Annotated in this window: 78 protein-coding genes (1 of these 78 only partly in view); 47 read left to right on the top strand and 31 right to left on the bottom strand. The window is 42.9% G+C overall.

From position 1 onward, the window contains the following. The 4 genes in view from gpJ to CVP04_RS01655 are tightly spaced (at most 9 nt apart) and all read right to left on the bottom strand, a layout consistent with a single transcriptional unit that may run on beyond the window. Positions 1–926, bottom strand: the start of a protein-coding gene (gene gpJ / locus CVP04_RS12215; RefSeq protein ID WP_165772761.1) for a TipJ family phage tail tip protein. The gene continues 4408 nt to the left of window position 1, outside the view; 926 of the gene's 5334 nt are visible here — the first part of the coding sequence; it begins with the start codon at positions 924–926; the stop codon falls past the left edge of the window. 9 nt (positions 927–935) lie between these two features. Beyond that, on the bottom strand, positions 936–1532 hold the full coding sequence (locus tag CVP04_RS01665; RefSeq protein WP_100295922.1) for a tail assembly protein: 597 nt from the start codon (positions 1530–1532) through the stop codon (positions 936–938). Continuing rightward, the gene (locus tag CVP04_RS01660; protein ID WP_100295787.1) at positions 1475–2218 is read right to left on the bottom strand and encodes a C40 family peptidase; all 744 of its coding nucleotides are present in this window, start codon (positions 2216–2218) and stop codon (positions 1475–1477) included. Before CVP04_RS01660 ends, CVP04_RS01665 begins: the two co-directional genes overlap by 58 nt. Before the next feature lie 3 nt (positions 2219–2221). Further along, a complete protein-coding gene (locus CVP04_RS01655; protein ID WP_100295786.1) occupies positions 2222–2935 on the bottom strand; it encodes a phage minor tail protein L in 714 nt (237 codons plus the stop codon). A 145-nt stretch (positions 2936–3080) separates the two neighbouring features. Between CVP04_RS01655 and CVP04_RS01650 the strand changes: the two genes are divergently transcribed. Further along, positions 3081–3275, top strand: a complete 195-nt coding sequence (locus tag CVP04_RS01650) for a hypothetical protein (RefSeq protein ID WP_100295785.1) — start codon at positions 3081–3083, stop codon at positions 3273–3275. Here CVP04_RS01650 and CVP04_RS01645 read toward each other — a convergent pair whose 3' ends face one another. The 27 genes from CVP04_RS01645 to CVP04_RS01510 all read right to left on the bottom strand — a co-directional run bounded on the left by CVP04_RS01645 (position 3276) and on the right by CVP04_RS01510 (position 21746). Then, the gene (locus CVP04_RS01645) at positions 3276–3602 is read right to left on the bottom strand and encodes a phage tail protein (RefSeq protein ID WP_100295784.1); all 327 of its coding nucleotides are present in this window, start codon (positions 3600–3602) and stop codon (positions 3276–3278) included. Next, on the bottom strand, positions 3602–6910 hold the full coding sequence (locus tag CVP04_RS01640) for a tape measure protein (RefSeq protein WP_100295783.1): 3309 nt from the start codon (positions 6908–6910) through the stop codon (positions 3602–3604). The genes CVP04_RS01645 and CVP04_RS01640 overlap by 1 nt, the downstream gene beginning before the upstream one ends. Before the next feature lie 41 nt (positions 6911–6951). Then, positions 6952–7209 (bottom strand): hypothetical protein, encoded by a 258-nt coding sequence (locus tag CVP04_RS01635; protein ID WP_100295782.1) that lies wholly within the window; start codon positions 7207–7209, stop codon positions 6952–6954. 50 nt (positions 7210–7259) lie between these two features. Beyond that, entirely contained in the window at positions 7260–7568 is a 309-nt protein-coding gene (locus tag CVP04_RS01630) for a DUF2513 domain-containing protein (protein ID WP_100295781.1), read from the bottom strand. Between the two features lie 55 nt (positions 7569–7623). After that, entirely contained in the window at positions 7624–8532 is a 909-nt protein-coding gene (locus CVP04_RS12345; RefSeq protein WP_243385056.1) for a phage antirepressor N-terminal domain-containing protein, read from the bottom strand. Positions 8533–8877: 345 nt separating this feature from the next. After that, positions 8878–9390: a hypothetical protein gene (locus CVP04_RS01620; protein ID WP_100295780.1), complete on the bottom strand. Its 513-nt coding sequence runs from the start codon at positions 9388–9390 to the stop codon at positions 8878–8880. An 88-nt stretch (positions 9391–9478) separates the two neighbouring features. Then, the gene (locus tag CVP04_RS01615) at positions 9479–9715 is read right to left on the bottom strand and encodes a phage tail assembly protein T (protein WP_100295779.1); all 237 of its coding nucleotides are present in this window, start codon (positions 9713–9715) and stop codon (positions 9479–9481) included. Between the two features lie 44 nt (positions 9716–9759). Then, the gene (locus CVP04_RS01610; protein WP_165772760.1) at positions 9760–10170 is read right to left on the bottom strand and encodes a hypothetical protein; all 411 of its coding nucleotides are present in this window, start codon (positions 10168–10170) and stop codon (positions 9760–9762) included. A gap of 61 nt (positions 10171–10231) precedes the next feature. After that, positions 10232–10885, bottom strand: a complete 654-nt coding sequence (locus CVP04_RS01605; RefSeq protein ID WP_100295778.1) for a phage tail protein — start codon at positions 10883–10885, stop codon at positions 10232–10234. A gap of 2 nt (positions 10886–10887) precedes the next feature. Continuing rightward, a complete protein-coding gene (locus CVP04_RS01600; protein WP_100295777.1) occupies positions 10888–11232 on the bottom strand; it encodes a DUF3168 domain-containing protein in 345 nt (114 codons plus the stop codon). Further along, the gene (locus CVP04_RS01595) at positions 11229–11708 is read right to left on the bottom strand and encodes an HK97-gp10 family putative phage morphogenesis protein (RefSeq protein ID WP_100295776.1); all 480 of its coding nucleotides are present in this window, start codon (positions 11706–11708) and stop codon (positions 11229–11231) included. The genes CVP04_RS01600 and CVP04_RS01595 overlap by 4 nt, the downstream gene beginning before the upstream one ends. Next, positions 11701–12024, bottom strand: coding sequence for a phage head closure protein (locus CVP04_RS01590; RefSeq protein WP_065231294.1), 324 nt, complete (start codon positions 12022–12024; stop codon positions 11701–11703). Before CVP04_RS01590 ends, CVP04_RS01595 begins: the two co-directional genes overlap by 8 nt. Next, positions 12025–12339, bottom strand: coding sequence for a head-tail connector protein (locus CVP04_RS01585; RefSeq protein WP_100295775.1), 315 nt, complete (start codon positions 12337–12339; stop codon positions 12025–12027). Between the two features lie 52 nt (positions 12340–12391). Next, entirely contained in the window at positions 12392–13591 is a 1200-nt protein-coding gene (locus CVP04_RS01580; RefSeq protein WP_100295774.1) for a phage major capsid protein, read from the bottom strand. A 2-nt stretch (positions 13592–13593) separates the two neighbouring features. Then, positions 13594–14253: an HK97 family phage prohead protease gene (locus CVP04_RS01575; RefSeq protein ID WP_100295773.1), complete on the bottom strand. Its 660-nt coding sequence runs from the start codon at positions 14251–14253 to the stop codon at positions 13594–13596. After that, a complete protein-coding gene (locus CVP04_RS01570; RefSeq protein WP_100295772.1) occupies positions 14237–15481 on the bottom strand; it encodes a phage portal protein in 1245 nt (414 codons plus the stop codon). Before CVP04_RS01570 ends, CVP04_RS01575 begins: the two co-directional genes overlap by 17 nt. Beyond that, positions 15478–16989 carry a terminase large subunit gene (locus CVP04_RS01565; RefSeq protein ID WP_100295771.1) on the bottom strand — a complete coding sequence of 504 codons (1512 nt, stop codon included), beginning with the start codon at positions 16987–16989 and terminating at the stop codon, positions 15478–15480. The genes CVP04_RS01570 and CVP04_RS01565 overlap by 4 nt, the downstream gene beginning before the upstream one ends. Continuing rightward, the gene (locus CVP04_RS01560; protein ID WP_100295770.1) at positions 16989–17450 is read right to left on the bottom strand and encodes a terminase; all 462 of its coding nucleotides are present in this window, start codon (positions 17448–17450) and stop codon (positions 16989–16991) included. The genes CVP04_RS01565 and CVP04_RS01560 overlap by 1 nt, the downstream gene beginning before the upstream one ends. 98 nt (positions 17451–17548) lie before the next feature. Further along, complete coding sequence (locus CVP04_RS01555) at positions 17549–17872, bottom strand: HNH endonuclease (protein WP_065231301.1); 324 nt, start codon at positions 17870–17872, stop codon at positions 17549–17551. Further along, on the bottom strand, positions 17869–18078 hold the full coding sequence (gene lysC, locus CVP04_RS12465; protein WP_100295769.1) for an Rz1-like lysis system protein LysC: 210 nt from the start codon (positions 18076–18078) through the stop codon (positions 17869–17871). The genes CVP04_RS01555 and lysC overlap by 4 nt, the downstream gene beginning before the upstream one ends. Continuing rightward, entirely contained in the window at positions 18047–18388 is a 342-nt protein-coding gene (locus tag CVP04_RS01545; protein ID WP_100295768.1) for a DUF2570 family protein, read from the bottom strand. Before CVP04_RS01545 ends, lysC begins: the two co-directional genes overlap by 32 nt. Next, the gene (locus CVP04_RS01540) at positions 18361–18882 is read right to left on the bottom strand and encodes a lysozyme (protein ID WP_100295767.1); all 522 of its coding nucleotides are present in this window, start codon (positions 18880–18882) and stop codon (positions 18361–18363) included. Before CVP04_RS01540 ends, CVP04_RS01545 begins: the two co-directional genes overlap by 28 nt. Next, a complete protein-coding gene (locus CVP04_RS01535; protein WP_207761604.1) occupies positions 18879–19124 on the bottom strand; it encodes a hypothetical protein in 246 nt (81 codons plus the stop codon). Before CVP04_RS01535 ends, CVP04_RS01540 begins: the two co-directional genes overlap by 4 nt. A gap of 149 nt (positions 19125–19273) precedes the next feature. Continuing rightward, entirely contained in the window at positions 19274–19618 is a 345-nt protein-coding gene (locus CVP04_RS01530) for an antiterminator Q family protein (RefSeq protein WP_100295766.1), read from the bottom strand. Between the two features lie 343 nt (positions 19619–19961). Next, positions 19962–20522, bottom strand: a complete 561-nt coding sequence (locus CVP04_RS01525; RefSeq protein ID WP_100295765.1) for a hypothetical protein — start codon at positions 20520–20522, stop codon at positions 19962–19964. A 274-nt stretch (positions 20523–20796) separates the two neighbouring features. Beyond that, complete coding sequence (locus CVP04_RS01515) at positions 20797–21165, bottom strand: S24 family peptidase (protein ID WP_100295764.1); 369 nt, start codon at positions 21163–21165, stop codon at positions 20797–20799. Positions 21166–21239: 74 nt separating this feature from the next. Beyond that, complete coding sequence (locus CVP04_RS01510) at positions 21240–21746, bottom strand: helix-turn-helix domain-containing protein (protein ID WP_100295763.1); 507 nt, start codon at positions 21744–21746, stop codon at positions 21240–21242. Positions 21747–21883: 137 nt separating this feature from the next. On the opposite strand from CVP04_RS01510, the gene CVP04_RS01505 reads away from it, so the two are divergent. From CVP04_RS01505 to CVP04_RS01300, 46 genes are all read left to right on the top strand, one after another. Next, positions 21884–22072: a helix-turn-helix domain-containing protein gene (locus CVP04_RS01505; RefSeq protein WP_100295762.1), complete on the top strand. Its 189-nt coding sequence runs from the start codon at positions 21884–21886 to the stop codon at positions 22070–22072. 10 nt (positions 22073–22082) lie between these two features. After that, positions 22083–24032 (top strand): Mu transposase C-terminal domain-containing protein, encoded by a 1950-nt coding sequence (locus CVP04_RS01500; protein ID WP_100295761.1) that lies wholly within the window; start codon positions 22083–22085, stop codon positions 24030–24032. 8 nt (positions 24033–24040) lie between these two features. Further along, positions 24041–24916, top strand: coding sequence for an AAA family ATPase (locus CVP04_RS01495; protein WP_100295760.1), 876 nt, complete (start codon positions 24041–24043; stop codon positions 24914–24916). Positions 24917–24926: 10 nt separating this feature from the next. Further along, positions 24927–25142, top strand: a complete 216-nt coding sequence (locus CVP04_RS01490; protein WP_100295759.1) for a hypothetical protein — start codon at positions 24927–24929, stop codon at positions 25140–25142. A gap of 8 nt (positions 25143–25150) precedes the next feature. Further along, positions 25151–25339, top strand: coding sequence for a hypothetical protein (locus tag CVP04_RS01485; protein WP_207761603.1), 189 nt, complete (start codon positions 25151–25153; stop codon positions 25337–25339). A 9-nt stretch (positions 25340–25348) separates the two neighbouring features. Continuing rightward, entirely contained in the window at positions 25349–25867 is a 519-nt protein-coding gene (locus CVP04_RS01480) for a host-nuclease inhibitor Gam family protein (protein WP_100295758.1), read from the top strand. An 82-nt stretch (positions 25868–25949) separates the two neighbouring features. Then, positions 25950–26147, top strand: a complete 198-nt coding sequence (locus tag CVP04_RS01475) for an ANR family transcriptional regulator (RefSeq protein WP_100295757.1) — start codon at positions 25950–25952, stop codon at positions 26145–26147. Between the two features lie 10 nt (positions 26148–26157). Further along, positions 26158–26322 (top strand): hypothetical protein, encoded by a 165-nt coding sequence (locus CVP04_RS12210; protein ID WP_165772759.1) that lies wholly within the window; start codon positions 26158–26160, stop codon positions 26320–26322. Beyond that, positions 26322–26498 carry a hypothetical protein gene (locus tag CVP04_RS12205; RefSeq protein ID WP_165772758.1) on the top strand — a complete coding sequence of 59 codons (177 nt, stop codon included), beginning with the start codon at positions 26322–26324 and terminating at the stop codon, positions 26496–26498. The genes CVP04_RS12210 and CVP04_RS12205 overlap by 1 nt, the downstream gene beginning before the upstream one ends. A gap of 16 nt (positions 26499–26514) precedes the next feature. Beyond that, positions 26515–27423, top strand: a complete 909-nt coding sequence (locus tag CVP04_RS01470; RefSeq protein WP_100295756.1) for a hypothetical protein — start codon at positions 26515–26517, stop codon at positions 27421–27423. 10 nt (positions 27424–27433) lie between these two features. Next, a complete protein-coding gene (locus CVP04_RS01465) occupies positions 27434–27736 on the top strand; it encodes a hypothetical protein (RefSeq protein ID WP_100295755.1) in 303 nt (100 codons plus the stop codon). Between the two features lie 75 nt (positions 27737–27811). Beyond that, the gene (locus CVP04_RS01460; protein WP_100295754.1) at positions 27812–28354 is read left to right on the top strand and encodes a hypothetical protein; all 543 of its coding nucleotides are present in this window, start codon (positions 27812–27814) and stop codon (positions 28352–28354) included. Further along, the gene (locus CVP04_RS01455; protein ID WP_243385055.1) at positions 28351–28764 is read left to right on the top strand and encodes a gp16 family protein; all 414 of its coding nucleotides are present in this window, start codon (positions 28351–28353) and stop codon (positions 28762–28764) included. The genes CVP04_RS01460 and CVP04_RS01455 overlap by 4 nt, the downstream gene beginning before the upstream one ends. A 61-nt stretch (positions 28765–28825) precedes the next feature. Next, the gene (locus CVP04_RS01450) at positions 28826–29305 is read left to right on the top strand and encodes a hypothetical protein (protein ID WP_100295752.1); all 480 of its coding nucleotides are present in this window, start codon (positions 28826–28828) and stop codon (positions 29303–29305) included. Between the two features lie 113 nt (positions 29306–29418). Then, positions 29419–29835: a mor transcription activator family protein gene (locus CVP04_RS01445; RefSeq protein WP_100295751.1), complete on the top strand. Its 417-nt coding sequence runs from the start codon at positions 29419–29421 to the stop codon at positions 29833–29835. A gap of 80 nt (positions 29836–29915) precedes the next feature. Then, the gene (locus CVP04_RS01440) at positions 29916–30419 is read left to right on the top strand and encodes a glycoside hydrolase family 108 protein (RefSeq protein WP_100295750.1); all 504 of its coding nucleotides are present in this window, start codon (positions 29916–29918) and stop codon (positions 30417–30419) included. A 9-nt stretch (positions 30420–30428) separates the two neighbouring features. After that, on the top strand, positions 30429–30590 hold the full coding sequence (locus CVP04_RS12200; RefSeq protein ID WP_165772757.1) for a hypothetical protein: 162 nt from the start codon (positions 30429–30431) through the stop codon (positions 30588–30590). Further along, entirely contained in the window at positions 30590–30808 is a 219-nt protein-coding gene (locus CVP04_RS01435; protein WP_100295749.1) for a DUF2644 domain-containing protein, read from the top strand. Before CVP04_RS12200 ends, CVP04_RS01435 begins: the two co-directional genes overlap by 1 nt. Next, entirely contained in the window at positions 30805–31062 is a 258-nt protein-coding gene (locus tag CVP04_RS01430) for a DUF2681 domain-containing protein (protein WP_341476045.1), read from the top strand. Before CVP04_RS01435 ends, CVP04_RS01430 begins: the two co-directional genes overlap by 4 nt. 113 nt (positions 31063–31175) lie before the next feature. Beyond that, on the top strand, positions 31176–31430 hold the full coding sequence (locus tag CVP04_RS01425; protein WP_100295748.1) for a hypothetical protein: 255 nt from the start codon (positions 31176–31178) through the stop codon (positions 31428–31430). Next, positions 31430–31678, top strand: a complete 249-nt coding sequence (locus tag CVP04_RS01420) for a hypothetical protein (RefSeq protein WP_341476044.1) — start codon at positions 31430–31432, stop codon at positions 31676–31678. The genes CVP04_RS01425 and CVP04_RS01420 overlap by 1 nt, the downstream gene beginning before the upstream one ends. Before the next feature lies 1 nt (position 31679). Next, positions 31680–32195 carry a DUF1804 family protein gene (locus tag CVP04_RS01415; protein WP_100295746.1) on the top strand — a complete coding sequence of 172 codons (516 nt, stop codon included), beginning with the start codon at positions 31680–31682 and terminating at the stop codon, positions 32193–32195. Next, the gene (gene terL / locus CVP04_RS01410; RefSeq protein ID WP_100295745.1) at positions 32176–33825 is read left to right on the top strand and encodes a phage terminase large subunit; all 1650 of its coding nucleotides are present in this window, start codon (positions 32176–32178) and stop codon (positions 33823–33825) included. The genes CVP04_RS01415 and terL overlap by 20 nt, the downstream gene beginning before the upstream one ends. 2 nt (positions 33826–33827) lie before the next feature. After that, positions 33828–35468, top strand: a complete 1641-nt coding sequence (locus CVP04_RS01405; protein ID WP_100295744.1) for a DUF935 domain-containing protein — start codon at positions 33828–33830, stop codon at positions 35466–35468. Beyond that, positions 35452–36765, top strand: a complete 1314-nt coding sequence (locus CVP04_RS01400) for a phage minor head protein (RefSeq protein ID WP_100295743.1) — start codon at positions 35452–35454, stop codon at positions 36763–36765. Before CVP04_RS01405 ends, CVP04_RS01400 begins: the two co-directional genes overlap by 17 nt. Before the next feature lie 179 nt (positions 36766–36944). Next, positions 36945–37364 (top strand): phage virion morphogenesis protein, encoded by a 420-nt coding sequence (locus CVP04_RS01395; RefSeq protein ID WP_100295742.1) that lies wholly within the window; start codon positions 36945–36947, stop codon positions 37362–37364. Between the two features lie 269 nt (positions 37365–37633). Continuing rightward, complete coding sequence (locus tag CVP04_RS01390; protein WP_100295741.1) at positions 37634–38692, top strand: phage protease; 1059 nt, start codon at positions 37634–37636, stop codon at positions 38690–38692. Then, positions 38692–39612, top strand: a complete 921-nt coding sequence (locus tag CVP04_RS01385; RefSeq protein WP_100295740.1) for a Mu-like prophage major head subunit gpT family protein — start codon at positions 38692–38694, stop codon at positions 39610–39612. The genes CVP04_RS01390 and CVP04_RS01385 overlap by 1 nt, the downstream gene beginning before the upstream one ends. Before the next feature lie 50 nt (positions 39613–39662). After that, the gene (locus CVP04_RS01380) at positions 39663–40028 is read left to right on the top strand and encodes a hypothetical protein (RefSeq protein ID WP_100295739.1); all 366 of its coding nucleotides are present in this window, start codon (positions 39663–39665) and stop codon (positions 40026–40028) included. Positions 40029–40030: 2 nt separating this feature from the next. Further along, entirely contained in the window at positions 40031–40486 is a 456-nt protein-coding gene (locus tag CVP04_RS01375) for a gp436 family protein (protein WP_100295738.1), read from the top strand. Beyond that, the gene (locus CVP04_RS01370) at positions 40455–41096 is read left to right on the top strand and encodes a DUF1834 family protein (RefSeq protein ID WP_100295737.1); all 642 of its coding nucleotides are present in this window, start codon (positions 40455–40457) and stop codon (positions 41094–41096) included. The genes CVP04_RS01375 and CVP04_RS01370 overlap by 32 nt, the downstream gene beginning before the upstream one ends. Continuing rightward, positions 41093–41266, top strand: coding sequence for a DUF2635 domain-containing protein (locus CVP04_RS01365; protein WP_100295736.1), 174 nt, complete (start codon positions 41093–41095; stop codon positions 41264–41266). The genes CVP04_RS01370 and CVP04_RS01365 overlap by 4 nt, the downstream gene beginning before the upstream one ends. Positions 41267–41269: 3 nt before the next feature. Further along, positions 41270–42694: a phage tail sheath subtilisin-like domain-containing protein gene (locus CVP04_RS01360; RefSeq protein ID WP_100295735.1), complete on the top strand. Its 1425-nt coding sequence runs from the start codon at positions 41270–41272 to the stop codon at positions 42692–42694. A 10-nt stretch (positions 42695–42704) separates the two neighbouring features. Further along, positions 42705–43073 carry a phage tail tube protein gene (locus CVP04_RS01355; RefSeq protein WP_100295734.1) on the top strand — a complete coding sequence of 123 codons (369 nt, stop codon included), beginning with the start codon at positions 42705–42707 and terminating at the stop codon, positions 43071–43073. After that, positions 43073–43414, top strand: a complete 342-nt coding sequence (locus CVP04_RS01350) for a hypothetical protein (protein ID WP_100295733.1) — start codon at positions 43073–43075, stop codon at positions 43412–43414. Before CVP04_RS01355 ends, CVP04_RS01350 begins: the two co-directional genes overlap by 1 nt. A gap of 57 nt (positions 43415–43471) precedes the next feature. After that, a complete protein-coding gene (locus tag CVP04_RS12195) occupies positions 43472–43636 on the top strand; it encodes a hypothetical protein (protein ID WP_165772756.1) in 165 nt (54 codons plus the stop codon). A gap of 45 nt (positions 43637–43681) precedes the next feature. Beyond that, on the top strand, positions 43682–46273 hold the full coding sequence (locus tag CVP04_RS01345) for a phage tail tape measure protein (RefSeq protein WP_100295732.1): 2592 nt from the start codon (positions 43682–43684) through the stop codon (positions 46271–46273). Between the two features lies 1 nt (position 46274). Continuing rightward, positions 46275–47675, top strand: coding sequence for a DNA circularization protein (locus CVP04_RS01340; protein WP_100295731.1), 1401 nt, complete (start codon positions 46275–46277; stop codon positions 47673–47675). Beyond that, complete coding sequence (locus tag CVP04_RS01335) at positions 47665–48795, top strand: phage baseplate assembly protein (protein ID WP_100295730.1); 1131 nt, start codon at positions 47665–47667, stop codon at positions 48793–48795. The genes CVP04_RS01340 and CVP04_RS01335 overlap by 11 nt, the downstream gene beginning before the upstream one ends. Before the next feature lie 8 nt (positions 48796–48803). Then, complete coding sequence (locus CVP04_RS01330; protein WP_100295729.1) at positions 48804–49460, top strand: phage baseplate assembly protein V; 657 nt, start codon at positions 48804–48806, stop codon at positions 49458–49460. A gap of 84 nt (positions 49461–49544) precedes the next feature. Next, on the top strand, positions 49545–49895 hold the full coding sequence (locus CVP04_RS01325) for a phage GP46 family protein (RefSeq protein ID WP_100295917.1): 351 nt from the start codon (positions 49545–49547) through the stop codon (positions 49893–49895). A gap of 25 nt (positions 49896–49920) precedes the next feature. Continuing rightward, complete coding sequence (locus CVP04_RS01320; protein WP_100295728.1) at positions 49921–50985, top strand: baseplate J/gp47 family protein; 1065 nt, start codon at positions 49921–49923, stop codon at positions 50983–50985. Then, positions 50985–51575, top strand: a complete 591-nt coding sequence (locus CVP04_RS01315) for a YmfQ family protein (protein ID WP_100295727.1) — start codon at positions 50985–50987, stop codon at positions 51573–51575. Before CVP04_RS01320 ends, CVP04_RS01315 begins: the two co-directional genes overlap by 1 nt. A gap of 2 nt (positions 51576–51577) precedes the next feature. Then, positions 51578–53551, top strand: a complete 1974-nt coding sequence (locus CVP04_RS01310; protein WP_100295726.1) for a hypothetical protein — start codon at positions 51578–51580, stop codon at positions 53549–53551. Beyond that, entirely contained in the window at positions 53552–54157 is a 606-nt protein-coding gene (locus CVP04_RS01305; RefSeq protein ID WP_100295725.1) for a DUF4376 domain-containing protein, read from the top strand. Beyond that, positions 54150–54608 (top strand): enoyl-CoA hydratase, encoded by a 459-nt coding sequence (locus CVP04_RS01300; protein ID WP_100295724.1) that lies wholly within the window; start codon positions 54150–54152, stop codon positions 54606–54608. The genes CVP04_RS01305 and CVP04_RS01300 overlap by 8 nt, the downstream gene beginning before the upstream one ends. The last annotated feature ends 55 nt before the right edge of the window (positions 54609–54663 follow it).

Below are 54663 nucleotides of genomic sequence, written 5' to 3'. Positions count from 1 at the left end.
CCATCTGGCACAAGCTGGTCGCAATACTGGGCCACTTGGTAGAGCGTCCATTTATCTACGCTAAACTCACCCAATCGTTGGCCTAAGCCATAGCGTTTATTGGTCATCAAGTCATACAGCACCCACGCAGGGTTATTTGACCAGGCAACCTTAAAGGTACCGTCCCAAAGCCCAGTATAGGTGCGGCTGATTGGATTATAATTACTTGGCACTTTGAGTTTGATGCCGTAAATTTCGTAGTTACGGTTCGGGATTGACCCAAAATACTCTGAGTCAAACTGAATGCCGACAAGTGCGGTGTTAGGATAAGCAAACCGCGTTTCGATAATTTCCGTGTAGCTCGACCATAACGTGTTATTTTGTAGGCGTTGGCTTTTGCTATCGTCTGTTAAACGCTCAACTCGCACCTGAAATGGTACAGGTGGCAAATTACCGTACTCAAATTGACGCAAATATTGTGAGCTATATTTACCCTCAATGACCACAGGATAGATACTGCTACCAATGGTGACACGTAATTCCACGCGCGTGCCGTTGGTGTCGCCTTGGTCGTTTTGCGAAAATAAGGATTGCACACCAAGGGTTAAGCGCAGGCGAGAAACTTTGCTATCTGTAATAGTGCGAGTGATTGCTACCGTTTTACGCACTTGCGCACTAACTGCCACTTCTTTTTCGGACGTGTTAAACCCGCTCATTATGTCTTGGTCTTGCACGCCAATGCGTCCTTGGGCATCTACATTATTAAAATTATAACTGCCATCATTGGCTTGGATTGGCGTTTTATCCAAAAATACGGATTTCACACCGTTCACTAAGCCTTTAATTTCACCTTCCGAGATAATTTCAACGATATTCACTAGCTGTTTTGAGCGACCGCTTTCTGGCGCTTCCACTGGCGTATGACCGCCACCACCACCTTTACCCATAACTACTCCTTACAATCGACCTTTTCTAAATCCTACTTCACGTTCCTGGGTTTTAAACACATCCACATCAACTGTGCGTACACCTTGCGAAATCACCATTGAGCCTGTGAGTATGCGACCATAAGCCAATGGCACCATTCGACCTTGTGCGGTCATATTGGCACGGTTGGAAAATGCCGTGGATTGTTTCTTTTCTGTGTCCTGTTGATTAGGCATCGGTGGTGGTTTCGTTAGCATTTGTGCTACCCCACCAGCGACCATTGCGAGCCCCGCTGCAAAGGTTGCGCCTCCCGTCCAATAGCTTGCAACCATTAGTACTACACCAACAATGACAGAAAATATTCCCGCTCTTTTCGCCCCTTTCAGCACTGGCGTAATATGCACCGTCATTCCGGCTTTGAGCTTATAAAACAAGCCTTTCTCAAGATAGCGGTTATCAAGATATTCACGCCCGATACGCACGGTAAATAAGCCTTGTTGGATAAATTCTCGCAGTTTGGGGATTTGTGATGTCAACGCCTTAATACATTCTGCTGGCGTCTCTGCCTCTAACTCAAATGTAGCGCCAAACTGTTTAAGGGCACCGTAAAATCTAACGTTGACCATTGCTTAAATCTCCAAATACTATGTGTATGTTTAAACCAGTAACCATCGTATAAATCCCGTTTTGATAAGCGACGCGGGCTGTGATGTAACACCATTTGCTCACCGAGATAAATCGCGGCGTGGTTCGGCACATCAGCGCCCACTTGCATTAAAATGACATCGCCAATTTGCACCGCACTTTCATCCACCAACCGTTCAAAGCCGTGTGCTGCCATATTATCGAGGTACAAATTGAAACCGTCTTCCCACCAATAATCGTCCCGCTCAAAATCAGGAAAATCTGCACCTGCCAAATAATAAAAATCCCGAAACAGCGTGTAGCAATCCATTACCCCGTGATGAAACTCACGCCCGAGCAATGGTGAAATTTTGGGGAAAATATGGATTTCCTCACCGCACACGAGCCAAAAATCCACGTCTGCCGCCAGTTGGGTTTGGCGGTCTAAAAGGGATAACACGGGTTCACCGTTCGGGTGCGAATGCACAAGTGCGGTGATTTTTCCCAGAGAATTGGCTTGCAAAAAATCTTCGGGCGAAATTTCAAAGTGGTTTACCTTATCTTCCGCCTGATTTTCACAAGGCACAAAAAACGTTTCATCACCCTTTAAAACAACAAAACCGCAACATTCGTGCGGTTCTTGGGTTTTGGCATACGCCAAAATAGCTTGTTTTAACTTCTCAATCATTTCTTACCCCAACTTATCAACCGACACAAATCCCCCGTAGTTGCGTAGATTGTTACGCAATCTACAACCGCTTGGTAAGCAACTGCATTTATCTTTATTTTTATCGCGAGTAGATTGGTCTTTTTCATCGGCTACTGGCGGACCTGTGTAGCCGCATTCAGCCGAGCGATAAAGCCAGCCACATTGCACCGTGATAGTGCGGGCGGAAATTAGCGCATTATCCGTTTCGGTGGGTAACGCCAAGGTAAATACTGCCACATCACGCTTGAGAGTGGATAACTGCTCAATCACAAAATAACTCAGCACTTCTTGGCTTGGGTCTGCTTGGCGGTTTCCGTCCGCAAAATTTACTGCGTCTAAATACTGCATATAAACTTGGCGACGGCGGACAATACCGCCTAAACATTGGTCAAAACGTTGCACAAGCCCAGTAATAAAACCGTTAATATTAGCTAATGTCAGTTCTGGTCGATTACTTGGACCTTGCCCTGACATCGAAAATCCGCTGGCTTTTACGCCAAAGGCTTCATAAGTATGACCTTGCCACACAATGGGTTGCATCATCTCGTTGGTACCTGCATAAAACCGAAACAATTCGCCATTCATTCCGTCTTTGTCTTTCAGGTTGCGTAAATCGACTTCAAACAGTTCGATCATCGCGTTTTGCTCGAGCTTACTTAGCTCCAGTTTCATTTGGGGCGGGATTTGTTGGGGCATTTTGTATCTCCAATAAAAAACCGCTCAAAATAGAGCGGCTTAATTTTATTTTTGCGATCAAGATCGAGAAAATTTATCTCGCTAATCGCCATAATTTACAAAGTTTTTTATAGTGCTACCACCTAAACAACACAGGAGCAACACTATGAAAAGTAAATTTAAGAACTATCTCATCTCACACAATCTAGCTAATCAAGCTGGTGCTGATGTGCTTTTATCTAGGCTCACTGATAAGCTAGACATAATAAATTGCAACAAAATCGAAACAGAAATACTCGAAGATTTACTTGCTGAATTTCTTGATACCTGCACTATCCAAGAAATAGCAAGCCTGCTGTGATTACGGAACCTCTCTAAATTCACAGCTAAATTCCGTGTAGGTTTTGCCCATTTTTGCGGGCCACTTGCTACACACGACTTTTTTACGACTGTTAGTGAACGGGTCGTGGAAATAAAAAGGCTCGACACCTTTATGCCGAGCCAAAAATTCGTCCACTTCCAACCGCACTTTATTTCGCACTTTCACCACCACAGGATAAACCCGCAGTAAATTATTGATCGCCCGAGCTTGCCGTTGGGTGTAACCATCGCCAAACTCAATCTCATTGACTTTAGGCGAGTTTTCCACGGTAAATTCTGGACGGATGCACCATTTGAAGGTTTCCATTAGCTAAATGCGCCTCCCGCGCGGAAATTGGTTTGAATCACTTGGTTTGCCTCATTGCGTGCAATGGTTTTCATCAGCTCAAGGGTGATTTCAAGTTGATCGCCTTTTTGCTTCGTGCTGACCTCGGCCTGCACTGGCTCACCTTGGTTAATCACTTTGACGGTGATATTTTGCGTGCTGTTACTGGCTCGTTGTCCAACTACTGGCACTTTCGGCACCGCCACACCACCACCGTTGGCAAAACCACGGCGACCATAGTTTAGGTAATTGAGATAGCCTAAACCCAGCCGAGCAGTAGCTTCTTTGGTGATGACATATTCACCTTTATGTACGATACCCGCAGGCGTATATTTACCGCCATCGCCGGTATAGCCACCGCTAGCAAAACCAACACTACGGATCTGTGCTACTAATGCCATACCTTGAGACATAACACTTGCTGCCGCCGCAAACTTAGATGCAGCATCCATTTTTGACCAGTCTTTCATGGCCTGACTTGCTGCAAGAGTAACATTAATAGTCGACTCAGCAATAGCAAACGCTTTAGATACTGCAAACATTGCTTTATACGCAGCAGATTGTCGCCCGCCTGATTGTTCAATCATTGTGGCAAGATTACCAAATGCACCGCCAAGCTCGTTCAGCCCCGTGGCGTAATTATTCATCTCACGCTGAAATTCATCGTTTTTATAACGTTCAATGATTTGTTTCTTACGCTGCTGAAACTCTTCTTCGGTCATCAACTTCTGTTCGTTAAATGCTTGAAGTAAAGCCAGTTCCTGCGTCTGCTGATTTTGTAGGGCTTGATTTGGATCGTAAATGGCTCGCAGTTGATCTAATGGCGTAACCGCATTTTGTGCCACATTCTGCGCATACTCGATTTGCAATTTCATTGCGGCTTGTTTCGCTTCATCAATGGTCAATTGATTTGCCACTTGCAATTCTTTAACAGCCGCCAGCTCTTTATCTAGATTATGGGCGGCTAATTTATTTGGCGCATATTTTCCTGCAAGCTCTAATCGTTGTTGATTAAAGCGTTGGGTGATCGCCAATTTTGCCGCTTCATATTCTTGATGTTTAACGACTCCTTTTTTATTGTACTCTTCTAAACGGCGGAACATTTGAGCTTGCTCTAGGTCAATTTCGCCTAGGGTAGAGGTACTTTTTTGTCGCACTTCATCATAGAAATTAAGCCAGTTTTGACGCGCGTTTTCGCCACCTTTTCCTTTTTTATGATTAAGCTCAATGGTTTTTTTTAGCTTCGTTTTTTTCTCATCTTGTTGAAAAAGTGCTTCCAATTGTTCTTTCGCTGCAAAGATTTTCTGCAAATCTTCTAACGACATATCAATAGTTTTACTTGCAGCTTCTGCTGAAGCGTATTCCCCTTTCGCAATTGCCGCAAGCACATTAGCATAATCTGCTCCTTCCACAGAAAGTACCTTATACAGCCCCGATAAAATAAAGGCAGCTTTTGCGTTTCCTTTACTTTCTAAGGTAAGCACATTCACTTCTTCCGTTAAGGATTTAGTTTGCTTTTCAATATCCTGCTGTGCTTTCTCCCAATCATTCAATTTTAATTTATGTTGGGCAAGGCTATTATTTGCCTGCTCAACCTTTTCATTGAGTTTATCTTGTAATTGGGCTTGCAGTGATGTTTGATCGTTTAATTTCGCCGTTTCTGTTTCTAACTGTGCCTTAATGCGAATAGCTCTTTCTTCCGCTTTCGCCATATCTTCCACAGAACGCTTCAAATATTGAATATGCTTATTGCCAGAATGATCTTTCCATTCAATTTTTTGCACTGCATTTGTTGCCGCATTTTGGAAAGTTTTATATTGCTGTTCTAATTCTTGAACCTTTTTCTTTTGTTCTTCAATACTGTATTTGGCATCAAGCAACTTATCTTTTAATTGAGCAACGGTAAATTTATCAAGGTTCTGCTTAATATTATCTACCGAGTTTGCAAAATCATTAGATTTATTCGCGGCATCACTTGCACTATTCCCCCAATCTAGCAAAAATGGAATTGCGGCTGAAATTGCCAATGTTGCCACGCCTAACGGTCCACCAAGTGCCGCCATTGCCATTCCTAATGTGCTTGCAGATTTTTTAGCGACATTTAATTGATTGATTGCAGCCGTTTGGGCTTTAATTAATGCCGTTTCTCTTGCAGTTTGAACACCAAGCTCTTTGCTTAAAAGTAACCTTGCTTGCTCTGTTTTGGCTAAATTTAGCTGAGCTTGTAATTGTGCGATATAGGCTTGTGTCGCCTGTAAATCCGCAGTAGTTTTTGCTTTTTCTGCAAGGGTTGCTTGTACGGTTGCTTTTGCCTCTTGCATTGTTGCACTTGCGGATAAATAGGCATCTTTCGCTTTTTTACTAAATTTAATCCCCGCAACTGCCGCTCCTAAACTTAATGTTAACGGGGCTAATGTGCCGATATTATTGGCAACAACATTAATCCCTTCAGCAAATAATTTACTTGTAGCTAGGGCTTTATCTGTTTCTCCTAGCCACTTTTCAGTTGCGGTAGAAAGATTTTGGAATGCTCCACTTAATGTTGTCGTAGTTTTTTTATGTAATTCATCAACGCTACCTTGGGCTTTTTTCAACCCCTCAACCATTTTATCCGCTGTCATCTCGCCTTTATCTACCATTGCTTTAAGCTGGGCGGTTGTGATCCCCAAACCTTTCGCAATCGCCTGAATAACCGTTGGCGTTTGTGTCATCAATGAATTGAATTCTTGTGCTTTCAATTTGCCCATCAATAAAGATTGCCCAAATTGAATTAACGCATTAGAAGCCGTGGCAGAATTAGCCCCCGAAATGGCTACGGATTTTGCCACTGTTTCAGTAAGTGCAGCAACATCAGATAGATCTAACCCCAATTGCTGTGCATTTTGGGCAAAAGTTTGATAAACCGATGATGTCGCTTGGGTAGATTGTGCGGTTTTGAGTGAAATGTCATAGACATCTTGCATCGCTTTAATCCGTTCACGTTCACTTTCCGTGACAAGATTTATTTTATTACTTAATTCCGTGTAGTTATCCAGGCTCCCAATAATCTGTTTTGGGTTTGGCAACACAAAACTAAGTACTTTTAACTTATTAAGTTTATCAGCAAAATCCAAACTTTTATTCGTTGCTATCGCAGCATTTTCAATATTTTTTAAATATGTATTTGTTCTTTCAGCAAACTGCTTTGCGTGCCGTTGTGCCTTTGTCAGACCATCTTGAAATTTAACTTGATCTAACGCCAACTGAATATTTAATTGCCCAAGCGAACCCGACATCTTATTTTCTCCCATAAAAAAAGCCCGCCGTAGCGAGCTTCTATTTGAATTTAATCTTATTTATAAAAACCTTTGTCCCAATATTGAGAATAGCGTTTATCTTCCATCTCAAAAAACGCTTTTTTACTTAATTTCCAATGCAACAACAGTAATACCATAAACAGTGCTAGCAGTATGATAATAATCGTTTTCCAAGAGAAAAAGCTAAAGGCTGCCAATAACACCAATAATAAGGAAAAGAGAGAGAACACTGCGATATAAACTTTTGCCCCCCAAATTAGACTACTTGTAATAAAACTATATGAGCCTTTCATCTTTTCGTCCTCCATATTAAGACTTTACCAAATCTCCGTACAGCGTCAAGCTATTTCGCCAACAACGCGATCAATAAACTTTTTCCCGCTAACGTAATCGCCTCAAAAGATAAATCAATCCCTTTGGTTTTAATGGTTTGTTTAATTTTATTCCACGCGGTATCATTTCGGATTTTGTCGAGAAACTCGTGTCCTTGCCACGTTAGCTTATGTTGAGAATCAATTAATTGTGATTGCTTCAACAATAGGTAGTGATATTCCACCACCGCGGGCGGAAAGCCTTTTATGCCTCCATTGTCTAATGACGTAAGTGCCAATTTGAACAAAATTTTGCGGATAAGCTCCCAGTCGCGTTTCATTTGGTTCTCCTGCAACCGCACTTAAACTGAAGTGCGGTCGGTTTCGGTTGAGTTTTTAACGCATATTAAACGGTTTATAATACGGATTTTTACGTACTTTAATGATTTCAGCTCTCAAGAAATCCATTACTTTTCCGTACTTTGATTTTGGCATACGGCAAAGCGACGGAAATCCAAAGCGGGCAAAGAGTTTTTGATAAAACTTTTCCGTCATCACGCGTGATTTTTTAGTTAAGTAGCGCGAGGCTTCGGATACCCGTAACCATTCTTCACTACGAAATCCAATCACATCAGGCGGAAGTGTTACCCGTCGATTTGGTGGTGTTGGCAATCTGACTTCTGCTTGTTGGGCGACCACCGTTTTGAAACTTGGCGATAATATCGTTTTTGTTTTGATCAGCGTTTCTCGCGTGTCGTCGGTTAAAAACATCTCACACACGCGGATCAACTCATTAAATTCTGCATTGCGAAATAATTCGCGACAGGATTTAAATTTAGGCAGTGCTTTTTCTGAATAATCTACCGCAAACACTAAGAGATAATAAAGTGTTTTGAGTAACTCACGCTCCATACTGATTATTACAGGTTGAGGTTGCGGTCTTTCCGCTTTGCCTTTATTCCAATAATCGTGTAGTGCTTGATAACATTCTCTTTTGTATGTGATAAGACGCTCTCTAATTTCAGGTTTCACGCGTTTTACATCAATGCCAAATAGCCAGCCGTTGAGGTATTGGATTGGGAGGCATAATGTTTGTTGTTCGCCACCATTTGAAGGTGAGGTTATCATAACCGCACCTTGTGAAAGCACTTCATCACGGCGAATTCGTTGCCGTTGGGCTTCCCAGTCTAAACCAATATTTTCACAAATTGGTTTCATTGCAACATAGTGAATGTTGTTTTGCTCAAATGTAGTTAAAGTGCGGTTGTAAAATTGGATTGTTTGAAGTTGAGTTTGGTTTGACATAATTGCCTCTGTTAATTTTGCGAATAATTTCAAGGTGCCTTTATTATACAGGTACCTGGCGATCGAGCGGTTCGCAAGCCTAACAGTAAGCTGGAGTTATTCCCCTTTCGGGTATTGTATTCCTCGCCCACTCGATCATTGATTGTTATTTACCGTTTTTTGTCAAATCTGGCTGAGAAAAGGAGAAACACCAAATTCTAGATACAAAAAAACCGCATTGGATTTCGGTTGCGGATTACCGCTGTTAAGGCTGCGACACCTGTTAAATACTATAGTAGTGAAATAAGATTATACTGTCAATACAAAATCTCTATCTAATTGATAGGAATTTGTGTAACGTATAGATTAACGCTTAAGCTTGTTTAGAAAATAATTCTTATCATAATATGAGATTATAACTAGCCTTTCTTGTACAAAATTCTCATATAGTGAAACTCCCAAAATAACGTCATCATACTGATATACTTTTCTGTTTACAGGACAAAATGCGGTGCCGCAGTCTGTATATTTTTGTTGCTCATCAATAATCGGATTTCCATATTTAGCATTAAAATCAATCCGATAATAGTTTAATATTCTATGGGTTTTGACTTCATCATCCATCGCATAATATATCGATTGAATTTCTACCAGCTTATTATTACTAAAAAACAAGGAATAAGTACCATTTTCAAAATCAGGGGTTTCCACTTTGATGTTATAAGAGTGTGGTGTTCCTCCGTTCCCCTCAAAATAATTAGTTTTTGTTATTTGTTCTTCTGTTATATTCCAATCTAACCCATAAGGCGCAGGTCTCTTGCTATCATTGCAACCCGCTAAAATGAATAGTGATAAAAATACGAGCAACACTTTTCCCATAATTAACTCCTAGACTAAGAATAGGCGTTAATCATACCAAAATTAAAGGTGTTTTAAAGTGATAGAGATCACATAGAGGTAGAATAATCTACCTCTGTGCTAAAAACATCTGGCTACCATCATCAAAATCTTGGCTATTTCCCACCGCACTTTGATCTGCAAAAAATGGCATAAACTCGGTGAGTTTTGGGCTGTCTTTTTTCGGATCGCTGTTAATCGCCGCTAAAAGATAGGCAATTTGTGCGGTGCGGTAGTCTTCACGCCACAAGCCGAACGGCTGTTCTTGGTAGAATTGTTCATATTCTTGCAAGTGGCGCTCTGGCATTGCTTCGATTTCTGATAGCGTTTTGCCCAACGCAAGGGAAAGTGTTAATTGGAACTTGCGTCGGGCGGTGAGTTTTTTGGGGTATCTGCATTTTCGGCTTGATTAAAGGCGGTAAGTACGCTGTCATCAAGGGTTAAAATGGCTTCTAAATCTTCGATATTATCAGGGTCGAATAAATTATTGCCTTTTTCATCGCATAATTTGATAGCAAGATTGCGCGCAAGGCGGTATTTATCCGCAATGGGTTCAAGCTGTTTAGCCAGTGCCTCTTCATCATTCAGATTCAGTTCAATGCCTTGTGCCGTGGCTTGGGCTTTCAGCCAATTTTGATATTCAAAAACCTCACGATTTACATCGCCTACAGTAAAAGAACGGATATAGTAGGTATTGCCGTTGAGTTCAAACGGTTTCAATGTGGGTTTAATTGCGAGTAAAGTTGCTTTCGTGCCTTTCATTTGTTGATTTCCTTAAAATGTTTATAAAAAACACCGCACTTTTTATCGTGCGGTGAGTGGGTTATGCGACTGGTAATAAATAATCACGTTTAGATTGTTTAATGGTTACACCTGATTCAAACTTGCCTTTGACTTCACCGCTAATGTTGGTGCTGGTTTGGATAAAGCCTGTGCCGTAAAGCGATCCCTGATTGTTTTTGAACACAATCAAATAAGGGAACGTTTCTTTGCCGTAGAACTTCTTGCGTAAATCCGCTTGCATTGCGGTAGCTGGCGCCCAGAAGAATGTGAGTTTTACATTACCAAACTCAATATCGCCCGGTTCGGTTTCTGTTCCCTCACTGCACATTGTAGTGACGTCTTCTTCCGAAAGCGTATCTCCGTCTTTTTCAATATTTTTGATGGCGCAGAAGTTAGAAGACCAAGTAACACGAGCCACTTTGGCATTGGTAAATACCGTTGGTCTGTCTTGGTCTGCCCAATTCACTTCATCAGCAAAAATGATGTCGTTGGTTTGAATATCTTTAACAGGGTAGTAGCCGTCTAGCGAGCCAAGCCCGGTAATGCGGAGCAAATCCCCTTTTTTGTAACCGCTATTGGCTACGGTGATTTTGGCATTAGGGGTAATGTCGCACGCGGTGATACTTTTTTCCGCTTCAACACCCTTGCCGATATAAAATTTTGTCCCCTGAAATGGGGTGGTTTGTGTGGCCATAGTTAGTCTCCATAAGCTATTTGATACATCACTACACGACGGTGTAGTTTTGTATCGGGTTCATAATCACTAAAATCCGAAATGCGTTCGGCAAAATCAAATTCATCTTCTACCGCTTCAAACAAGGCTTCGCGCAAGTTAAAGATGTCATCAACTTGATTGCTGTAAATGTCGATTTGCACTTGGTAATCATCTAAATCCCCATTTTCTAAGGCGGCATTTGGGGTGATGGTGGGGAATTGATACACAATGACGGGATAGGTCGTATTGGTATCGGGGATCACTTCATAAAAACAACGCCCTGCAACCAAAGGCGACAGGGCGTTAAATAAGTTGTGTTGGATCATTTGTTTCCTTCCCTTAAGATTTCCTCTCGTAAGGTAGTAATAATGGCATTGGCGGCTTGGTCTTTCGTTTGCTCAAACGCGGTGCGCAAGAAAGGGCGCGCCGGCATTTTAGAGGTGCCGAACTCAACAAATCGCCAATAATACGGATCGTTAGGGTTATATGCCCCGCCTTTCTGTGCTTTGGCTTTAAACTTTTCGATTTGTTTACCCGAAAGCTTTTTTACACCAATATAGGTGTTAGTTTTGCCATTTCGACCGACTTTGGTCTTGGATTGAATGGCTTTTTTTAATGTACCTGCACGTCGGTGCGGCACTTTCTCTTTTAAGGTTGGGGCGTTAGTGCGTGCTTTGTCGCGTACAATCGCTCCACCTTTTCGCATTGCTTTAACGGCAATGCGATTACTTGCTTTTCGGCCGAGTTCTTTCATTGCTGCCGACAGCGCCCTTAATCCTTCCACTTTGACTGTGCTAGCCATTGACTTTTTCCTTACACAGTAATTGCAATGCGGTGCTTCGTCCTTGGTAATTCAGCACTTCAACAATCTCAAAATGCCGTTCGCCAAAAACGACCCGCATTGTGGGCGTAATACCTGCCCGATAACGTAACCAAATTTGCACGGTAACTTCCGACTGCACCTGTTGGGCGGAAAAATATTCTTTCCCCGTTAAGGGTTTGACTTCCGCCCAACAGCTGACAACATCTCGCCATTCGGTAACCAATGCGCCGTAGTCGTTTTGGGTGTTAATTTGCTGCTGTATCTTGATTCGATGACGCAGTTTGCCAATTTGCATTTACACCCCCATTAATCGGTAAGGCTGGATCAACCGCCAAACACCTTGCTCAATTTCTTTAGAGGTTACGCCTACGACAACGCTTTCTCGGTGTTCATACCAATGGGCAATGACCATTAGCATTGCTTGTTTAATTGCCGCATTCGCCACAAGCCCCATTGATTCCTCTTCAGGTACGCTATTTAGATAGAGTTTGCGCCCGAGTTGGCTTTCAAGATAGGATTGGGCAGCGGTTTCATACTGAGTTAAGAGCGTGTCTTCTTCATTATGATCGATACGGCAATGTTGTTTGATAAGCTCAAGCGAGATAAGCATTGGTAAAAATCTCCAAAAAAAGCACCGCACTTGAGTTGTGCGGTGTTAAGGGTTATTTCGTTTTAGGCGCAAGTGTGCCTTTGATAAAGGCCTCTGGGCGATACACCGCGAGGGCTAAGCGTTCTTCCGCCAAAATGGTCACTAAGTTGCGCACAAAGTCATCTTCATTTTCCGTTGCAATAGCGATGGCGGAAGCCTGACGGTCAAACACCTGCGCGCCAAGGCTAAATGCCCCTGTCAAGAAAGTGCCAGCGGTCATTGCTTGCGTTTGCACCACTGGTAAGCCCCATAAGGTTGGCTGTGCGGTACCTTGTGGATTACCGATAATGTTACGCCCCATACCATCTTTCTCCAACTCAATTTTCGTCCAATCGATTGGGTTAAGCACATAGCCTGTGGCTGGATATTCTGCAATTAAGGCTTGTAATTGTGCTAATCGCAGTTGATCAATGATGGTGTAGGCCGCCAATTTTGCGGGATCTGCAAACGCAGTAGCTTGCGGTAAAATCCCGTGTAACGCACCACTTGATCCATCTCCGTTTAAGAGTTGACGATCTTCAAACAGTTTCAAGCCATAAATTAAACGACCGTTAATGTAGCTTTGTAACATTGGCGCATCGTCTAAAATCTGACGAGAGGCTTTCATATAATGGGCAATGGTTTTAACCCCCAGCGTTACTTCGTCAAATTTAATATCGGATTGGGCTTTTTTATCCCCCTCATTCACTTGATACGCCGCCCCATTGGTAAAGCCGGTTTCACGAATGTAGGTGATGGAGTTACTTTGGGTGGTGCCTTTCGCTAACAGGTCTCGAATCGTTAGAACCTGATCCGGTGGCGTTAAAATCCCCGGTAATTTATGTTCAGGGATTAATGCACCCGCCGCCCCCGCTGTATTCGTTGTGGCACTGGTAATAGTGGCTTTTACGGATAAATGGGCGGAATTGCCTTTGCGTGGATCTTGCATAAATTTTTGGAAACTGTCTGATTCCATTAACTGTTCCACTAAGGATTTTTCAGCGGTCTCATTGGCTCCCCCACGACGAGCGGCTTTTTGCTCTAACTCATCTAATCGGCTTTTCGCTTCGTTCATTGAAGTTAAGGCTTCATCCACTTGCGCTTTTAAGCCCTCTAAGCCTTTTTCGTTGTTCGCCATTTTACCTTGTAGTTCTTCACCTAACCCTTTTACTTGGTCGGTAGCTTTTTTAAACTCGCTGGCGAGCTGTTCAAGATTTTTTTCTGTTTCTGACATAATTAGTGTTCTCCCGTAATGGATTTGATAATTGTTAATGCGTTGCTAATTGATTTTTCTTCAGGCTCGCCCTGAATGAGTTTTTTCAAGCCGTAGCTAGCAACGGTTACAGCTTGTTTTTGTGAAAACCCCAAATCTCTTAGGGCTTTCTCAAATTCAGCAAGAGTAGGCAATCTGCCTTTTTCTAACACAGATTTCACTTTTTCCACGCGACTTGCTTCATTAGCGGGAAAAGTAACTACCGAGATTTCTCTTAATTCAATGGCAAGTAATTCTGTGGAGTCCTCTTTTTCATCATAGGTCCACTTATTCACCCGATAGCCAATAGAAAGCCCATCAATGGCGCCCGCCATCATTAAAGCGTGTACCTCCTTGGCTTTTGCCACTTCATTGATCAGTAGCCGTCCTTCACCGTATAAGCCTTTCTCATCTTCTTTAAGCTGTGTCCATACGCCGATAGGCTGATTGCGGTCGTGGTTCCATAATACCGGCGGCATTTTGCCTTGCTCTTTCCACATCTTGATGGAGTCTAAAAATGCCCCTTTGCGTACGATCTCATCGTAGGCATCTTTCACATCAAACACGTTGCAATAGCCGGAAAAAAAGCCATCTTCTTTGATGGCTTCGGCTTTAAATAAGAGATCTTTAGTTCGGTTTGTCATTGGTTATGTCCTTTCCGATTTTATCAATCGCAGTCAAATTAAGTTGTACAGTCAATTGATCCGCCCCCTCTACCGCTGGGAGATTTTCTAATGCCCGCACTTCATTTCGGGTCATTACGCCATTTTGCAAAAGTGCGGTGTAAAAACTCGCTCTTCCCGCGCTATCCGCTCGCAATAACCCTTCTACACTAAAAATAGGGTAAATTTTTGACCGCTCTTCAGGTTTCAGTAATTTGCGTGTAATGGTTTGTTCAACCCGTTTTAGCATTGGATTAAGTGAGTAAGTCAGGAAATTTTGCGTAATTTGCTCTGCACTTGATGCCCAAGATGACGATTTATCCGTGCTATAAATTAATTGAGGCGGTACACCAAAGGCACGGCAAATTTCCTCAATCCCAAAATAGCGGCTTTCCAATAATTGGGCGTCTTGGGGGTTGATCCAACTGCCTGACATATTGGCGGGTTCCATTCCCGCTTCAAGCACCATCCACTTGCCAGCGTTTTCAGACTTGCCAAATTCGCTTAGCCCCTCGCGCACGCGCTTACGTTGCTCATCGGATAAAATCCGCTCACCCGTTTTCAAAAAACCGCCCGCCTTTAAATTATTTTTAAAGGCTTTGGCCGCGGCATTATTCGCAGCGGTTTGTAAGCCCATTACTTGCGCTTGATAGCGAATGGGGGATAACCCAATTAAACCATCAAGGGTAAAACCTCTAAAGTGCAAAATATCCCGTTCGGCGTAATTGCCGCCGTCCACGTTATTTTTGGTGTAAATGTAGCGGATTTCGCCGTTATCACTGCGTTGCACCTGCATATACTGTGGATCAAGAATATCCAATGCAACCACGCGCGCACCAATACGATTTATGCGGCAATAGGCGTTGCCCCATAAATCAAGGTTAGCAATCACCGCTTCCCAAAACTCACTGGCACACATATCCGCATTGGGCGTGTCGTGAATAATTTTGTAAAGAGGGTGATCGCGAGCGATTTGCCGTTGCTCATTTTTAAGGTGGAAAGGCAGTGATGCAATGGTTTGACTGCGTAACCGCACACAAGCCCAAACCGCACTTAATTTTAAGGCGGTTTCGCCATTTACCGTTTCGCCTGCGCCACTTGCCTCACTTACAAAGGGTTCTACAACGCTGCCTTTATCAAGGCGTTTTCCGCCTGAAAACCAGCGTTGGTAAAAACGGCTCCACCAGTTTTTATCATTTAGTGTACTCATCCGATAATCATATCCTGTAAAAATGCATCAATATTCAATGGCGTTTCCGCACTTTCTGCTATACCAAGCGCCATAGCAAGTGCGACCATTCCGTCAATTCGTCCCGTTGCTTTGTGTTTTTCAAATTTTCGGTTGCCGGCTGGATCTTTGGTAATGACTGCGTTTGCCGCACACATCGTTAAAACGGGGTGCATACCGTGGCGCAGTTGTCCATTAAGCAATTGGCTTTCTAAGGTGTCAATTGCCGGCGACATATCCTTAAATCCTTGACCAAAAGGCACTAGGGGCAACGTAATACCCTGTGCGTCCATTTCTTTTTTGAAAATATCCATTCGCCATCGGTCAAACGCAATTGAGGAAATATCAAAATCACTTAAGATGTCGGCAATATCTCGTACAACGTGGGCATAATCCACGGTGGCGCCGGGTGTTGTGCGGATAAAACCTTGTTTTGCCCACACATCATAAGGGCTTCGGTCGCGCTTTGCGCGGTCAATCAAACCTTGTTCCGGCGTCCAGAAATAACTATAAACATTGGTTTTGCCACTTGGGTCTTTGGCAACCAGCACTAGCGACGTTAAGTCTGTTCGTGCAGATAAGTCTAAACCGCCATAGACACTTAATCCCGTAGGAGACGGTGCGACTTCGCCATTGGCTTTCCAGACATCTTGCGTAACAAACGTGGATACCGTGCTGACCCGCTGATTGAGGTTTAAATTGCGGAACGTATTTTCAAAACTTGGCATTCGGTTAGCTTTGTCTGCCAATTTTTTGATGTCTTCCTCACTGCGGAACACACCTAACGCAGGATTGGCTTGTTTCCACGCTTTCGGATCAGTAATTTTTAAGTCTTTATCCGCGCTGTAAACGTGGCAAACTGTATGTGGATCGCCGCTGTTGATTGCGTCATCAATCCAAATTGAAAGCAAATCTGCGTCATTTGCGGCTTGTGTGCTAATGGTGAGCAATAATGGGCTCTTATGCGCGCCTTGTGCGGTCGTAATCGCATCAACGAAAGCCGATTGACTGCCTTGCACTTGCCCTACTTCATCTAAAATCGCCAGCACTGGCGATAAACCTTGTGCGGTTTTACCATCTGCGGCTAAGGCTTTGTATTCAACATTCATTGGCCGCCCAACCAGCCGCTTACCACTTGGCTTAATATCAACAAGGGTAGTCAGTTTAGGGTTAAGTTGGATCATTTTTACCGCGAGGTTAAATACGAGAGCGGCCTGTTCACGACTTAAGGCTCCGCTGACAATTTGGCTATTTAAGATGGCAACAGGTCCCACTAAATGTGCCAGCAATAAACACGCAATAAGTGCCGTTTTTCCATTTTTACGCCCAATCGACAAAATACCGTGTGTGGTCCCCTGTGGATTGTCATAAACGTCAAAAATAAAGCGTTTTTGGAAATCCTCTAATTTAATCGGGCTTCCTACTAACGCCCCTTCGGGGACAAAACAATATTTTTCAATAAAGGCGATGACTTTTTCTGCCGTCGTCATCAGTTAAACACCCTGGCAATTAAGCCGTCATCATCATTAATCGCATTCCGTGCCTCTTGATAAAGCTGATTGGTCTTCACTTGATCACGACTTTCCCCATTTGTGGCGCGACTGTGAATTTGCAAACTTCGGCACATTTGGATTTCACGCTTGTACAGGTCTTCGATCACATAGTGCAGCGGGTGCATTTTCATTGTGCCGGTGTCTGTTTTTACCCAGCGTCGATGATTTTGTAACTCGTGTTCATAATCATCAATTTCTACATAGAGTTTTGCGAGTTTTACCGCCCGTTCTTGATCGATCGGCGTCCAACTGTCTAAGGCTCGGCTATTGATAATACTGTTCCAATAGCGCGTTTCTAATTTTGTTAATTTTTGTGGTGGTGATAGCTTGGTTTGTGCCGCTTTGGTGGCTAACACTTTTGCAGTGGTGCTATCACTACGCAATTTGCGTCCACTCATAAAATCACCTCCTAAAGCTATAAAAAAGGGTAGAAAAACTGTAATAGCGATCACGCAGAGTTCCCCAAGCGGTAGCCCAAGCCATTTGCCTGAACTTTTTACCCGCCCTCCCCCTTATTGAATGGGTGGTCTGGGTCAATAGGAAATCCACTTGCATCACAGCCTATATGATTAAGTTTTTTAATTTCAGCTTTTTGTTTTGCGCTGTCGTGATGTAACTTACAAAGCGATTGCAAATTATCTGGGTCAAAGAATAAATCTAGATTGCCCTTGTGGGGGGTAATGTGGTCCACTACCGTAGCGGGGGTAAGTTTGCCCGCTTGAGAACAGAAAACGCATAAGGGGTGTTTTGCTAATTGGTCTAAGCGTAGTTGCTTCCACGCCTTACGATGATAAAGATGATGCCAACTAGCCCTACTCATTTATGTAACTCCACTTGCCAGTCTCTAATCTTATCAATACGATTAAGACACATATCACGCTCACGTTTGAGTATCACGGCATACTGTGTTACATCACCATAAGTGCGCCCCTTAAATGCCGTCTTATCCAAATGCCCTAATAGCACGGGCGGAATGCCTGGGCAATGTGTTGTCTCAATCTGACTGCTGCAAGAACTCAATAACATTACGAGGAGCAGCAGCATTATGAGCGTCCACATTTTTAACCTGCGTTTGAATTGTGCGAATAACATTATCGGATTGCTCCCTGATTTTGCTTTCGGATTGTGTAACTTCTTGGGTGAGTTGATAATTGCGCTTTGCCTCTGCTTTAAGGCTTGCGATAGCTTGGCTTTGTGTCGTGATGGTTTGGGCTTGCATTTGATTTTGGGCTCTCAAGCTACTTATCATCTGCGACTGATACCAAACCCAACCACACAAGCCCAATACCAGAAAAAGTGCGGTGAGATTTAGCCACGTTTTAAACTGGTTAAACATAATGCTTTCTCTTTTTCTCGGCGGGTTACTAAACCTTTCAGCACTTTCCCACTTGAATATTTCCAGCGTGGGAACTGCTCACACATCTCGGCTATGTTGCCTTGTTTGGCGTAACGGTAAATGGTTGACGTTTTGAGTTTACCACAGCCTACGTTAAAGGTCAGTGAGGTCAATGCCTCAAATGCACCTTGCGGTAGAGCTTTGCCGTTAGCGTAACGATTGACGCACTGTTCTGCCGTCTGAATATCTTTGGCCCAGCGATCGGCAATCTCTTTGTCAGAGTAAACTTTGCCAAAGGTAATATCACCCGTTGAACCAATCCCTACCGTCCATACATCAGCAGGGCATTTATACGGCTCACGCATACAGCTTTCCGCTTCGCCGATTAATGCCATTCCCTTTTCAGTGGTGCGGATTTCATCTGAATAATTAAACATTACCAAACCAATGATTGCTACCACAGAACAGCCCGCAATTTTCTTGAAATGTTTCATTTAATATCTAGCCCTTTCCTCAATCTCGCCACAGTGAGCTGATGGATTTCTTCCTTACGTTCTTCATCACGCTTTCTCGCCCGCCAATCACAAATACGTTGATATAAATTAGCAAGTGCGGTAACAATACCGATGGCGAGGCTCAACATCATTAAATTTTGTTGATCGCCAAGCCAAGCTAAAAAGCCGCCAAAGCCTGACCAAAGATAGCTTTGTGTTCCCATATCTTTCATAATTTTCATACTCCGCCTCCTGTTTTCGAGGCAATAAAAAACCCCGACTGGCATAACCAATCAGGGTTCTATAAATTCTTACTCTGTTCTTTAGTTGCGCTTTCCGCAAGATACGGGAGAAATATACCTTAGCTGCTTAGCAGTTGTCAAATTTTTTTTTAACGTCTGCATAAAAAACCGTAAATAAAATGTTCGGCTGCCGTAAAGACTTTTTCGACATAGTGGCGCGAGCGATTAATTTTTTTCGCAATTGTTGCTTGAGACAACTGATCGATGTAAAAAGATTTGATCATCTCATAACCCAGTATATCAATTTTTTTTAATTCACATACCGCACATTCTACCGCTAGGATTTCTTCCTCTATCAAAGTTATAGATCTTGATGGGTCTTGTTCAGCACCTTCAATCCCTAATGCGTGTCTGGGGTAATCTACACCGAGATCAAATTCTCTCGACCATAACCCCCAATCATCTAACCGTAATTTAAATTCTTCTTTCGTCATTTTTTTCTCTCCTATGGGTGGCGCTCATTTTTTAACCGCGCCACCTTGATAAAGCCTTATTCTTACTGGGTTTGTCATTATTTTTATGCCGAAAAGGTGGCGGTGGCACTACCCTCAAAAACTTTATATATAAAAATTACGTTAATACATTATGGTTCTACCATTACCACAATATATTTTTCATTTTTTAAATATCTTTTTTTACTGCCACCCTGCCACCTTTTACTATTTTTAGCTCTAATATATTGATTTATAATTATTTTTTAAGGTGGCGCTCATTTTTTAATCGAGCCACCCTTGAATAGCTAACTTATTGATTTAATTAACATTGGCGGGTGGCACTTCATACTAGACTTTCAAAGTCCGCCACCGCATTTTCCGCTGCATCTAGCTGCTCCCGAATGTAGCATAGATCGCTCAAATCAACAGATTTATCCAAAATCCAAGGACGCAGCTTTTTACCTTTAAATTTTAGTGTTACTTGGAGGCCTATACGCTCTTGCAATAACTTTCTTAACGCCATTTGATCAACCGTCAAATCCTCATTATTTTCGGTTAAATACCGCATAATCTGTGCGATAGTCATAGCTTTAGCGGGCGGCTGGCTCAAGAAGTCGAGGAAAGCCACTTCTAAATCTGAACGGTTAAAATCAATCATTTTACGGCGTGCTGGCGTATCAAACGAATGCGTCCAACGGTAATCTGATAAATCCAACGACACTAAATAGCTATAAACTTCGGCGATGAATTGCTTGTCATTAAGTAAGCTATAAAGGTGGTCGTAATAGGCTTTTTCTTTTGCGTGATCAGGCCCACCAAACACATTAATTCTTCGGTCTTCCTCCTTCAGCACTAGGGCATCCGTATGGTTGGTCATAAAAAAGAAATTGGTATAAACGGGCATTGTTTTCTTTGTATGGGGTACTGATTATTTTTGCATAGATAGAAATAAAAAAATTTGGGTCGGGAAAATGCGGTGAGCTTAGGAAATACGGGGCTTTTCGCGTTTTTGGTTTGTATAGTTATGCAAAATATAAAATGAGCAAAAATAGTAAAAAAATGAGTAAATTTGCGTTATTTTTTGCATAATAGTGATCAGTATTTAAAAAGATTTTAAACACATTTTAAAAATTAAAAAAGTGAATGGGTTAAGTGTGAGGCTTAACCCTTTTTTGTGGTTAGAAATCTCTGTAACTTCTGACAAGTTGTCCTATTATAATTAACTCGTTGGCTTCGTCTGCGTTTAGGATTATTGGGCGGTATGCGGGGTTGCCGCTTAGTAGTTCTATGCCGTTAAAGCCAAGTTGAACTTTTTTAACCCACATTGCGCCTTGGTGGTTTAAAACAAATATCTTCCCTTCTCTAAGTTCTGTTTTTGAACGATCTACGATGATTTCTTCGCCGTCTTTTAGGGTTGGGTGCATGCTGTCGCCGTCTACGGTGAATATTGCTAAATTGTCGGCTTTTAAGCCCCTTGTTTTCAATAGTTTAAAACTACACAGTAAATATTTTAAACTGTGTAGTTTTATACTTTTCACATATTGCATACACAGAAAGCATAATAGATTGATTTATTTAATATTTTTTTGCTATTTTCCTAAAAATGCTTAAATTATTCTGTTTACTTAGATTTACGTTTTAATTGCTCTTTTTCTGTGTACTCAGTCCATTTTAATGTTGTAAACGTGTAATCGTAAGTCATCCTTGCGGAGTCAATGATAAGCTGCTTCCCTTTTTCATTACTTTTTCTAAAATAATTGATCAACATCATTTCTTCCATTGTCAAAGGGATTGGATAAATGGCATCTTCAGGCTCATGAGCTAAATAAAATTTAGGTCCATTGCTACTTTCTGAAAGTTCTACAATCTTTTCTTTCATTTCTTCAATCATTTCCTGATCTTTTACGGTTTGAGAATCCCTATTCCCCGTTAAAACATAATCCACATCAATTTTAGTATTAGGATTATTAAGAACCGCAACTCTTAAAAGATTTTCAGGAAACACACCACGTCTTTTTCGTTCAGCAAAAGCTGTTTTTGTTAAACCTAAAAATTCAGCTATATCTTTATCCATAGTTAGGGAAAGCTCAGTTTTTAACCGATTAAGTTGATTTATAAAAGTTGTCATAAAAAAATCCTTGCAATTCATAAAATTCATATTAATATGAACTAAGTAAATAATAATGAACTATATGATTTATTATTAAATCATAAAAATGATTTTAGTTTAAAAGCTATTCTTAGTCTATAAAAAAAGAGGTGGTTATGAAAAAAAGAAGTAGAGAAGAAACTAAACAGTGGTTTAGAGATAAAAATATCACTCAAGCAGAATGGGGACGACAAAATGGTTATAACTCAAATGAAATAAGTCGTGTTTTGAATGGGAAATCTAAATGTTTATATGGTCGAGAGCGAGATATTGCTATTAAGTTAAATATACATTTAGAGAATTGAGGAGTTCATTATGAGTGAACTTAAATCATATTATTCAGCGCAAGAATTAGTGGATTTAAACTTAATAAAGCTGCCAACAACCAAGAAAGCCATAATAACTAGGGCTAAAAAAGAAAACTGGCAATCCCAACCCCGCAAAGGACGCGGGGGCGGTATTGAATACGCGTTAAATACCCTACCCGAAGAAATCCAAGCCGAGATCCGCGATAAGTTTGCAATGTCGGTGGTAAATAAAAAAGTGTCTGTGCCGGTTGTGCGCAATGAAGACATCTGCTCTTTAACAACTAAACAACGTGAAATCGCTGATGCGCGTATGGCATTAGTGGCTTGTGTGGCGGAGTTGGAACAGTCTATGAGCCGGATTAAGGCGGTGACGTACTTTTGCGAACAGGCGAAGTGCGGTCAGTTATCGGCGGAATTAATCGGCTTAGTGGAAATTGCCAATGCGAAAAAGGGTAATAGTGGACGGGTTTTATCAGTGACCACGTTAAATAAGTGGGTAATTAAGTATCACAAGGCGAGTAATGCGGAAGAGCGTTTGCTAGCCCTTGCACCGGCACAGCGAAAAGCGAAAAAAGCCGAGGAATTGGCTTGGTTGCCTGATTTTTTAGCGGTTTATCGTAATACGAATGGGGTGAATATTGCCGAGGCTTACCACGAATTTGCTTATCGTTGGCAAATGCAGTTTGCGGATCAGCCTTTGTTGCTTGAACGGTTGCCGAGTATTGGTCAGGTGCGTCGCGGGTTAGCTAAGCTGCCGAAATTAATCAAAGAAATCGGGCGAAAAACCGGTGCAGAACTTAGAGCGTTGAATACTTATGTTAAGCGTGATTGGTCGGTATTGCGGGCGAATGACGTGTGGGTGGGTGACGGTCACTCAATGAAGATGAAGGTACAGCATCCTGATCACGGTCGTCCGTTTATTCCAGAAGTGACGTTAATTATGGATACCGCAAGTCGGTTTATTGTGGGCTGGTCGGTGAGTTTGGCGGAGAACTGTTTAGCGGTCGCGGATGCCTTGAGATGTGGCATTGAGCGGCACGGCATACCGGCAATTTACTACTCCGATAACGGTGGCGGTGAGAAAAACTGGATGTTAGACGGTGATATTACCGGAATGTTGCCAAGACTTGGGATAAATCACCAGACGGGTATTCCGGGCAATCCGCAAGGGCGTGGGATTATTGAGCGGGTGAATAAGACATTATTGTTGCGCATTGCACGGCAGTTTGAAACGTATCACGGCGGTGGTGCAGATCGCGAAACGGCACGAAAAACCGGCACGGCGATTATCTCTTTAGATAAAGCCTTAAGACAGCGCAAAACCGAATTAACCCCGAAACAGCAAAGTGCGGTGGGAAAATTGCCCAGTTGGAAACAGTTTGTTGACGCCGTAGAAGAAGGTGTGCGTTGGTATAACGAAGAACATATCCACCGAGAAATCGGCACGACGCCGGCACGCAAGCGTGCGGAATTATTAAAAGGCGTTGATGTGTTGTATGTCACACCGGTCGAAGCGAGAGATATGTTTAGACCGCAAGTGATCCGCACCGCACAACGTGGCTGGGTATCCGTATTTAACAATGACTATTTTAACCAGCAACTCATTAATGTGGACGGTGAGAAAGTGGCGGTGAGTTTTGATATTCACAATGCGGAAACGGTGATTATTCGTCGGTTGGACGGGAGCTATATTTGCGACGGCATTTGGAACGGCAATAAGCGAGATGCATTTCCGAAACCTTTTGTGGAAAAAGCGAGAGAAACACGTTATCAGCACAGAATTAAGCTCAAACAAGCGCAAGTGGACGAAATTAATGCAGAACTTAATCCGGTTATCAACCTTGAACACAACACAAGCACTGATTTGTTGCACGGGTTAAGAACCAGTTTGAAAAAGGCGGCAAAGGCGGAAGAAATCGCCGTATTACCAAGTGAATTACGCAGAAAACAAGCATAGGAGCGAAGATGAAAGAGCAATTACAACAATATATGCAAGAAAACGGTCTTACCCAACAACAGATCGCCAATGCAGTCGGGAAATCCGTTGCCGTTATTAACCAATATTTAAAAGGCACATACAAAGGCAAAACAGATGAAGTCGATGAAGCTGTAAAACGTTTAATCGGTCGGCAAAAAGACAAAGTAGTCGAGCGAAAATTTAATACGGAATTTGTGCCGACCTTTGCGGCGGAAAGCTGTTTAGATGCTATCCATATCGCGCACGTTGAAGGCGATATTGCGGTGATTACCGGTGCTGCCGGCTTGGGTAAAACTCAAGCATTAAAACGCTATGTGGAGTGTAATCCGGAAACGATTTTTATCGAAGTTGAACCGAGTTGTAATGCGAAAGTATTGCTTAAAACCTTATGCCAACAGTTAGGTGTGAATGATACGGGGCTTAATCACGACTTATTTACTCGCATTGTCGGAAAATTGAGTGATGAACGCTTAATTATTGTGGATGAGGCGGAATTATTAAGCACGAAATGCTTGGAATATTTACGCCGTATCCACGACCTTGCGAAATGTGGCGTCGTGCTCGCCGGTATGCCCAGATTATTAATTAATTTAAAAGGCAAATACGGTGAATTAGCCCAGCTTTATAGCAGAGTGGGGATCGCCCTTGATTTGGGTAATGCATTAAGCGCCGAAGATGTGGCGTTATTAGCCGAAAAAGGCTTAGGTACGGCAGAATTTAACGAATTGCTATTTAAGGTGTGTAAAGGCAATGCACGCCGCTTAAATAAATTGATGCGCGGCGCAGTGCGAATTGCGGAAATGAACCAACGTCCACTCGACGCCGCCATTATTAACCGTTATGCAGAGATGTTAATCGACTAAGGAGCACCCTATGGCAAGACAAGACATTATTGATACCGCTTACGCCTTAAGACGCGAGGGCGTGGAAATTGTGCAATCAAAAGACGGGCGATTCCCGCAATTTTTAATCTTGCGCCCAAGCAAGCGATTAATGGCGAAAGCGGTGAAACTCACCGAGCGAATCAATGGTAAACGCCGCGAGCGATTTGTGGCTATGCAAGGCAAATGTGCGGTGTTTTGGTATTAGGAGGAATAATGGTAAGTCGTCAAATTTATGCTGTCTATCGTGGTGAGCAAAATTTAATGGACGGCACAGCAGAAGAAATCGCAAAAAAATTGAATATCAGAGTTGAAAGCGTGCGAAAACAGTCAACACCAACCGCACAAAAACGAAACAAAGGACAACGATTGGTTGTTATTAAATTGGGAAGAGAGCTTTATTAGGAGAATATTATGGCAAAAAAGACAGCTCGAATTAAAACTGATACTCACGCAGTGCGTTTGCAAACGCGTGATGATGTGGAAACGGCAATTAAGCAAATCGGTGATTTACAACGTCAACTCGAAGGCTTGGCGATTGAACAGAATAACGAGCTTGCGGCGATTACGGAGAAATTTGCGCCGAAAATTACCGCACTTAAAGCGGAAATTGAGCCTGTGCAACAGGCTGTACAGGCTTGGTGTGAGAGCCGTCGGGATGAGCTGACACAAAACGGCAAAACGAAGACCGGCAGTTTTAACACAGGGGAAGTTCAGTGGCGACAACGTCCGCCTTCTGTGGGTATTCGTGGGGTGGACAGCGTGCTTGAGAGCCTTCGCACTTTGGGGCTTACTCGCTTTATTCGGGTGAAAGAAGAACCGAATAAAGAGGCGATGTTAAATGAACCGGAAATTGCCGGCACGGTTGCCGGCGTTACGATTAAAACCGGTATTGAAGATTTTGTGATTATGCCGTTTGAGCAGGAGGTGTAACAAAAGGAGATGATTAAAACCCTTTTCAATGCCCTTTAATCTAAGGGGCATTTATAAAGTGTTTTAGTAAGAGGAAAAAGCAGTGAATAAAAACATCAACAACTTTAACCGCTTTAAGTATTACAGCGAACAAGCGGCAAAAAACGAACGGTGCGGTGAATTACAAGATGCGAAAGAACAATGGGCGATTGCCGAATTAAATGCGCCCGGTGTAAAAAACCGTGAATGGTGCAAATACCGCGCTAAATTTTGTGAACGTGTATTAAGCAAACCATTTTAGGGAGGAAATAATGGCGAAATATGTAGCCCGTTTTTATTGCTTGGTCGAAGCGGTTGTTGAGGCGAAAAGCAATGAACAAGTATTGGAAAAATGTGATTTAAACACCTTTGATGTAAATAAGTTACCGCACAAAATCGTTGAAATAGACGATGTTGTGGAAGTGGAGGAAGTGTGATGGAACTTAGAAAAAGACAAGATACGGTCTGCGAAATTGCCGATGTAATTGCGTTGTTGGAAACAGCAAAAGAAACGGTGTTGAATGACCAAGCGGAAGACACCTTAAAGCTGATGAAATTAGCTGAAATAGAGTTAAGAAAAGCGAAACGTGAAGTGTTGAAATCTATTAATTAACAACAGGAGAAACAAAATGAACTACCAAGATTATATCAAAATGAACCAAATCGGCGTGTATAGCATCGCTTTTCCGACGGAAAAGGTTGTCGAAACCTTGGAAAATGCGGTGCTTGATGAACGCGGCGGGGTGAAATTTGAAATTGTGAAAAATCCGTTTGCCGATAAGAAAGTTATTGAAGTGGGTGAAGATGGTTTATTTTTCTCGGTGCGAGCAGAGTTTAAGAATTTAACCAAAGAGCTTGTCGCACATAAAACCTATGAACTTAGTCAGGATGGCGTATCTTTTGAAGTGGAGCTGGAAGCCCGAAGTCAGTTATATCAAATCATTCCGCCGTCCAGCGAAATTTATAACTTTTTCTACAATCGCACGACTGAAATGTTAATAGTAAACAGTAACAGTAAACGCTCTAAAACCGCCATTATGCAGCTTATTCAGGTTTTCGGGCTTGCCGGAGTGAAGTCGATTATTGTGTCGGATGAAAAACTGGGCATTAATAAGCGCTTTGTAGATTTTATCGAAAATCAAACGCCGATGTTTAAATTTGTCAACTTTAATCACACGGCGACCTTACGCAAAGATACACATAACGAAAAAAGCCACCGCACTTGTCGTCATTTAGACAGTGCAAAAGGCAAAGAAAATGCGTTACAGGTTTTAAACGACGGCTTTTATGTGCAGTCTTTGGAGATGATTTACCTTGATGTTTTGCGTTTTAAATTGGATGAGGATTTACATATCCGCAATATGCGTTTTAAAGATTATGCCACTACATTGCGTAATTTGCACAGTGATGAAGCCTTTTATTATAAAAGAGGGCGTTTTTATGAATATATCGGTATGCAATACGACACGTTAAATAAAATTATGCGCAGTACGGTGTTGGAATTTACGCAAGAAACGAAGCTGGAACAGTTTGCATAGGGAAAATAGTATGGAAATACAACCTAAAATCTGCTTAGAAGTCATTTTTGACGATGAAGAAACCTTAAGTAAGGTCAGTATTGGAGCAAAAACCGATGTGTTAGGCGGTAAGGTGTCAAGAGTGAATTTTCAGGGCGATACTTTTGACGATTTAGAATGGTTTATGGGCTTGTTTGATGATAATCAAATGCAGTTCTTATGCGCAAGAAACAATACCGTTGATCGTATGAAAAGTGCTATCTATAAAGCATTGGATAAGTTGATTAATGAGATCATAGACGAAGAAGAAATTGACAACGATATCCCGTATTAAAACCCATTTACAGCCCATTTAAACTGTATTTAAAGTGGGCTGAGTAATGTGTTTTAGCATAATCAAGGAGCCAATATGAAACTCTGCCGTTGTCCGGTTTGTCACAGTGACATCCATTTAGATCAGCTGTTGGAAGACGATGCCGGACGTGAAATCTTAACCATATTAACCCAACTTAAAGGCAATACCGCCCGCGCGTTGGTGAGTTATATTGCCCTTTTTCGTCCGGAAAAATCGGCATTATCCAATAGCCGAGCGTTAAAACTAATGCAAGAAGTGTTAGAAAGTTATGCTCCTGGTTTATTGTTGGCACACGCATTGCAAGAAACGGTGAACGGTGTAATGAAAAACCGCCGTGAAAGTAAAAATATCGTTGCGTTGACAAATCATAATTATCTAAAAAAAGTCTATGACGGTGCGAAACCTTTATTTGCGGTAGTTCGCAATGAAAACGACGAAGAAAAACAGCAAAACCAACCTGTGACACAAGAAGATGAACGGGTTGCCGCAGTGCAATATATTGAACGTTTTGCCAATATCGGGATGTTAGATTTGGTGAAAAATACTCCGCAATATCTTATTTGGCGGAAATGGAAACAGGAGCGAAAAGGCATATGATGACCGGGCAGGCAAAAGCATTAATGGCAAAAATCCACATTGGTAAAACACAGTTAAAAATGGACGATGTCACCTATCGGGTATTTTTACGCAATCTTGTGGGGAAAGCCAGTTGCAAAGAAATGACCGAGCAAGAATTAAAAATTGTGTTGAGCGGCTTAAAGCAAAAGGGATTTACACCGGTTGCCACCCGATTTAAAGTGCAAAAACGCCCGACACCGCCGGCAGATAAGGCAATTTATTTAGCAAAAATCACCGCACTTTTAGCCAATCAAGGCAAACCGCAGTCTTATGCGGATGCGGTGGCTAAAAAAGCCTTTGGGGTGGATTTTGTGCATTGGTTGGCGGTTTGGCAGTTGAAAAAGGTGATTCAGATGTTGGCGGTGTATGAACATAGACAAAACAAATGATATAGATTAAAGTTAAAGCCCTAAGAAACGTAAATTAGGGCTTTTTTTATTGGAGGCGATTATGAAAAAGATTATTACTTTACTTACTTTGACAATTTTATCTTTATCTGTTCAAGCCTTTGATCAGGAAAAATTTAAAACTGATACGGGATATTATAATTTATATCGTGGTAAAGCTAAGGCTATCGTGATTTTACTTACCCCATTTAACACGTCTAACAGCGTAAAAGAAGCATTTGATTTATATAGTCAAGGCGATCCGACAAAATGGAGAAATTTAGTAGGCAGACTAAACGAAGCTCGTCAAAAAGGACAGGAAATCGGCGCATTTAACTATATGTCAAGTTGTCTAAATGCCACGATACAAGCTGATTTAATGTGGAATTACGCAGCAACAATGACAACAAACGGATTGGATGAATGGAATGATCCGAACGCTTTTAATTTAAAAATGTATAACCAAGCTAAGCGCAATTTTGAACTGGAGTTTAGCGATTGTAAGAGTGTATCGAGAACCCCGCCTAATAAAGAAGATTATTAATATAAATCTCGCCAAACGGCGAGATTTTTTATATATTTTTCTTCCCAAACATTCTCCCTTTTTAATTTTTCGTGTTTCAATTCGCTTGAAGATCAAATAAAAAGGAGAATGTTATGCAATTAGAAGACGTTACCGAATTATTGCCGGATATTGTACAGGATATGATCCGTTTGATTGGTTTTGCCGATACGGAAAAAATGATTAAAACATTCGGCGGTGTGACATTTCGTTTTACCGACGGCGTGGTTTATTTCCCGAAATTAGTTGAGTTGATTGGGCGTGATAAGGCGATTAAATTGCGTGAATTTTTTAGATGTGAACACGCCTATATTCCGCGTTGTGAAGTTGCTTTACGAATGTTACGCAATTATAATTTTAAATCGGACTATGATCGCCTCACTCAAATCGAACGGAAAAGCGGACGGCAAGCAATGCTTGAACTTTGCCCGAAATATCAAATATCAGATCGCTTAGGGTGGTCATTAATCAAAGATATGCAACCAAGTGCAACACAATCCGCCCTCTTTTAGTGCTGAAACCGCTCCACTCCTAACCTTACGCCAAATTATCCAAAATAGCCCTTAATGATTTACGATTAAGGGCTATTTTTATGACTCAACTTATGAATTTTGATGACGTTTTTAACCGCACTTTAGGACACGAAGGCGGTTATGTCAACCATCCTGATGATCCCGGCGGCGAAACCAACTGGGGAATTACTAAACGCACGGCAATCGAAAACGGTTATACGGGCGCAATGAAAACAATGAGCCGCGATACTGCAAAAGAAATCTATCGACGCGCAGTTTGGCTACGTTATCAATGTGATCGAATGCCGCGCGCCGTTGCCTATCAATTTTTTGACGCCGCAGTTAACCACGGTAACGGCAATGCCATCCGGCTGTTGCAGCGCGCCGTCGGTGTCGTGGATGACGGTGTTATCGGCAAAATTACCCTCGCCGCAATTCGGGCGATGAATGAAAACGACATTATTATGCGTTTAAACGCCGAGCGCCTTATTTTTTATACGAAATTAACGCATTTCAACGCATTCGGTCGGGGCTGGGTGCGGCGTATTGCAGAAAATTTACGTTATGGCGCACAAGATAATTAGGAGTTCAATATGAAATTATGGACGTGGATTAAATCATTATTCGGTAAAAAAATTACAGAACAAGTCGGTTTGCCCAGAAATCCTCGCTACAGCAAGATCGCTTGGAGCTATCGGTGCAACGGCAAACTGACCGCAGCGGAAATGTTGTATTTAAAACTGGGAGCATTGTGATGTCATTAAAAGAATTAATTTCCAATCACGACGGTCGGTTATCGACGACCGGATTTATTCAATTTTTCGGCGCGTTGTTAATGGCGGGCGTACTGACTTATAGCGTCTATCTCGATCGCCCTTATGTCACCGAACTATTCAATGCGTTTGCGCTATTTTGCGGTGGCGGCGCAGCGACAAAGGGCTTTGCGAATGCGTTAAATCGGAGTGAAAAATGATGACATATGTATTTGTTGTCGGTTTTGTCCTGGTCGTGATATTGCTTTCTTATGCGGGCTACAAAATTAAACGGGCAAATAACGAAATAGACCGTTTATTTAAAACCAATGAGCAACTGCAAACGGAAAAAATCATTGCGCAGACTCAAGTAAAAAATTTGACCGTAAGGAAACAATATGAAGAAAACAGCCATAATGCTGACCGCACTGCTGTTATTGACCGCTTGCAGCAATCTGCCGATCTCCGTGACTAACGTAAGTTGCGCCGGTTTTAGCGTGATAAAAGCAAGTCGTCAGGATACGACAGAAACGTTACGGCAGATTTTAGTCCACAATCAAACTTATCGGGCGATCTGCGGAGGTGAAAATGGAAATCCAAATTAACGGCACAATGATTTTTAACCTGATTGTGAGTATTGCCGTCTTTTTTATCGGGATGTGGTTTAAACGGCTGGAAAGCGATCATCGCGAAGTCAAAGAAGACATCCGCCAAATAAAAGAAAAATACCAAACGAAAGAAATGGCAAATCACGTTAATTTGGGCGTAAGCGGTCAATTAGAGCGCATATTTGACAAATTAGACAGCATTGAGAGTAAGTTGGATAAAAAGGCGGATAAATAATGCGGGTAAAAAATAAATCAACATCGGAAAAATTAGATGTCATTTTAGACAAACTAATCAGTATTGACGAAAAAGTAGATAAACAAAACGAAGAAATCACTAAATTACGTCGTGAAATGCAGAGTTTGGAAAGCCAAGTTAACGAAATGGCAAAAAAACACAAAGTACAGGCATTAGTCGCCGGTGGTATCGGGGGCGGGTTAGCTGCGGTGGGATTTGAGCTATTGCGCTTAAAATTTGGAGGCTAATGTGGCATTTGATGAAAAAGTGCGTGCTTTTGTGCGCCGGTATTATGTATTTGATCGTCTCACACTTGAGCAATCGGCGGAAAAAGCCGGCGTTGCCTTTGGTACGGCACGACGTTGGAAATCACAAGCACAGGCAAAAGGTGATGATTGGGATAAGGCGCGTGATGTACAGGTTATGGTGGGCGGAGATATGGAATCCTTGGCTGCCGGTATGTTGAGCGGGTTTATTATCCAGTATAAATCGGTGATGTCGGAGCTGGAAACGGAAGATTTGGCAACGATGAAAAAGGTGGAGCTTTTAACCGGGCTTGCGGACTCCTTTGCAAAAATGACGGCATCGAGCAAAAAACTCTTGCCGGAAACCAGTGCGATTGCGACCGCTATGCAGGTGATTGAGATGATGGCGGATTTGGTGAAGACCAAGAAAACCCATTTATTGCCGGATTTTATGGATTTATTTGACGATTTGGAACGCCAAATCAAAAAGGAATTTAAAAATGAAGCTAAAAGACTTTGAAAAACAACTGGAAGCCTTAAGAACCGAACTCCAGCGCAATATTGAGGCGAGTTTTGAAGGTTGGGATGATAGTCCGCAAGCCATTGTTAAACGCCGCAAACAAGTATTCGACCCACAAACCGGGTTCGAGTTTTTTGTGCAACAGTATTTTCCGCATTATGTTCGGAGCGAACATAAATCCCAATTACACCACTATCTTTTTGAACAATTACCGCAGTCGGTTAAATCCGTTACAGATTCGGTGCGCCACGCTATCGCAGCGCCTCGTGGTGAGGCGAAGTCCACGATCTGTACGCAGTTATTTCCGCTTTGGTGTTTGGTGTGCGACCTGAAAAAATACTTGATTATTGCGATGGATACCAAAGAGCAAGCCTACGGTATGCTTGAGGCGATCAAGGTCGAGATTGAGAGCAACCCTCGTTTGCGCATTGATTTTCCGGAGCTTGCGCCCGGTAAGGTTTGGCGAGCCGGTGCGATTTTAACCAACAAAAATCAAAAAATCGAAGCGGTCGGTGCAGGACAAAAATTGCGTGGTCGCCGCCACGGAGCATATCGTCCGGATTTAGTGGTATTGGATGATATTGAAAACGACGAAAGCGTACAAACACCGGAACAACGCAATAAATTGCACGATTGGATCTTAAAAGCCGTATTAAAGCTAGGTGCAGCCGGTGAAAAGTTTGATGTTATTTATGTGGGAACTATCCTGCATTATGACAGCGTATTAAACCGTATTTTAAGCACTAAGGGTTGGAAACGGGCTCGCTTTAAAGCCATTTTGCGTATGCCGGATAATATGGCGTTATGGGATGAATGGGAAAATATTTATCTCTCCGAAGAAGGAGACGATGACACTTTATCTGATGCGTTTTATCAGCAACACAAAGCAGAAATGGATAAAGGGTCGATTGTTTCTTGGCTTGCTCGTCCGCTACTCGTCTTGATGAAAATCCGTGCCACAGACGGACATTCGGCGTTTGATTCGGAGTATCAAAATGATCCGACTGCGGGCGATGAGGCGATATTTGCTAACATCTTACAGTATTGGGTCGATTTACCTAAAAATCTAATTTATTTTGGCTCAGTTGATCCGTCGCTCGGCAAAAAAAACAAGAATGGAGATCCAAGTGCTATTTTGGTGGGCGGATACCATCGCGAAACAGGACGGTTATATGTACTAGAAGCGCAAATTAAAAGACGTGTTCCGGATTTAATCATCGAAGATATTATTAAGCTACATAAGCAATATCATTGTCACCGTTGGTTTGGTGAGGATGTGCAATTTCAAGCTTTTCTTAATTCCGAAATTGTTAAAAAATCAGCTGCACGAGGTGTGCCTGTACCGATGACTGGTGTTAACTCGAACAGTGATAAATTGTTGCGAATCGAAAGTTTGCAGCCCCATATTGCTAATGGTTTGATTTTTATTCATCGTTCTCAGTCCACGCTCATAGATCAGCTACGTCATTTTCCTAAAGCCGACCACGATGACGGTCCCGATGCGTTAGAAATGCTTTGGCGTAATGCGGTGAGTTCGTCGGCGCCGATTGAGTGGATTGGTTTGAAAGATGACGAATTTGGCGAAAACGATTTTGATGAAGATGATATTTACAGTATTTGGAGACGTTAGCTATGGCGCATATTTTTGACAAGTTTAAAGCAAAAGTGCGGTCGGTTTTTGCAGAAAAACAGACGGACGAAGCTCGTGTCACGGAAAACGGGCGAATTATCTCCGACCACCCGTCTAATCACATCACGCCGGCTAAACTCAAATCTATTTTTGACGATGCGGAAAACGGCGACATTATGACTCAGCACGAACTCTTTATGGATATTGAAGAGCGTGACGGGGATATATCCGCCAATATGGGGACGAGAAAGCGTGCCTTATTAACGCTGGATTGGCAGATTGTAGAAACGCGTAATGCTACACCGAAAGAGCAAGAATATCAAAAAGAACTGGATGAGTTTTTTTATCAGTTTTCCGAATTTGAAAACCTGATCGTGGATTTAATGGATGCGGTGGGACACGGCTTTTCCGCTCTTGAAATTAACTGGCAATTTGTGAACGGCAAATGGCTGCCGAATGGATTTATCCATCGTCCGCAATCTTGGTTTAGGCTGGATAAAGACGACAATATTTTACTGAAAACGCCCGATAATGTAATGGGCGAGCCATTGCGTGCTTTCGGTTGGGTGGTACATATCCATAAAAACCGATCCGTGCAGCTTGCCCGTCAAGGTCTTTATCGCACCTTGGCGTGGCATTATATGTTTAAACATTATTCCGTACACGATTTCGCCGAATTTTTAGAACTTTACGGTATGCCGATTCGCATCGGTAAATACGGTGCCGGTGCAACATCGGACGAAAAACGCACGCTTTTAAAAGCCTTGGCGCAAATCGGGCATAACGCTGCCGGGATTATGCCGGAAAGCATGAATGTGGAACTGCATAATGCGGCAAACAGTACCGGACAAAATAATCCGTTTTTGCAAATGGTGGACTGGTGCGAGAAAGAGATAGCACGCTTGATTTTAGGGCAAACCTTAACATCGGGGGCTGACGGTAAAACATCCACTAATGCGTTAGGGCAAGTGCATAATGAAGTACGCCGTGACTTGTTGATTGCAGATGCGAAATTGGTTGCACAAACTATCACTAAGCAAATTATTTTGCCTTATTTGCAGATCAACGTTGATCCGGCTATTGACGAGAATCGTTGTCCACGTTTTGAATTTGACACGAAAGAATACGAGGACTTAGAAAAATTTGCCAAGGCATTACCGCCGTTGGTGAATATCGGTGTAGCAATTCCTGAGCGTTGGGTTCGTGGTAAGTTGGGTATTCCGGAAGTACAAGACGGTGAAACGGTTTTAAAAGCGGTTCAACCGGAATTTAACGGGGATTTAAACGAAGGTGAAACGGCGTTAAAAAGCACCGCACTTTCAGGATATAGCGCAAGTTGTGGCTGTGGTTGTCAAGGTCACGCAGTTTTGTCGGCGAAACATAAAATGCCAACAAATGATCCGCAAGATATATTAGACGATAGTCTGAATAATGCTTTTGTTTCCGTGGATTTTAATTCGCAGCTTAATCCTATGGTGCAAAAAGCCGTAGCAGTATTAATGGCGTGCGACAGTTATGAAGAGGCAGGCGATAAATTGGCGGAAATGTTTCCGGATATGCCGATTGAGCAACATCAAACCTATTTAGCCAACGCGTTGTTTTTAGCGGATTTATTGGGAGCTGCCGATGACGAACGCACCTAAATTTGTCATAGGGTTAGAACCGACACAAGCCGTTGAATTTTTGAAACAGAAGAAACTGTTTGTAGATAAAATCAAGCAAGGGCAACGCTATGAGAGTGCCTTAGCCCGTGCAACGACGGTGGCAAGGCTGACTAATTTGGATATGCTACGGGATATTTATCAGTCCATTGAACAAGCAGTGAAAGACGGTAAAGCTTTTCACGCGTGGAAAAAAGACATAGTCAATGAGTTTGAACGCAAAGGTTGGGTATTTGGGCACGATAAGGCAATTAGCCGAGGCATTGACGGTACATTATTAGCCGATCCGAAAACAGGCGAATATTTTGGCACGCCCCGTCGTTTAGATACAATTTATCGCACCAATACGCAAGCGGCGTTTTCTGCCGGTCGTTATCAGCGGATGATGGATAATGTAGATAACCGTCCTTATTGGCAATATTCCGCTGTGGGCGATGAACGCACCCGTCCGTCCCATTTAGCTTTAAACGGGCGGATTTATCGTTATGATGATCCGTTTTGGGCGACCTTTTATCCACCGAACGGGTTTAATTGCCGTTGTACGGTAATTGCCTTAAATGACCGAGATTTAAAGCGTAAAGGGTTGGATGCGCCGGATGACAGCAGTGAATTTTTGGTGGAAGTAAACCGCCCAATGGATAAACAAGGCAATCAAGAAAAGACCATTGGCTTTAAATTGCCTGACGGGTCGGTACGGATTACGGATAAGGGATTTGACTATAACGTGGGGCGGTTGAGTTATAAGCCTAATCTTGATTTGTATCCGGAAAAATTAGCGCACCAGTTTGCGAAAAGTGAAATGCGCGGTGGGGAGTTTAAGCATGTTTATGGATTGCTTGAAAAACAGGTCGGCGCATTGAAAAACGACTTGGGCAATAAAAAACTGACAACGGAACAAATGGTTGGGGTGCGTAATCATTTAGAGCGTAACTTTAAGTTTGCTGCAGGTCGGTTATCAGAAACGGATCAGAAGTTGATTGGGACTAAGACAGCAACGGTGTGGCTTTCGGATGATACGTTGATTAAGCAGTTTAATAGCCGTGAGGGACAGCGTTTTGGGCTTGAGGATTATGCGGTATTGCCTGAGGTAATTAGTAGTTCAACACATTTGTTTCTGAATGAAAATAAAATTTATTTTTTCAAGGTGATTGATGGAAAAGTTTATATTTCAATAGTGAAACACGTTGAACAGTATAATGAGCTATTTGTAGATTCTTTCTATGTTTCAGATATGAATAAATTGAAAAGTTTTACTAAGAAATATCAGCAAATAAAATAGCCACTGAGTAGGGCTCGGAATCACCTACACACAGTCCCAAGTCTATTTCACCTTTTCGCTTGCGATCGCCGAGATTATCATCGCTTTTTCAGTGGCTTTGGTGAATATATACTCCTTTATTTTAAAAATCAACAGTAGGAGAATGACAATTAAAACATTACTTGGAGATAATTGGGAAAATGATTGAAATTAAAATTAAAATTAGTTCAGACAGATTTACTCAAGCACTTAACCAATTAATCGATGGGCTAGAAAATCGACAAGATTTGATGCGTAATATTGCCGGTACAATGGAGTCGGCGGTATTAACCAATTTTGACCAAGGCGGTCGTCCGAAATGGCAAGGGTTAAAATATCGTGAGGGTATGCCACTTGTAGATACCGAAAATTTAATGGGCAGTATTACATCGCATTATGATAATGATAACGCCATTGTCGGCACCAATGTAGCATATGCCGCTATTCACCATTTTGGTGGCAAGGCTGGACGTGGGCAAAAAGTGGATATTCCGGCTCGTCCATTTTTAACGCTTACCCCACAAGATGAAGACGATATTGCGGACGGTATTCAGGATTATTTCAGAAATCTTATAAAATAGCCCTAAAACGCTCAAATTTGCGTTATTTGACTTGTTGGCATAATTTATCGGTTAAAATTTTTTAAAACAAATTAAAACGATTTAAAACAGTTTTAAAATGGGTTTGGGTTTAATTCTTATCTTGTGTTATTCTTTTTCGGGCGAACACATCAGTCCGCCCCTACGCAAAATTTCATTTTTCCCCTTGTTTGCCTGCTGAAGTCGCTCATCTCTTTACTCCTATCTCAATCCGCTATTCTGTGCCTAAATCAGTGATTTAGGGACAGTTTATGCACAACAATCTTAAACTTGCGGCGGCGAGTTTTGAAATCACCCAAGCTAGGTCAGGATATATCCAGTTATTGCCGTACGGTGAGTTTAGAGCCACCGACGGTCGCCCGACCGATGTTAAAGCGTGGATTATTGCCGACCAGAACGGACGTGATGTGGTCGCGCTTGCCAATAATCAACGCAATCCGCTCCCTATTGATTACGAACACCAAATTATCCACTCAAAAGTTAACGGCAAAGAGGCGCCGAGTGCCGGTTGGATGGAGTATCTCTATTTTACCCCACAGGGTATTTTTGCTGATGTGCGTTGGACGGATAAGGCGGCGGAGTATATCAAAAGTGGCGAGTATCGCTATATCTCGGCTGTGTTTGCCTATGACATTGAGGGCTATGTGCGAAAAATCTTTCACGCAGCCTTAACCAACGTACCGGCTTTAGACGGTATGGATGAGGTTATGGTGGCAGCCAGTCAACATTTCAGTTTTTCAACAACCCAAGAGGATACCAACACTATGGATAAAGAGCTTTTAGCCTTGTTGTGCAGCTTGTTCGGCAAGCCGTCAGCAACAGAAGCAGAAATTAAAGCGGAATTGACCGCACTTTCGGTCGCCAAAGGCGATAGCCAAGTTGCACTGTCGCAGGTTTACCAAACCTTAGCAAGCAAAGAGCAAAACGTAGCGGCATTAACTGCGCAAATCGGCAAACCTGATCCGGCTAAATTTGTGCCTGTGGAACAGGTTGCAGCGTTACAGGCGGAATTTAATACGCTTAAACAATCCGTCGAAACGGACAAGAAAAATGCGTTAATTACCACCGCACTTTCGCAGGGCAAACTTGCGCCAAGTTTGAAAGATTGGGCGGAAAGTTTACCGATTGAGGCATTAAGCCAGTATTTGGAAAAATCTGCGCCGATTGCTGCATTAAGTGGCGAGAAACAGGCGAAAGACGATCCGAATGCGCATCAGGTTGTGGCGTTAAGCGCAGAAGAGCAAGTTGCTGCGAAAGCCTTAGGCATGACCGAAGCCGAATTCATTAAAATTCACAAGGAGAGCAAATAATGTCAATTAAAAAGTCAGCTGTATTAAACATCATTACAGAGCAATTTCGCAAAGAATTTGCCGCCGGTTTAGAAACCTTTAAACCGCAATGGCAAAAAATCGCCATGGAAATTTCGTCCAGCACGAAAACCAATACTTACGGTTTCCTGGGCAAATTTCCGAAAATGCGTGAATGGGTAGGCTCTCGTCAAATCCAAAGCATGCAAGCACAAGGTACAAGCATCACGAACAAAACCTATGAAACTACGGTCGGCATTTCGGCTGATGATATTGATGACGATCAAGTTGGGTTATATCGTCCTATGGTGCAGTTGGCTGGTGAGGCGGCAGCGGAATTACCGGATGACGAAGTCTTTAGTTTACTTAAAAAAGGCAAATCGACCCTTTGTTACGATGGTCAAAACTTTTTCGACACCGACCATCCGGTTTATGAAAAAGTGGACGGCACAGGCTCAAACACCACACAAAGTAACTTAACTGTGGGTTCAGATAATGATGCGCCAACATTCTATATTTTAGATGTTCACTCCGTGGTTAAGCCGCTTATTTGGCAAAATCGCCAAAAACCGGAAATCACACCTAAATTTGACGCCTCAAAATCGGATCACGTATTTATGGAAAACGAATACTTATGGGGTGTAAAAGCTCGTGGTGCTGCCGGTTTTGGTTTTTGGCAACTGATCCACCGAGTGGAAAAAACGGCATTAACAAAAGAAAACGTCAGCAAAATCATCACGCAAATGAAAGAGTTAAAAGGTGATGGTGGCAAGGTGCTTAATATCCGTCCTAACTTAATTTTAGTTCCTTCGGCACTGGAAACCGCAGCTAAAGAACTCTTTAAAACCAAAATCATTAACGGGACAACAAACATCCTCGAAAACGAATTAGATATTTTGGTGTCACCGTTTATTGCCGAATAAACCGTGCTGATTCCCATAAGCCTTGCGCTTATGGGGTGAGGAGAAAAACAATGGCAAAAAAGAAAGATGAAACCAAAGTGACTGATGAAAAGCCGGCTGATGTTAAAACGGAAAAGACTACCGCAGACGGTCAAACGGACGTACCGGAAGAACCTGTTGACAAAAATGGTGAGACTGAGCCGAAATCGACAGAAAAACCTGCCGATAAGTCGACGGAAACCACTAAAGTTACTTCGTTTTTTGCGTTTATCGTGCGGTTGTGTGAACAGCATCCACAACATAGCTATGGTCGCTGCGGTTATCGTTTTAACAAAACGGAAGAAACCGTGATTGAGCGCAATGCCTTAACAGGTGAGCAAATCATTGCGTTATTTACCGATCCTTGGTTGGTGGTGACTCCTATTGTGGATGAGTAAATATGGAAAACAGGGTTTATGCGGATGTGGCGCAGTTTGTGTTGCGTGTCGGTGAGTTGCAAACCATTGAGCTGACCGACCGTGACGGTTTAGGCGAGATTAACGATGATGTACTTAATCTTGCCCTTGCGGACAGCTCCAGTCAGATTGACGGTTATTTGGCGGCACGTTATGCCCTGCCACTTGAGACCGTACCGCAGAATTTGGTGCGACTCTGCTGTGATTTGACCCGTTATCGTCTTGCTAGTATGTCACAGGTGAGCATTACCGATGAGATTATTGAGCGTTATAAGCTGAGCCTTAAAGAGCTTGAACAGTTGGCGAGCGGAAAAATCTCATTAGGGATTGCGGAAAAGACGGACGGTGACGGCGCAGAGTTTAACGGTGCGGTATTTTTTACCAATGGTTTAAATCGGGTGTTTAGTCGTGATAACACAAATCGAAAATGCTTTAGTTGAGCGCTTGCAAAAAGGCTTAGGACGGTTGGTGACAACGGTTAAAAGCTATAACGGTGAACTGGATGACGAGAGTATCGGCACGGCTCGGTTTCCGTTGGTGCTGGTGTCCTTTGGCGGCTCAAGAATTAGCCGTAAATCCATCAGTGCTAAGCGTTATCAGTCTAAAGCAACTTTTGTTGTGTTGTTGGTAGTCTCTAATCTGCGCAATGAAACGGCACGCCGTCAGGGCGGTGTGGATAGTCGTGAGATTGGGGTAAATCAGTTAATCGGAGCGGTTCGGCGGTTGTTGGATAGTCAGACTCTGGGCAATTTGGTGAATCCGTTGTTACCGGTGCGCGTGCAAACCGTGCTAAACGGCGCAAGAGTGAAAGCCAACCGATTAACGGCGTATGCGGTGGAATATGAAGTCAGTTTTGATGATATTGCGCCGCTAGAAGACGGGCTTTATCCGCAACCGACAACAGATAAAAGCAATCCGGATTATATATTTAATCAATATCAAGGGCTGTTAAGCCCTGTGGATGAATTGCATCAGGTGGGAGGCATTATTTTTGACCCGACGAGCGATGCGCAAGTGCCTTTTTGTGTAGAAACAAAGGAAAAAATATGAAAGTAAAAGCCAAAGACGGGGTGAAAGTCCCTTTGGAATATCAGCCGGCAGCCTTTATTGAGCAAGAACCGGTTGAGGTGGAAGAATCTTTATATTACCGCCGTCGTATTGCGGACGGAGATTTGATTGTCGTGAAAGAGCCGCGCAAACCGGTTAAATCTAAGGAGTAATGAATGGATAGTATTGAATTTGATTTAATTCCGGGTTCGCTCCGCCACCCGGGTGTTTATACGGAATATAACACCAAAAATGCGGTATCTACTCTACCGACCAATGAGCAGGAAGTGCTGATTATTGCGCCGGCTTTAGGGTTAACTCACGAATTTAGCGAACCGACCCGTGTTTATAGTGATGTACAAGTGGCAGAACTTTTGGGTTATGGATCTTGGGCGCATTTGATGAGCCGTATTGCGATTTTAAACAATCCGCTCATCCGTTTGTCCGTGGTGGGGCTTGCCGACAACTCTGCCGGTATCGCGGCTAAAGGGTCGGTGCAGTTAGCCGGTACGGCAACGGGACAAGGCGTAATTGCACTGAGTATTGGCTCAACAGAATATAAAATTGCCGTGTCAAAAGGCGAAACGGCAGAAGCTATTGCCAACCGTTTAAGCGCCTTAATTAATGGTACGCGAGATGTACCGGTAAGCGCTGAAATCGAACAAACAAGCGACAGTCAAAGTGCGGTGAAGTTTACAGCAAAATGTAAAGGCGAAATCGGCAATGAAATTGCGATTGCCGTGCGCCATAGCGTACCGGATTTAACGGTTACGGCAACAGCATTTAGCGACGGGGCGGAAAATGCGGATTTAACTGCGGCGCTTGCCTCTGTTGCCGGCAGCCATTATCACATTATTATCTCACCGTTTACCGACGATAAAAATGCCAAAGCCTTGCGTGACCATTTAAATGCAGTGTCCTCTCCGGTGGAGAAGAAACCGGCGATTGGCGTATTAGGTTGGCGTGGCACGATGTCCGGCGGTTCGACTTTTACGGAAAAAATCAACGACGGTCGTGTAACGGTCGGTTGGTATAAAGGCGCGATTGACAGTTGTGCGTTAATTGCGGCGGGTTTCGGTGCGGTGATTGCCGGCGAAGAAGATCCGGCACGTCCATTAAACACGCTTGAAATTAACGGTTTGGCGGAAACTGATCCAACACAGAAACCGTTGTTCAGTGAGGCGAATCAGGCGTTGTATCACGGCTTAACGCCGATTACGGTGGTTAATCACCGCGTGCAGATTATGCGTGCGATTACCACTTATACGAAAAATGCCACCAATACGGACGATCCGTCGTTGTTGGATTTAACCACGATTCGCACCTTGGATTATACCCGTAAAGCCATTGAGCAGCGCATTAGTTTGCGTTTCCCTCGCGCGAAATTAAGTAGTCGCACACCGGCAAAGGTTAAATCAGAAATTTTGGATGTGTTGTTGCGTTTAGAAGAACAAGAAATCCTAGAAAATGTGGCGGTACATAAAGGCAAATTGTTGGTGCAGCGCAATGGCGTGGATGTGAATCGTCTGGATTGTGCGATTCCGGCGGATGTGGTCAATGGATTGCACGTTGTGGCAAACCGCATTGATTTGATTTTATAGGGGCTGAATTATGGCGTTGAAATATGCAAGTTTAGGCGTGATTGAGGTTGATAGCCGAGAGCTAGAATTGACCCAGTGTAAGGTGAATACCAATACCGGTCGCAAGGCGGTAAAAACCATTAACCGTAAAGGGCGTGTGAAAGGTTTTGCTAAAGGAATTACAGAATATATGCTTTCTTTGAGTGTTGCTGTGCCATTAGATGAAGAAGAGCCGGATTGGGATAACATGGAAGATGCTCGAGTCACCATTGAAGAACAAAACGGTAAACGAACATCTTATACGAACTGTTTTACTACAACTATCGGCTCCAGTTATACGGTGGATAACGAGCTTATCCGTGATATTGAAGTGGTAGCCTGTGACAAGGTGGTTGAATAATGGATGGGCGTTTATTGCTTGGCGTGCCGTATAACGGCACGCTCCATTTTGATTTTAAGGTTAAGCTGTTAAGCCTTGCAGGCGAATGTCAGGCGTTAGAATGGGCGGAAGAACTTGATTTACCGGAGGAAGAAAAGCAAAACCGTGAAGAAAAATTATTACACGAGCTTTGTTTTTTAGTGCCGCAATTAGACATTGACGGTATTCCCGAAACAGTTTTGACACCACGATTTTTGTTGCAAAACCTAAGCCCGTCGGATTATGTGTTGGTTTGGGGGCAGTTGGACAACTTGCGAAAAAAGCATATCGACGCTGGGGCGAACCCCGAAAATCCGGCATAAAACAGCGGATGACGGTATTCCAAGCGTGGGAAAACTTACGAAGTGCGGTGATTTTTTTTGGCTAAATTCGGCTTTCGGGCGGATGACGTGAAAAAAATGAGTCATTTGGAAGTGAATGCTTGGATTGATAGTTATTTAGCTTCGCAAGGCGTCAAACCGTCGGTAGAGGATAAAAATACTACGACTTATGTTTTTGCGCGGCGGAAGAAATCGGGGACGTAAGTCCCCTTTTTTGTAGGATTAAATTAGGTTTAAACGGGTTTTAAAATGGGTTCAAAATTTGAATTGGAAATGATTTTGCAAGCGAAAGATTATGCCAGCAAGGTCATTAAAGAGGTAGCAAACCGCACGAAGAAATCTACGCAGGACGTTGAAAATCAGACAAAAAAAAGTGTGCAAACGCAACAACGAGAAACACAGAAAACTGCACGGATTACCGAACAAAGTTATCGCCAAATTTCGCAAATAGCTCGCCAAGCTGCCGGTGCGCGAGAAAGTCTAGGTATTCGGTCAGAGCGTAGTATCCAGCGAGAAATCCAACGCACACGTCTTGAATACGAACGCTTGAAATCCTCCGGTATGGCGAGCAGTCGGGAGTTAAGTCGAGCTTATGATGCAATGCAAAACCGTGTGCGAGCCTTAAATGCAGAAATGGGCAAACTCTCCGCCGGTCAAAAAATGATGAATGTCGGGTATGGTGTGGCGGGAGTTGCGACCGGCGTTAGCGTTGCCGCAGGGCTTGCGGCACGACCGATAAAAACAACGGCTGACTATAATTTACAGTTAGCTTATTTAGCCAATACAGCTTATTCAGATCGTGACAAAGAAGGCAAAAAAGCCGGTATGGATAATATCCATCAAGTCATTAAATCTAGTATCACTCAATATGGCGGATCACAAGAAGACGCATTAAACGCTTTGGGGGAAATTATTTCCAAAGGACGTGTCAGCGTGGATGATGCCTTAGCATTATTACCGGATATACAAAAAAATGCGATAGCTACCGGCGCAAGCACAATAGACATCGCCCAGCTAGTTAATGCGGGATTAGGATATGGGATCCGGAAAGAAGAAATTCAAGATTTTTTGGATTATGCCAATACTGCCGGTAAAGCCGGAGGGTTTGAACTGCGAGATATGGCGAAATATGCTCCCGCTTTGTTTGCCAATGCAAGTGGTGCCGGTTTAAAAGGGATGAGCGGCGCAAAAGAAATGTTCAAAATGTTGCAACAAGTTTATAACGTATCAGGTGGCAGTTCTGAAACTGCAACGAATGTGATGAACTTTTTAAGTAAATTAAATTCGCAAGATACCATAAAACGAGCCGCTAAAATTGAGTTGACACATAAAGGCAAAACATATGGATTAGATTTAAAAAAATCTATGACAGACTATTTAGCACAAGGAAAAAATACTGTCGAAGCGTTTTTAACTATTGTTGATGATATATTGGCTAATGACAAAGAATATCAAACGTTACAGAAAAAACTCGCCAAGGCACAAGGCAATGCTGAAAAATATGCGATTATTGACAGCATTGCAAATTATCTTGAGGGGACAAAAGTTGGTGAGCTTGTCGCAGATAAACAAGCGTGGTTGGGGATGTATGGTATTCGTTCGCAGCAACAAACAGCGCAAAATGTCGAAAATGCTTATCAGACAGCCAAAGGAGAAACTGATCGCGATTCTGAATTTATTCAAGAGCAAGCTGCAACAAAATTTCAGCGCGCTGGTAATGTAGCCGAAATGAGTAAAGCGGAAGCATTTAAAGATGTAACGGAATGGTCTGCCGATATTGCGGAAAAAATGGCGGAATACGGAGCGCAATATCCTGCCTTAACAACCGCGCTAACAGGTGCTGTCGAGAGCATCAAAATCTTAGGTGGGGCGGCGATTGCCGCAGCCGGATCGTTAGCATTATTTGGTTTTATGCATAAAGGGCGAACAGGTGTTGATATAGATGATTTAATGGAATCCGGCAATAAAAAATCACCTAAAACCGGAGGGCGATCATCAAAAATGTCGGGGAGGTTTGGTAAAACTGTCGGTTTTTTGGCGAAAGCCTCGATTGTCGGCGAAGCCCTATTTCATTCGGAGGAATTAAATAAGGGCGAAGATGAACAGTTAGAAATTATGCGCCGTATTTCGGACGGCTCGGCAACACCGGAACAAAAAGCCTTATCGGATGCCGGGTATTCTGCGAGTAAAGCAGACGCGGAGGTACGTCGTCAACGTCGCGAACAACACGAAAAAGAAAACGGCTTTACACCGTTAAACGATGACGAACAACGTCGTTATCAACAGGCGTTAACCGCTCAATTACAACATAATACCCAGCGCCAGTTTGAGCAGGCAACCAGTGTACTCAATGGCTGGTTTAGCTCAAAAGCCGAAAAAGCAAATGCAATGAAACGCTTAGATTCGTTGGATAGCAATTTATTGTCAGATACGCAACGCAAAGAAATCGACAGTATTAAATTAAAAGAGCAACAAGACAAAGTAAATCAAGCGCGCTCCGTGGTTAATGGATTCGGCTTTTTAACTGCCAGTGAAGAAGAAAAAGCCGAGGCAAAAGCCGTTTTGGAACAACAAAACAAATTGACTGAAAAAATACCGACAAATGCGGTAAATAATACGAATATTCAGTTGCCAAGCGACGACAAGAAAGCCTTTCTAGATAGTCAGATTAAGTTTTCCGAAGATATTCAGTCGTTAGGCGTCAGTATTCAGGAGGGATTTAAACGGGCGATTGCTTTGCAAGATCATACTATTAAGAATTTGATTACAGTTGAACTGGACGGGCGAGTGATTGCCGAACAAACATCGGAGTATCAATATCGCGAAATGGTCAGGGGGTAAAATGAAAGGTTGGACAATGCCGGTGCGCCGTGCGAGTTTTAACGGTGTCAGCTTTGATGTGCTAAATGTAGATGATAATTTTGAGCGATCTATTATCGAACACACCTATCCGTATGTTAACGGCGCAGATTTGGAGGCAATGGGACTTAATCCCCTTACGGTGTCAATGAATGCGGTGTTTTTTGGCGAAGGTTATTATACGGATTTTAAAAAAATCATTGAGAAATTGGCAATCAATAAACCCGCTGTCTTAGTCCACCCGATTCGGGGGCGACTTAAAAATATGTTGTGTATTTATGCCGGTTTTAGTCACGACGCGGAATTTGTGGATTATGTCTCGGTACAACTCACCTTCAAGGAGGCAACACCGGCTAAACCGATTTTAGTATTACGTCCGTTATTTAGCTTATTGGATGAGTTATTAAACGATATTGATGATTTTATCAATGATATTTTAGACAGTTTTGCCGATATGATGGAGGTTGTGGCTTTTGCGCTAAATGCCAAGGATAGAATTCTGAGCTATTGGGCGGCAATGGTAGGTATTTTTGATCAACTTATCGATTTATTAGGGGCAGATAAAAAACGTTATTTGATTTCGGGGGCGATCTCCAAACAGACGTTAAAAAAACAAGCCACTCAGGTGCTAAAACATATTGCAGCCCTTATTGAACAGGATTTCGGCTTATTAAGCCGCCAAGCCGAACCGAAAACATATGATACAGACAAGCAAACCATTGAGCATAATCAATCGGCGGTATTTAGTATTAAATCCCGTTTTGACGAGTTATTACGGCAATGTAACCAAATTTTGTCTATCGGTGAGTCGTTAATTAAAGGTAAAGTTAACAGCCAACCGACGCCGGAACAATCATTTAATCGCAACCAATCCGGTAATCAGCGTGTTAAATTCGGCAAAACGGATATTCGGGAAATTAATACCGCACTTACGTTACTGTGTGCGGCAAATTTAAGTCGTATTGCTGCCGAATGGATCGAACAATACGGTGAACAGCTGATCCCAAGCGAAATTGAGTATTTAAATCGTCAAGTGCGTTTACAATGGCTTAATGCCCTCAATCAACTACGAGCATTGCAGCTGGAATATCAGCAATCAAATGACTGGCAACAAGCGGAAAACGGTATCTATGCTCTTGCACAAGGGCTAGCGGAAAAAGTACGCAATCTTGCTTATCAATTTAATGCCACGGCGATTGCTGCAATTAACCGCAAACCACCGTTGATTATTCGTCCTGCCGGTATTAGCGGCACTATACAGCAGATTGCGCATCATTTTTATGGTGATTTTAGCCGTGCAGCCGAGTTGTTGCGCTTAAATGCCCATATTCGACACCCTACGCGGATTAATAAAGGAGATATGTTAAATACCTATGCAAATTAATTACCCCTTTAATAATGATATTGTCGTGAAAATCGGTGATCTGGCGCATAATCAGTGGAAAAGCTATGACATTGACAGTGATTTTTTAATCCCTGCGGATGCTTTCGGGTTTGAGTTGGGAATGCCTTCGGATTCTGTGTTTACAACGGACTTATCAGGGCAAAGCGCGCAAGTGATTATTAATGACGAAACCGTATTAACCGGCATTATTGACAGTACAAGACATTGTATCAGCAAAAATAACCGCACTTTTAGTTTGACCGGTCGGGATAAGGCATCTATTTTGGTGGATTGCTCCGCACCGATTACTAATGTTAAGGGGATGACATTACTTGATGCGGTAAAAAAGATTGTTAAGCCGTTGGGGATTGATAAGGTCGAGCTAAAAGCCGAGAGTAATCCGACCTTGGATAAAGTGGATATTGACGTGGGCGAAACCGCGTGGAATGCAATTATGCGCTGCGCTAATTCTGCCGGTTTGCATTGCTGGTTTGACGCTAAAGGCGTGTTAATTGTCGGTGGTGCGGATTACTCTACTCCACCGGTGGCGACCTTGGTTTGTAACAAAAACGGTAAAGACAATAATTTCAGTCAGGCGGATTTAACCTTTGACGTATCGCAACAGTTTAGCGAGATCACTTTTCTTGCGCAGCGGCACGGGCGGTCAGGTGATAAAAATAAAAATAATCTGAAATGGGTTTATAAAGATCCGAATGTCAAAATTTATAAGCCTAAAACCGTGGTTGTGCCGGATGCGGAAAATCTCGAAGCGTTAAAAAAGCAGGCTAAAAAATTTATCTCGGATGCTCAGTTGTCGGCGTTTACGCTCACTATTACCGTTCCCGACCATAAAACACAGAACGGAACACTTTGGGCGCCCGGACAACGGGTACACGTTATCTGCGAGGAATATGATATTGACGCAATTTTCTTTTTAATGGGACGACGATTCACTCTTTCGCGGCAAGGCGGGACGCAAACGCAATTACGCCTTAAACAAGACGGCGTTTGGACTCCGGATGCTTATGTCAATAAAGCGGATAAAGCCCGTAAACGTAAGGGTAAAAAACGGAAAAAAGGGTCATTGGAGCTTATATCATCGGCAGAATTAAATAAATAAGGTAAATTATGCGACAATTTATGCAAAAAATGCGTCAAACTGCGCAAGATGTGACAGATACCGTACGAGCGGCTTTTCGGGGCGAGCTGAATTGGATGAAAAGTGGCGACGATATACAAAAAACGCAAGTTTCCGCTTTGGCGGATGAAACGCTTTCGGATGTGGAATTAATGCAGCATTTCGGTTTTACGTCCGTGCCACCGGCGGGTACGCAAGCTGTCATTTTGCCGATTGGCGGTGCGACCACGCACGGCATTGTAATTGCGACGGAAAACGGTAGTTTTCGGGTGAAAAATCTGGAAAACGGCGAAGTTGCCGTGTATGACCAAAGCGGTTCGACAATTATTTTAAAACAGGGTCGATTAATTGAGGTAGATTGTGATACCTTTAAATTAAATTGCAAAACTTATCGCGTAACGGCAACGAGTGCGGCAGACTTTGTTACGCCAAAACTCGAAACATCGGCAATTTTAACCGCACAGGGACAAATTAACGGTAATGGCGGTATGGCGGTGCAAGGCGGTAAGGGGGCGAGTTTTAGCGGTGATGTTAAACAAACGAGCGGTAGTATTACAACCGTTGGCGATGTGACGGCAAGTGGTAAATCCTTAGTTAATCATACCCATAAGGGCGATAGCGGTGGGACAACAAGTAAACCGATTTGAGTTGTCAAGGTAAAGTTGATAGTTGAGGGCAATGCTGAAAGGCGTTGCCCCTTTTTTATGCCTTGGATTTTGTACATTGAGCGTATGGACAAAGAGATCAGCCCGCTTACCGGGGACTATACAGGTAAACAAATCAGTACACTGCAAAATGCCGTGTATATCAGGCTAACGACTCCATTAGGCTCTTGGTGGGCGGATGGGCGTGTAGGCTCTTTGCTCCATACTATTCAACGCGAGAAAGACTTGGAACGGGTAGCACAGTTAGCGGAACAATATGCCGAGGAAGCCTTGCAACCGTTACTTGATGACGGTCGGGCAAAAGATATTGTCGTTAACGCGATACAGCCTAAAAACGGCTCGCTGTTATTGAGTATCCAAGTTACGGATAACCGAGGGCAAGTATTTGAGTTTGCTCACCCGGTTAAATTAATTTAACCCTGTTTTAAAGCGATTTTAAATTATGTTTATTGTGCCGAGTTTTAGCGATATACGTCGAGCGATTTTAAGAGATTTACAATCTCTTGAGCCGACGGCGGACATTGCCGAAGACAGTGATAACTTTGTGCGCGCCAGTAGCCTTGCGGCAGTTGCCGAGAATCTCTACGCGCATCAGAAATGGCTAATGAAACAATTTTTTCCGGATACGGCGGATACGGAATTTTTAGAAAAACACGCCGCACTTCGGGGGATCCGGCGCAAAAATGCCACTTATGCACAGGGCAACGGCGCAACATTCACGGGGCTTGTCGGCGCAACTTTATCTGCCGGATTGCAGATTAAAACGGCGGACGGACGATTTTACGAAACATTGGAAAGTGCGGTCATTAATTCCGCCGGTTCGGTGCGTGTTGCCGTGCGAGCACTTGCACCCGGTGCAGCACAAAATATTATTCAGTCGGTCGCCGGTGTGTTAATGGCAGCGCCGAAAGGCGTGCAATCGGATGTTGTGCTGAATAATGTGGTGGGTGGCACGGATACGGAAAGCGATAGTGCATTGCTTGCCCGATTGCTCGAACGTATCCGCCGTCCGCCGGCGGGCGGTAATCGTTATGATTACCGTAATTGGGCGTTGTCCGTTGAGGGGGTGGACGCGGCTTATGTGTATCCGTTGCGTCGCGGGCTTGGCACAGTTGATATCGCCATTACTGCGGATAATGATGTTCCGAGCGATGAGACGGTGCGTAAAGTACAAGCTTATATTGATGATGTACGTCCGGTAACGGCTAAGGAAAGCAAGGTCGTTAAGCCGGATGTTACCCGTGTGGCATTTAATGTCAAGGTTAAATTAGATGGCGTAAGTTTAAGTACAATGACCCAAACCATTCAAACTGCACTTACGGAGCATTTTAACCGGCTAAATCCGGGCGATGATTTTATTGTGTCGCAATGTGAAGCGGTAATTAGCGATTTAATCGGTGTGGTTGATCGTCAATTTATTGCACCTCGCGCCAATATTAAAGCCAATGTGACGGATAAAATCGAGTGGTTCCGTTTAGGTACAGTCGCTATATCGGAGTTGGCTTAATGGATAATTCGCACAAAACAACGTTATCTCAGCTTTATCCGCCTATTGCATATGATGTTAACGGCGAACGTTTTTTAATGCAATGCGAGGTGGACGGCAATGCGTTTGACCGACTGCAAAGCAGCGCCGAAACGTTATTACAAGCGCTCCACCCGCAAGATAGCGGCACAATGTTAGCGGACTGGGAGCGATTATGCGGTCTTAAAATTGATTTAAGCAAAAACTATCAAGATCGTGTTAAACGGGTCATTATCCAGCTTAATGCAATGGGTGGTTTATCTATACCTTATTTTATTCAGCTCGCCGAACAAATCGGTTACCAAATCCAAATCAAAGAGTTTTCTGCGCTACAAAATGATTTACCGGCATTGGGTGATGTAGCGCAATTTAATGAGGTTTCAAGCGACCATTTTATCTTTATATGGCGTGTGACGGTATTAAACGGGGATGACAATATTGTGTATTTTCGTGCCGGTCAGTCTTTTGCCGGCGATCACTTGGTTGAGTTCGGCGATCCGATTATAGAGGATTTTTTCCGTGACCTGAAACCGGCTCATACTTATTGCTATTTTGCCTATCAACAAGGATAACTATGCGAAATTTATTACCAAAGATTAACAGCAAAGACGGTCAGTTTCACAATGGCAATCCATCGACCGGCGAACAAGGGACAAGAGTCACTGCCGAATGGCTTAATGATGTGCAAAATCATTTACAGGATTTTGGCATCGAAATGCGTTATCTATTGGCGAAAGCTGCGATGACCCCTGACCCAGCTAAGCAAACACAAATTTATGATGCGCTAATCAATATTATTAATGATAACCACCGTCGTGCTAGTACGACAGCGGTGGGTGAAGTTCAGCTCACCAACGACACCGGACTCGACAGCGAATCCCTAGGCTTAACAGCAAAAGCCGGTAAAGCGCTAGCTCAGGCGATTGCAGCGGTTAAATTGTCGCTCAACAATTATATTCCGTTGAATAAACGATCCGATTCAGTGGTTAGCACCTCATCAGATACCGTTGCCACAAGCAAAGCCGCAAATACCGCTTACAACAAGGGTGCTGAAGCAAAAACTGCGGCGGATAATGCGCAAAAATCTGCAACGGAGGCGGCGAATTTAGCAAAAACAAAAGCAACAGCGCATACAACGGTTACAAACCTCAATACGTTATCAGGTTCTCAGTTTTTTGGCTGTTATGATTCGGCAATCGGTGTTCCGTCTGACCTCGCTAATAGTAATGCAGATTTTAATGGTATTCACGCAGATGCTGGCTATCAAAAATTTCAGTTATTGGTGGTTACTCATCAAGATATACGCATCCGTTATCAAGATGATGGTGCGAATTGGTCAAACTGGGAACAATTCGGACTCAAAAAGCATATTGACGCAAAAGTTAATAAATCCGGCGATACCATAACCGGTAAACTGATGATTAAATATGCGGCTAGCAATGCTTGGAGCGCATTACATTTAGGCACGACAGATGGCGAGTGGCGCCTTGAAGTACATCCCAATAGCACCTTGGCTAATCAACGTCGATTTAATATGGTCTTTGCTACTGCGACCGAACAGACTTATTTGTGGTTTCCGCATATTGGCGATGGCGATACCGTTGCCTATCGTTCTTGGGTTAGCACCGAAATCGCCAAATTATGGACTGCAGACCAATATTCGGCGAAGGCAAGTCGCGCTTATGTTGAGGTTAAAGTTGAGAATGCCGGTCAGAGCGGGTTAACAATCAAACGTACCGGTACTAGTGGGAATTGGTTAAGCCGAATTGAAGCACTGGATGATAAACGCTGGAAATTTTGGACTGAAAATGGATTTAATGTTTATCTCCCAGCAAAATCCGGCACGATTGCACTCACTTCAGACTTAACAAAAGCAAATGTCGGACTGGGAAATGTACAAAATTATGGCGCATCAGATACTGGCGGTACGAGTAACTATGTCTTGCGTAATGCAGCCGGTGATATTGTTGTGCGCACGTTAAAATCCACCTATGTAGATGAAGGATATTGTAAAGGCGCAATAGCGTTTCGGGTCAATAACGGCACGGATAATCATACGCGTTATTGTAATAATCCGGCGGCGGTGCGCAGTTGGTTGCAATTAGCGCCAACCAGACGGGATTATAGTCGTACTATTAAAGGCGTGCGAACTTGGGATAACGGCTCGCAACGAGATATTAATATTTCCGGGCAAGTCATCGCCGCAACAGACGGACGCATTGAACAATTCTTTCACTATAAAAATTTCCGTGTACCGTGGTTTGACCTTGAAGATGCAGGGAAAGATGGTGCTCGTGGTTATATCATCCCTTGCCAATTATGGACGGCAATGCCGAACAAAGTCACAAAAGTGCAGATACAATTTATAAGAGCAACCGGTGCAACCAATCAGAGCACAACCTATCTTGCTGAGGCGGGAGAATGGTTGACTGCGTGGGCTTATTATAAACAAGGTACAAACAAATCACAAATATGGATAAATGTAAACCGGGTAGAGGGTGATCAAGATAATCACATTGATATGTTAGTTTGGGTGGAGGGATATTAGATGTTTTACATTAATATAATAGACGAAAAAGACGGCAGTTTTGAATTGATTGACGGCGATTTGCTGTATCTCTATCCGGACTTAGCGCAAGACAACTTGATTGCCCTAAGTAACGAGATGTATCAAGCCTTTTGCGCGCAAGATAACGGCAAAACAAAATGGATTGGTGACAAATTTGTGTTTGAAGAAACTGTCGTTGATTTGACCGCACTTTTGGAACAACAACGCGAAGAAGTGCGGTCAAAAATCAACGAATTTCGAGACCTTAAAAATCGTAGCGGTGTATATGTGGAGGCGCTAGGAAAATGGTTTGACAACGACGATATGGCATATCAAAACTTACTAGGCTTTAAAGCAAGTTTAGACCTTATCGGCGACTATAAAACCGCGTGGATTTGCGCGGATAACAGCGTTATATCGGATTTTGACAAAGCCAAATTAACCGCTGTGATTACCCAAATTATGCAAGATAAAACCGCCAATGTACAAAATGCGCTACGGCATAAAATGGCATTAGCGCACTTGGATGATCCGGCGAATTATGATTATTCGGACGGCTGGACACGGACTTATGATGATTATTTAGCGGAGCAAACAAATGGCTAATCAGGTTTATCTTGCCTTGTATAAAGGTAAAGGCGATTGGAAAGACGGTCTTATTAGATTTTTCACCAAAGGCTTGTACTCGCATTGCGAAATCATCATAGTCCAAGACGTTGAAATTGAACAATACGACTGGCGTAAACAATACGATTTTTATTCCAGCAGCCCCCGAGACGGCGGTGTACGCCATATTCAAAAGGACTATTTAAATCTTGAGAATTGGGACTTAATCAAGTTGGAAAACGTCACCAAGCAACAAATCACCGCCTATTTTAACCGCACTTGCGGCGCAAAATATGACTGGTGGGGTGTGTTTGGCATCGTATTCGGCATTAAACAAAAGCGCAGTAAGTATTTTTGCAGTGAGTGGTGCGGCGAGCTGTTGGGGTTAAGTGAGTCTTGGCGGTTTAGTCCTAATGATTTGGCGACGATTTTTAAACGGGAGATAAAATAATTTATGACAGCAGTTAATTTAGAGCATAATTTTGAAAAGCAAGCAAGCAAGCAAG

The organism is Caviibacterium pharyngocola, assembly GCF_002795405.1.
Classification (GTDB): Bacteria; Pseudomonadota; Gammaproteobacteria; order Enterobacterales; family Pasteurellaceae; genus Caviibacterium; species Caviibacterium pharyngocola.
This window is presented reverse-complemented; position numbering and strand designations above follow the sequence as displayed.

Bases quoted from the DNA above. Each gene is read 5' to 3' on its own strand.
- CVP04_RS01480 (WP_100295758.1), top strand. From the start codon at position 25,349: ATGGCAAAAAAGACAGCTCGAATTAAAACTGATACTCACGCAGTGCGT.
- CVP04_RS01580 (WP_100295774.1), bottom strand. From the start codon at position 13,591: ATGTCAGAAACAGAAAAAAATCTTGAACAGCTCGCCAGCGAGTTTAAA.
- CVP04_RS01430 (WP_341476045.1), top strand. From the start codon at position 30,805: ATGATGACATATGTATTTGTTGTCGGTTTTGTCCTGGTCGTGATATTG.
- CVP04_RS01440 (WP_100295750.1), top strand. From the start codon at position 29,916: ATGACTCAACTTATGAATTTTGATGACGTTTTTAACCGCACTTTAGGA.
- CVP04_RS01630 (WP_100295781.1), bottom strand. From the start codon at position 7,568: ATGAAACGCGACTGGGAGCTTATCCGCAAAATTTTGTTCAAATTGGCA.
- CVP04_RS01610 (WP_165772760.1), bottom strand. From the start codon at position 10,170: ATGAAAGGCACGAAAGCAACTTTACTCGCAATTAAACCCACATTGAAA.
- CVP04_RS01375 (WP_100295738.1), top strand. From the start codon at position 40,031: ATGGAAAACAGGGTTTATGCGGATGTGGCGCAGTTTGTGTTGCGTGTC.
- CVP04_RS01385 (WP_100295740.1), top strand. From the start codon at position 38,692: ATGTCAATTAAAAAGTCAGCTGTATTAAACATCATTACAGAGCAATTT.
- CVP04_RS01500 (WP_100295761.1), top strand. From the start codon at position 22,083: ATGAGTGAACTTAAATCATATTATTCAGCGCAAGAATTAGTGGATTTA.
- CVP04_RS01595 (WP_100295776.1), bottom strand. From the start codon at position 11,708: ATGGCTAGCACAGTCAAAGTGGAAGGATTAAGGGCGCTGTCGGCAGCA.
- CVP04_RS01465 (WP_100295755.1), top strand. From the start codon at position 27,434: ATGGAAATACAACCTAAAATCTGCTTAGAAGTCATTTTTGACGATGAA.
- CVP04_RS01545 (WP_100295768.1), bottom strand. From the start codon at position 18,388: ATGTTTAACCAGTTTAAAACGTGGCTAAATCTCACCGCACTTTTTCTG.
- CVP04_RS01540 (WP_100295767.1), bottom strand. From the start codon at position 18,882: ATGAAACATTTCAAGAAAATTGCGGGCTGTTCTGTGGTAGCAATCATT.
- CVP04_RS01530 (WP_100295766.1), bottom strand. From the start codon at position 19,618: ATGACGAAAGAAGAATTTAAATTACGGTTAGATGATTGGGGGTTATGG.
- CVP04_RS01510 (WP_100295763.1), bottom strand. From the start codon at position 21,746: ATGACAACTTTTATAAATCAACTTAATCGGTTAAAAACTGAGCTTTCC.
- CVP04_RS01420 (WP_341476044.1), top strand. From the start codon at position 31,430: ATGCGGGTAAAAAATAAATCAACATCGGAAAAATTAGATGTCATTTTA.
- CVP04_RS12210 (WP_165772759.1), top strand. From the start codon at position 26,158: ATGGCGAAATATGTAGCCCGTTTTTATTGCTTGGTCGAAGCGGTTGTT.
- CVP04_RS01505 (WP_100295762.1), top strand. From the start codon at position 21,884: ATGAAAAAAAGAAGTAGAGAAGAAACTAAACAGTGGTTTAGAGATAAA.
- CVP04_RS01535 (WP_207761604.1), bottom strand. From the start codon at position 19,124: ATGAAAATTATGAAAGATATGGGAACACAAAGCTATCTTTGGTCAGGC.
- CVP04_RS01645 (WP_100295784.1), bottom strand. From the start codon at position 3,602: ATGGAAACCTTCAAATGGTGCATCCGTCCAGAATTTACCGTGGAAAAC.
- CVP04_RS01490 (WP_100295759.1), top strand. From the start codon at position 24,927: ATGGCAAGACAAGACATTATTGATACCGCTTACGCCTTAAGACGCGAG.
- CVP04_RS01600 (WP_100295777.1), bottom strand. From the start codon at position 11,232: ATGATCCAACACAACTTATTTAACGCCCTGTCGCCTTTGGTTGCAGGG.
- CVP04_RS01485 (WP_207761603.1), top strand. From the start codon at position 25,151: ATGGTAAGTCGTCAAATTTATGCTGTCTATCGTGGTGAGCAAAATTTA.
- lysC (WP_100295769.1), bottom strand. From the start codon at position 18,078: ATGTTATTGAGTTCTTGCAGCAGTCAGATTGAGACAACACATTGCCCA.
- CVP04_RS01460 (WP_100295754.1), top strand. From the start codon at position 27,812: ATGAAACTCTGCCGTTGTCCGGTTTGTCACAGTGACATCCATTTAGAT.
- CVP04_RS01570 (WP_100295772.1), bottom strand. From the start codon at position 15,481: ATGAGTACACTAAATGATAAAAACTGGTGGAGCCGTTTTTACCAACGC.
- CVP04_RS12200 (WP_165772757.1), top strand. From the start codon at position 30,429: ATGAAATTATGGACGTGGATTAAATCATTATTCGGTAAAAAAATTACA.
- CVP04_RS01495 (WP_100295760.1), top strand. From the start codon at position 24,041: ATGAAAGAGCAATTACAACAATATATGCAAGAAAACGGTCTTACCCAA.
- CVP04_RS01355 (WP_100295734.1), top strand. From the start codon at position 42,705: ATGGCGTTGAAATATGCAAGTTTAGGCGTGATTGAGGTTGATAGCCGA.
- CVP04_RS01515 (WP_100295764.1), bottom strand. From the start codon at position 21,165: ATGCAATATGTGAAAAGTATAAAACTACACAGTTTAAAATATTTACTG.
- CVP04_RS01330 (WP_100295729.1), top strand. From the start codon at position 48,804: ATGCGACAATTTATGCAAAAAATGCGTCAAACTGCGCAAGATGTGACA.
- terL (WP_100295745.1), top strand. From the start codon at position 32,176: ATGAAGCTAAAAGACTTTGAAAAACAACTGGAAGCCTTAAGAACCGAA.
- CVP04_RS01585 (WP_100295775.1), bottom strand. From the start codon at position 12,339: ATGCTTATCTCGCTTGAGCTTATCAAACAACATTGCCGTATCGATCAT.
- CVP04_RS01325 (WP_100295917.1), top strand. From the start codon at position 49,545: ATGGACAAAGAGATCAGCCCGCTTACCGGGGACTATACAGGTAAACAA.
- CVP04_RS01305 (WP_100295725.1), top strand. From the start codon at position 53,552: ATGTTTTACATTAATATAATAGACGAAAAAGACGGCAGTTTTGAATTG.
- CVP04_RS01555 (WP_065231301.1), bottom strand. From the start codon at position 17,872: ATGAGTAGGGCTAGTTGGCATCATCTTTATCATCGTAAGGCGTGGAAG.
- CVP04_RS01320 (WP_100295728.1), top strand. From the start codon at position 49,921: ATGTTTATTGTGCCGAGTTTTAGCGATATACGTCGAGCGATTTTAAGA.
- CVP04_RS01640 (WP_100295783.1), bottom strand. From the start codon at position 6,910: ATGGGAGAAAATAAGATGTCGGGTTCGCTTGGGCAATTAAATATTCAG.
- CVP04_RS01660 (WP_100295787.1), bottom strand. From the start codon at position 2,218: ATGATTGAGAAGTTAAAACAAGCTATTTTGGCGTATGCCAAAACCCAA.
- CVP04_RS01425 (WP_100295748.1), top strand. From the start codon at position 31,176: ATGGAAATCCAAATTAACGGCACAATGATTTTTAACCTGATTGTGAGT.
- CVP04_RS01525 (WP_100295765.1), bottom strand. From the start codon at position 20,522: ATGCCCGTTTATACCAATTTCTTTTTTATGACCAACCATACGGATGCC.
- CVP04_RS01665 (WP_100295922.1), bottom strand. From the start codon at position 1,532: ATGGTCAACGTTAGATTTTACGGTGCCCTTAAACAGTTTGGCGCTACA.
- CVP04_RS01360 (WP_100295735.1), top strand. From the start codon at position 41,270: ATGGATAGTATTGAATTTGATTTAATTCCGGGTTCGCTCCGCCACCCG.
- CVP04_RS01350 (WP_100295733.1), top strand. From the start codon at position 43,073: ATGGATGGGCGTTTATTGCTTGGCGTGCCGTATAACGGCACGCTCCAT.
- CVP04_RS01300 (WP_100295724.1), top strand. From the start codon at position 54,150: ATGGCTAATCAGGTTTATCTTGCCTTGTATAAAGGTAAAGGCGATTGG.
- CVP04_RS01635 (WP_100295782.1), bottom strand. From the start codon at position 7,209: ATGAAAGGCTCATATAGTTTTATTACAAGTAGTCTAATTTGGGGGGCA.
- CVP04_RS01395 (WP_100295742.1), top strand. From the start codon at position 36,945: ATGATTGAAATTAAAATTAAAATTAGTTCAGACAGATTTACTCAAGCA.
- CVP04_RS01400 (WP_100295743.1), top strand. From the start codon at position 35,452: ATGACGAACGCACCTAAATTTGTCATAGGGTTAGAACCGACACAAGCC.
- CVP04_RS01405 (WP_100295744.1), top strand. From the start codon at position 33,828: ATGGCGCATATTTTTGACAAGTTTAAAGCAAAAGTGCGGTCGGTTTTT.
- CVP04_RS01340 (WP_100295731.1), top strand. From the start codon at position 46,275: ATGAAAGGTTGGACAATGCCGGTGCGCCGTGCGAGTTTTAACGGTGTC.
- CVP04_RS01470 (WP_100295756.1), top strand. From the start codon at position 26,515: ATGAACTACCAAGATTATATCAAAATGAACCAAATCGGCGTGTATAGC.
- CVP04_RS01655 (WP_100295786.1), bottom strand. From the start codon at position 2,935: ATGCCCCAACAAATCCCGCCCCAAATGAAACTGGAGCTAAGTAAGCTC.
- CVP04_RS01605 (WP_100295778.1), bottom strand. From the start codon at position 10,885: ATGGCCACACAAACCACCCCATTTCAGGGGACAAAATTTTATATCGGC.
- CVP04_RS01560 (WP_100295770.1), bottom strand. From the start codon at position 17,450: ATGAGTGGACGCAAATTGCGTAGTGATAGCACCACTGCAAAAGTGTTA.
- CVP04_RS01445 (WP_100295751.1), top strand. From the start codon at position 29,419: ATGCAATTAGAAGACGTTACCGAATTATTGCCGGATATTGTACAGGAT.
- CVP04_RS01435 (WP_100295749.1), top strand. From the start codon at position 30,590: ATGTCATTAAAAGAATTAATTTCCAATCACGACGGTCGGTTATCGACG.
- CVP04_RS01380 (WP_100295739.1), top strand. From the start codon at position 39,663: ATGGCAAAAAAGAAAGATGAAACCAAAGTGACTGATGAAAAGCCGGCT.
- CVP04_RS01615 (WP_100295779.1), bottom strand. From the start codon at position 9,715: ATGCCAGAGCGCCACTTGCAAGAATATGAACAATTCTACCAAGAACAG.
- CVP04_RS01565 (WP_100295771.1), bottom strand. From the start codon at position 16,989: ATGACGACGGCAGAAAAAGTCATCGCCTTTATTGAAAAATATTGTTTT.
- CVP04_RS01620 (WP_100295780.1), bottom strand. From the start codon at position 9,390: ATGGGAAAAGTGTTGCTCGTATTTTTATCACTATTCATTTTAGCGGGT.
- CVP04_RS01650 (WP_100295785.1), top strand. From the start codon at position 3,081: ATGAAAAGTAAATTTAAGAACTATCTCATCTCACACAATCTAGCTAAT.
- CVP04_RS01575 (WP_100295773.1), bottom strand. From the start codon at position 14,253: ATGACAAACCGAACTAAAGATCTCTTATTTAAAGCCGAAGCCATCAAA.
- CVP04_RS01335 (WP_100295730.1), top strand. From the start codon at position 47,665: ATGCAAATTAATTACCCCTTTAATAATGATATTGTCGTGAAAATCGGT.
- CVP04_RS01455 (WP_243385055.1), top strand. From the start codon at position 28,351: ATGATGACCGGGCAGGCAAAAGCATTAATGGCAAAAATCCACATTGGT.
- CVP04_RS01310 (WP_100295726.1), top strand. From the start codon at position 51,578: ATGCGAAATTTATTACCAAAGATTAACAGCAAAGACGGTCAGTTTCAC.
- CVP04_RS12205 (WP_165772758.1), top strand. From the start codon at position 26,322: ATGGAACTTAGAAAAAGACAAGATACGGTCTGCGAAATTGCCGATGTA.
- CVP04_RS12345 (WP_243385056.1), bottom strand. From the start codon at position 8,532: ATGTCAAACCAAACTCAACTTCAAACAATCCAATTTTACAACCGCACT.
- CVP04_RS01450 (WP_100295752.1), top strand. From the start codon at position 28,826: ATGAAAAAGATTATTACTTTACTTACTTTGACAATTTTATCTTTATCT.
- CVP04_RS01365 (WP_100295736.1), top strand. From the start codon at position 41,093: ATGAAAGTAAAAGCCAAAGACGGGGTGAAAGTCCCTTTGGAATATCAG.
- CVP04_RS01390 (WP_100295741.1), top strand. From the start codon at position 37,634: ATGCACAACAATCTTAAACTTGCGGCGGCGAGTTTTGAAATCACCCAA.
- CVP04_RS01345 (WP_100295732.1), top strand. From the start codon at position 43,682: ATGGGTTCAAAATTTGAATTGGAAATGATTTTGCAAGCGAAAGATTAT.
- CVP04_RS01590 (WP_065231294.1), bottom strand. From the start codon at position 12,024: ATGCAAATTGGCAAACTGCGTCATCGAATCAAGATACAGCAGCAAATT.
- CVP04_RS01315 (WP_100295727.1), top strand. From the start codon at position 50,985: ATGGATAATTCGCACAAAACAACGTTATCTCAGCTTTATCCGCCTATT.